This is a genomic window from Rheinheimera sp. (assembly GCF_037442345.1).
GTDB lineage: Bacteria > Pseudomonadota > Gammaproteobacteria > Enterobacterales > Alteromonadaceae > Pararheinheimera.
Map to the genome: position 1 here is coordinate 1 of NZ_JBBIQL010000031.1, position 42947 is coordinate 42947.

43 protein-coding genes and 1 other RNA gene are annotated in these 42947 nt (G+C 52.6%); 13 read left to right on the forward strand and 31 right to left on the reverse strand.

Translation table 11 applies throughout. The annotated features are described in order from the left end of the window. Positions 1-154 precede the first annotated feature (154 nt). From kdsA to hemA, 7 genes are all read right to left on the reverse strand, one after another. Positions 155-1006 carry a 3-deoxy-8-phosphooctulonate synthase gene (kdsA, locus tag WKJ04_RS16425; protein ID WP_337881411.1) on the reverse strand — a complete coding sequence of 284 codons (852 nt, stop codon included), beginning with the start codon at positions 1004-1006 and terminating at the stop codon, positions 155-157. A 29-nt stretch (positions 1007-1035) separates the two neighbouring features. Next, on the reverse strand, positions 1036-1827 hold the full coding sequence (locus tag WKJ04_RS16430) for a tetratricopeptide repeat protein (RefSeq protein WP_337881412.1): 792 nt from the start codon (positions 1825-1827) through the stop codon (positions 1036-1038). A gap of 13 nt (positions 1828-1840) precedes the next feature. Then, complete coding sequence (locus tag WKJ04_RS16435; RefSeq protein WP_337881413.1) at positions 1841-2215, reverse strand: SirB2 family protein; 375 nt, start codon at positions 2213-2215, stop codon at positions 1841-1843. Between the two features lie 122 nt (positions 2216-2337). After that, positions 2338-3891: a DUF3369 domain-containing protein gene (locus tag WKJ04_RS16440; protein ID WP_337842598.1), complete on the reverse strand. Its 1554-nt coding sequence runs from the start codon at positions 3889-3891 to the stop codon at positions 2338-2340. 100 nt (positions 3892-3991) lie between these two features. Then, positions 3992-4849, reverse strand: a complete 858-nt coding sequence (gene prmC / locus WKJ04_RS16445; protein WP_337881414.1) for a peptide chain release factor N(5)-glutamine methyltransferase — start codon at positions 4847-4849, stop codon at positions 3992-3994. Further along, positions 4849-5940 (reverse strand): peptide chain release factor 1, encoded by a 1092-nt coding sequence (prfA, locus tag WKJ04_RS16450; RefSeq protein WP_337842596.1) that lies wholly within the window; start codon positions 5938-5940, stop codon positions 4849-4851. The genes prmC and prfA overlap by 1 nt, the downstream gene beginning before the upstream one ends. Positions 5941-5956: 16 nt before the next feature. Further along, on the reverse strand, positions 5957-7204 hold the full coding sequence (hemA, locus tag WKJ04_RS16455) for a glutamyl-tRNA reductase (RefSeq protein ID WP_337881443.1): 1248 nt from the start codon (positions 7202-7204) through the stop codon (positions 5957-5959). Positions 7205-7308: 104 nt separating this feature from the next. Here hemA and lolB point away from each other — a divergent pair, with 104 nt between their 5' ends. The 3 genes from lolB to WKJ04_RS16470 all read left to right on the forward strand — a co-directional run bounded on the left by lolB (position 7309) and on the right by WKJ04_RS16470 (position 9761). After that, a complete protein-coding gene (gene lolB, locus WKJ04_RS16460; RefSeq protein ID WP_337881415.1) occupies positions 7309-7914 on the forward strand; it encodes a lipoprotein insertase outer membrane protein LolB in 606 nt (201 codons plus the stop codon). Further along, the gene (gene ispE, locus WKJ04_RS16465) at positions 7902-8747 is read left to right on the forward strand and encodes a 4-(cytidine 5'-diphospho)-2-C-methyl-D-erythritol kinase (RefSeq protein ID WP_337881416.1); all 846 of its coding nucleotides are present in this window, start codon (positions 7902-7904) and stop codon (positions 8745-8747) included. Before lolB ends, ispE begins: the two co-directional genes overlap by 13 nt. A 78-nt stretch (positions 8748-8825) precedes the next feature. Next, on the forward strand, positions 8826-9761 hold the full coding sequence (locus WKJ04_RS16470; RefSeq protein WP_337881417.1) for a ribose-phosphate pyrophosphokinase: 936 nt from the start codon (positions 8826-8828) through the stop codon (positions 9759-9761). Positions 9762-9821: 60 nt separating this feature from the next. Here WKJ04_RS16470 and rpoS read toward each other — a convergent pair whose 3' ends face one another. The 12 genes from rpoS to WKJ04_RS16530 all read right to left on the reverse strand — a co-directional run bounded on the left by rpoS (position 9822) and on the right by WKJ04_RS16530 (position 20023). After that, positions 9822-10820, reverse strand: coding sequence for an RNA polymerase sigma factor RpoS (rpoS, locus tag WKJ04_RS16475; protein ID WP_337881418.1), 999 nt, complete (start codon positions 10818-10820; stop codon positions 9822-9824). 80 nt (positions 10821-10900) lie between these two features. Beyond that, positions 10901-11749, reverse strand: coding sequence for a peptidoglycan DD-metalloendopeptidase family protein (locus WKJ04_RS16480; RefSeq protein WP_337881419.1), 849 nt, complete (start codon positions 11747-11749; stop codon positions 10901-10903). A 4-nt stretch (positions 11750-11753) separates the two neighbouring features. After that, on the reverse strand, positions 11754-12332 hold the full coding sequence (locus WKJ04_RS16485; protein ID WP_337881420.1) for a YqaA family protein: 579 nt from the start codon (positions 12330-12332) through the stop codon (positions 11754-11756). Between the two features lie 41 nt (positions 12333-12373). Beyond that, entirely contained in the window at positions 12374-13012 is a 639-nt protein-coding gene (locus WKJ04_RS16490) for a protein-L-isoaspartate(D-aspartate) O-methyltransferase (RefSeq protein WP_337881421.1), read from the reverse strand. A gap of 3 nt (positions 13013-13015) precedes the next feature. Beyond that, a complete protein-coding gene (gene surE / locus WKJ04_RS16495; protein WP_337842589.1) occupies positions 13016-13768 on the reverse strand; it encodes a 5'/3'-nucleotidase SurE in 753 nt (250 codons plus the stop codon). Between the two features lie 16 nt (positions 13769-13784). After that, positions 13785-14825, reverse strand: a complete 1041-nt coding sequence (truD, locus tag WKJ04_RS16500) for a tRNA pseudouridine(13) synthase TruD (RefSeq protein WP_337881422.1) — start codon at positions 14823-14825, stop codon at positions 13785-13787. Beyond that, positions 14825-15307, reverse strand: coding sequence for a 2-C-methyl-D-erythritol 2,4-cyclodiphosphate synthase (gene ispF / locus WKJ04_RS16505; RefSeq protein WP_337842587.1), 483 nt, complete (start codon positions 15305-15307; stop codon positions 14825-14827). The genes truD and ispF overlap by 1 nt, the downstream gene beginning before the upstream one ends. Further along, complete coding sequence (gene ispD / locus WKJ04_RS16510) at positions 15307-15987, reverse strand: 2-C-methyl-D-erythritol 4-phosphate cytidylyltransferase (RefSeq protein ID WP_337881423.1); 681 nt, start codon at positions 15985-15987, stop codon at positions 15307-15309. The genes ispF and ispD overlap by 1 nt, the downstream gene beginning before the upstream one ends. Beyond that, positions 15984-16268 carry a cell division protein FtsB gene (ftsB, locus tag WKJ04_RS16515; protein WP_337842585.1) on the reverse strand — a complete coding sequence of 95 codons (285 nt, stop codon included), beginning with the start codon at positions 16266-16268 and terminating at the stop codon, positions 15984-15986. The genes ispD and ftsB overlap by 4 nt, the downstream gene beginning before the upstream one ends. A gap of 73 nt (positions 16269-16341) precedes the next feature. Further along, positions 16342-16986, reverse strand: a complete 645-nt coding sequence (locus tag WKJ04_RS16520) for a hypothetical protein (RefSeq protein ID WP_337881424.1) — start codon at positions 16984-16986, stop codon at positions 16342-16344. 44 nt (positions 16987-17030) lie between these two features. After that, positions 17031-18326 carry a phosphopyruvate hydratase gene (gene eno, locus WKJ04_RS16525; RefSeq protein WP_337881425.1) on the reverse strand — a complete coding sequence of 432 codons (1296 nt, stop codon included), beginning with the start codon at positions 18324-18326 and terminating at the stop codon, positions 17031-17033. 59 nt (positions 18327-18385) lie between these two features. Further along, positions 18386-20023 carry a CTP synthase gene (locus tag WKJ04_RS16530; RefSeq protein WP_337881426.1) on the reverse strand — a complete coding sequence of 546 codons (1638 nt, stop codon included), beginning with the start codon at positions 20021-20023 and terminating at the stop codon, positions 18386-18388. A gap of 220 nt (positions 20024-20243) precedes the next feature. On the opposite strand from WKJ04_RS16530, the gene WKJ04_RS16535 reads away from it, so the two are divergent. Together WKJ04_RS16535 and WKJ04_RS16540 are read left to right on the forward strand one after the other, a co-directional pair. After that, positions 20244-22055, forward strand: a complete 1812-nt coding sequence (locus WKJ04_RS16535; RefSeq protein WP_337881427.1) for a PAS domain S-box protein — start codon at positions 20244-20246, stop codon at positions 22053-22055. Further along, positions 22052-24436 (forward strand): EAL domain-containing protein, encoded by a 2385-nt coding sequence (locus WKJ04_RS16540; protein WP_337881428.1) that lies wholly within the window; start codon positions 22052-22054, stop codon positions 24434-24436. The genes WKJ04_RS16535 and WKJ04_RS16540 overlap by 4 nt, the downstream gene beginning before the upstream one ends. Before the next feature lie 42 nt (positions 24437-24478). Here WKJ04_RS16540 and lysS read toward each other — a convergent pair whose 3' ends face one another. Beyond that, entirely contained in the window at positions 24479-25996 is a 1518-nt protein-coding gene (gene lysS / locus WKJ04_RS16545) for a lysine--tRNA ligase (protein WP_337881429.1), read from the reverse strand. Positions 25997-26023: 27 nt separating this feature from the next. Continuing rightward, positions 26024-27122, reverse strand: a protein-coding gene (gene prfB / locus WKJ04_RS16550) for a peptide chain release factor 2 (protein ID WP_337842578.1) whose coding sequence is annotated in 2 segments (ribosomal slippage) — positions 26024-27046 and positions 27048-27122 — 1098 coding nt in all. Because the reading frame shifts where the segments join, the coding sequence is not laid out codon by codon here. A 241-nt stretch (positions 27123-27363) separates the two neighbouring features. Here prfB and WKJ04_RS16555 point away from each other — a divergent pair. Further along, positions 27364-28905 carry an alpha-L-arabinofuranosidase C-terminal domain-containing protein gene (locus tag WKJ04_RS16555; RefSeq protein ID WP_337881430.1) on the forward strand — a complete coding sequence of 514 codons (1542 nt, stop codon included), beginning with the start codon at positions 27364-27366 and terminating at the stop codon, positions 28903-28905. An 86-nt stretch (positions 28906-28991) separates the two neighbouring features. Here the strand turns inward: WKJ04_RS16555 and recJ are convergent, their stop codons facing one another. From recJ to xerD, 3 genes are read right to left on the reverse strand one after another with little or no spacing between them, the layout of a single operon-like run. After that, on the reverse strand, positions 28992-30719 hold the full coding sequence (recJ, locus tag WKJ04_RS16560; RefSeq protein WP_337881431.1) for a single-stranded-DNA-specific exonuclease RecJ: 1728 nt from the start codon (positions 30717-30719) through the stop codon (positions 28992-28994). A 10-nt stretch (positions 30720-30729) separates the two neighbouring features. Next, positions 30730-31434 (reverse strand): bifunctional protein-disulfide isomerase/oxidoreductase DsbC, encoded by a 705-nt coding sequence (gene dsbC, locus WKJ04_RS16565; RefSeq protein ID WP_337881432.1) that lies wholly within the window; start codon positions 31432-31434, stop codon positions 30730-30732. Positions 31435-31454: 20 nt separating this feature from the next. Next, positions 31455-32402 (reverse strand): site-specific tyrosine recombinase XerD, encoded by a 948-nt coding sequence (xerD, locus tag WKJ04_RS16570; RefSeq protein WP_337881433.1) that lies wholly within the window; start codon positions 32400-32402, stop codon positions 31455-31457. A 47-nt stretch (positions 32403-32449) separates the two neighbouring features. On the opposite strand from xerD, the gene fldB reads away from it, so the two are divergent. Next, positions 32450-32989 (forward strand): flavodoxin FldB, encoded by a 540-nt coding sequence (gene fldB, locus WKJ04_RS16575; protein ID WP_337842573.1) that lies wholly within the window; start codon positions 32450-32452, stop codon positions 32987-32989. Here fldB and WKJ04_RS16580 read toward each other — a convergent pair. The 3 genes from WKJ04_RS16580 to WKJ04_RS16590 all read right to left on the reverse strand — a co-directional run bounded on the left by WKJ04_RS16580 (position 32986) and on the right by WKJ04_RS16590 (position 35797). Continuing rightward, positions 32986-33744 carry a transporter substrate-binding domain-containing protein gene (locus WKJ04_RS16580; protein ID WP_337881434.1) on the reverse strand — a complete coding sequence of 253 codons (759 nt, stop codon included), beginning with the start codon at positions 33742-33744 and terminating at the stop codon, positions 32986-32988. The two genes, fldB and WKJ04_RS16580, sit on opposite strands and share 4 nt — an antisense overlap. A 121-nt stretch (positions 33745-33865) precedes the next feature. Further along, positions 33866-35062, reverse strand: a complete 1197-nt coding sequence (locus WKJ04_RS16585; RefSeq protein WP_337881435.1) for an amino acid aminotransferase — start codon at positions 35060-35062, stop codon at positions 33866-33868. A gap of 45 nt (positions 35063-35107) precedes the next feature. After that, on the reverse strand, positions 35108-35797 hold the full coding sequence (locus WKJ04_RS16590; protein ID WP_337881436.1) for a histidine kinase: 690 nt from the start codon (positions 35795-35797) through the stop codon (positions 35108-35110). 161 nt (positions 35798-35958) lie between these two features. Here WKJ04_RS16590 and WKJ04_RS16595 point away from each other — a divergent pair, with 161 nt between their 5' ends. Further along, positions 35959-36357, forward strand: coding sequence for a translation initiation factor (locus tag WKJ04_RS16595; protein WP_337881437.1), 399 nt, complete (start codon positions 35959-35961; stop codon positions 36355-36357). Positions 36358-36417: 60 nt separating this feature from the next. Here WKJ04_RS16595 and grpE read toward each other — a convergent pair whose 3' ends face one another. Both grpE and hrcA read right to left on the reverse strand, forming a co-directional pair. Beyond that, positions 36418-36984, reverse strand: coding sequence for a nucleotide exchange factor GrpE (gene grpE, locus WKJ04_RS16600; protein ID WP_337842568.1), 567 nt, complete (start codon positions 36982-36984; stop codon positions 36418-36420). Positions 36985-37013: 29 nt separating this feature from the next. Continuing rightward, positions 37014-38036 carry a heat-inducible transcriptional repressor HrcA gene (gene hrcA / locus WKJ04_RS16605; protein ID WP_337842567.1) on the reverse strand — a complete coding sequence of 341 codons (1023 nt, stop codon included), beginning with the start codon at positions 38034-38036 and terminating at the stop codon, positions 37014-37016. A 135-nt stretch (positions 38037-38171) separates the two neighbouring features. On the opposite strand from hrcA, the gene nadK reads away from it, so the two are divergent. From nadK to bamE, 3 genes are all read left to right on the forward strand, one after another. Beyond that, entirely contained in the window at positions 38172-39053 is an 882-nt protein-coding gene (gene nadK / locus WKJ04_RS16610; protein ID WP_337842566.1) for an NAD(+) kinase, read from the forward strand. A gap of 71 nt (positions 39054-39124) precedes the next feature. Then, the gene (recN, locus tag WKJ04_RS16615; RefSeq protein ID WP_337881438.1) at positions 39125-40792 is read left to right on the forward strand and encodes a DNA repair protein RecN; all 1668 of its coding nucleotides are present in this window, start codon (positions 39125-39127) and stop codon (positions 40790-40792) included. A gap of 138 nt (positions 40793-40930) precedes the next feature. Then, positions 40931-41284 carry an outer membrane protein assembly factor BamE gene (gene bamE, locus WKJ04_RS16620; protein WP_337881439.1) on the forward strand — a complete coding sequence of 118 codons (354 nt, stop codon included), beginning with the start codon at positions 40931-40933 and terminating at the stop codon, positions 41282-41284. A gap of 59 nt (positions 41285-41343) precedes the next feature. On the opposite strand, the gene WKJ04_RS16625 is transcribed toward bamE, so the two are convergent. Together WKJ04_RS16625 and WKJ04_RS16630 are read right to left on the reverse strand one after the other, a co-directional pair. After that, the gene (locus WKJ04_RS16625) at positions 41344-41694 is read right to left on the reverse strand and encodes an RnfH family protein (protein ID WP_337881440.1); all 351 of its coding nucleotides are present in this window, start codon (positions 41692-41694) and stop codon (positions 41344-41346) included. Next, positions 41687-42130, reverse strand: a complete 444-nt coding sequence (locus WKJ04_RS16630) for an SRPBCC family protein (protein WP_337881441.1) — start codon at positions 42128-42130, stop codon at positions 41687-41689. Before WKJ04_RS16630 ends, WKJ04_RS16625 begins: the two co-directional genes overlap by 8 nt. Before the next feature lie 113 nt (positions 42131-42243). Here WKJ04_RS16630 and smpB point away from each other — a divergent pair, with 113 nt between their 5' ends. Together smpB and ssrA are read left to right on the forward strand one after the other, a co-directional pair. After that, entirely contained in the window at positions 42244-42726 is a 483-nt protein-coding gene (gene smpB, locus WKJ04_RS16635) for an SsrA-binding protein SmpB (RefSeq protein WP_337881442.1), read from the forward strand. 137 nt (positions 42727-42863) lie between these two features. Continuing rightward, positions 42864-42947, forward strand: a transfer-messenger RNA (tmRNA) gene (gene ssrA, locus WKJ04_RS16640); the annotation flags it as partial.

Consider the following 42947-nt stretch of genomic DNA (forward strand, 5'->3'; position numbering starts at 1 on the left):
ATCCGCTGCTCTACCGACTGAGCTATCTGGGCAACGGGGGGTATTAAACGGATTTCGCCGAATCAAGTCAACTTATTTTTGTTACAGCAGATGAGTTCGCTTAAATCCTGAGCAAAGCGGGCAAAAAATCATAGTTTTGCCCGCCAAATCAGTATTAATTGGCCGATGTGTCCAGCGCTGGAAATGATTTTACCAGCTGATCCAATTGCTGCATCTGCGCCAGATAGGCTTCCAGTTTAGCCAGAGGCAAGGCACAAGGGCCATCGCATTTGGCCTGGTTTGGATCCGGGTGGGCTTCAATAAATAAGCCAGCCAGGCCCAGCGCCATACCAGAGCGGGCCAGCTGAGCCGCCTGAGCACGGCGGCCATCGGCTGAATCACTGCGCCCGCCCGGGCGCTGCAGCGCATGAGTGGCATCAAAAATCACTGGCGCAAACTGCTTCATATCGTCCATGCCCAGCATGTCCACCACCAGGTTGTTATAGCCAAAGCTGGACCCCCGCTCGCAGAGGATCACTTTTTCATTACCCGCTTCTTTAAACTTGGTCAGGATATGACGCATTTCATGTGGGGCCAGAAACTGTGGTTTTTTCACGTTAATCACAGCACCTGTGGCGGCCATTGCAATCACCAGGTCGGTCTGGCGTGCCAGAAAAGCGGGCAATTGCAACACGTCCACCACTTCCGCCACTATGGCCGCCTGGTAGGGTTCATGCACATCGGTAATCAAGGGCACATGGAAGGTCCGCTTAATTTCTTCAAATATCTTTAGCCCTTCTTCCAGGCCAGGGCCCCGGTACGAATGCACGGAAGAGCGGTTGGCTTTGTCAAAGGACGCTTTAAATACATAAGGAATCCCGAGTTTTTCAGTGACTTTGACATAATGCTCAGCCACCTGCATCGCCAGGTCACGCGACTCCAGCACATTCATGCCGCCAAACAGCACAAAGGGTTTATCGTTGGCCACTTCAATAGCACCAACAGCAACGGATTGAATTTGACTCACCTTGTTTCCTTCAGCCGTCATACGGCCTTTTAATGTAAAGACTGAGAATAACAGGACAACTGGCGGATTTGTTGCTGGATTTGTTCATTCAGCGGGTCATCCGGCCTTTGTTCCACAAAATACTGATAATCGGCAATGGCTAAAGACCAGTGATCCAGCAGTTCGAGGATCAAGGCCCTTTCCCGGCGTAAATACGGGTCGTCAGGTTTCTGACTGAGCAGGTGTTGCACTATCGCCAGCACTTTCTCTTTTTCACCGGCCAATAAAAATAGCTGTTTCTGCTGCTGCCACAGCTGCTGTTCCAGTTGACTGAAACTGCAGGGTAACTGGTCCAGCTCGGCAGAAAGGCTGCTAACCAGGCCATTTTCTGGTTTCAACAGGCATTGCCATTGGCCGGACACAGGATCCAGCCATATCTTCTCGGCATCCGACAAGCGGACCTGCAATAACAACTGCTGCTGATACCAAAATGGCTGCACCTCCAGACCGGACAGCAGCAACATATCCGCCAGGATCAGGCTTAATACCAAAGGTTCAGCTTCCCGTTGACACAGCGCCTGATGCAACAAGGCTGGCTCCGCCAGACGGCTCAGCCTGAGCTCACGCTGCGGCGGTGTAAACAGCGCCTGCCGGTAAAACAGCTGCAATACCGCATCAAAACGGCTCATCAGGCTGCCCTGAACCGGCAGCTGTGCACACAGTTGCTGCCATTGCAAATGCGCCTGTTCGATCACTACAGTGTCAGACCATTGGGCTTCGATCCGCAGCCATAATTCAAGCTGGCTAGGCGGACGAATGTCCGCGGAATGAGGTAAAGACATCGGCAGCAGCAAATTAACCAAAGAGTACTGGTGTTTTAGTCACAGCAACCCGGGCCACCATCACTAACCAGCTCAGCGCACCTAAAAAGGCTAACCAGCGCAGTACCAAAGTGCGGCCTTTTAACGCCATAAAAGCCAGCGCTATATACGCCAGCACACCAATCAGTTTGTCGGTCAGCCAGGGGGTTTGAAACGGGTACTGCTGGATAGTCCACATCAGGCCTACAGCCGTCAACAGCAATAAGGTATCAATGAGGTGCGGTGCAATTTTAAAAAACTTGTTTTGCAATAAGGCCGGAGCTTTCAGACTTAATAAGAAACGCACCATCAGAAAAGCCACACTCAGGGCAACAAACAGCATATGTGAATGTTTTAATGCCATATACATCAGGAAAACTCCTTGAATTGAACGACCGAACCGGGCAGCGACGGCTAAACACAGACCCGGGTGGAAAAAAACCACCCGAAGGTGGTTGTACACAAAACTGCCAGCGGAGGGCTTCGGATACCTTACTCTTCGTCTGGGTATTTTTGCAGTATTGCTTCCAGTTTGTCGACCCGGCTTTTAAAAATTTGCACCAGTTTGGGGTCAAAATGTTTGCCAGCTTCGCTGTCGACAAAAGCCAACACCTGTTCCAGCGTCCAGGCCGATTTATAACAGCGACGGTGGCGCAGCGCATCATACACATCGGCCAAGGCAGCAATACGGGCGTATAAGTGAATTTCTTCCCCTTTTTTGCCTTCCGGATAACCAGTGCCATCCCATTTTTCATGGTGGTCGCGGGCAATCACTGCGCCGGCCTGAATAATAGTGCGTTTGGAGTTTTTCAGGATCTCATAACCAATACTGGAGTGGGTTTTCATCACTTCCCACTCCTGATCCTGCAAGCGCATCGGCTTATTCAGTATGCCATCCGGAATCCCCACTTTGCCGACATCATGCAAAGGCGAAGCAAACATCAGCTTTTCGGCTTCTTCTTCTTCCAGACCATAAGCTTTGGCCAGGTCATAACAGATAAAGGCCACCCGTTTTACATGGTTGCCGGTTTCAATAGAGCGTTGCTCCACAGCTTCGCTGAGGCGATAGACTATTTCACGTTGAGTGTCTTCAATTTCGTTTTGCAGCTGCACATTTTCATAGGCAATCTGCACATTTTGCGAAAAGAGTTCAATCAGACGTTTTTGCGTATCGGTAATTTGATTAGGCAAACCAGACACATAAAGCAACGAGCCGGAGGTAAATTTACTGGTGCAATACGCCACCAGGTAGTTATCCCGGTACACAATACTGCGGCTGGCTAACGCCTGCTTAAAGGCCTCAAGTAAGGTGGCATCCAGCACCTCCTGAATGGCTTTGCCTTCTTTGCGCTCAAACTCCCCCAAACCGGCAAACACAATCAACCGGTCCGGGTCAGCGTCATCATTTAAGGTACCAGCCACCAGTGAGGAATTGGCTAACAGCGCATTGTCATTGCAGCCCAGAATCGACGTGAGCTGCTGCAATACTCCATCAATAAATTGTTCCATCGAATGGGAAGAAAACAGGTTCGCAGACGCCGAGATAATTTTCTCCAGCCCCTGACGGCTGTGGTCAATCGACAAAATATCGCGGTAGGACCTTAAACTGCTCATCACCACAGTAAACAGCTTTTGTGCCGTCAGTTCAGTTTTGGATTTGTAATCGTTGATATCGTAGTTGACGATCACCTGCCGCTCCGGTGCCTGACCCGGCTGGCCGGTGCGCAGAATAATACGTACATAGTGGTTATGCAGTTCTTCACGGATATAACGGGCCAGCAACAGACCGGCGTCATCGCTTTCCATCACCACGTCGAGCAGAATAATGGCGGCATCCGGGTGCTGGGCAATCAGGGTTTTCGCTTCCCGGCCAGAATAAGCACTGACGAACTCCAGATTTTTCCCCTGAAAAGAAAAATCACTCAATGCCAGTTTGGTGACTGCATGCACTTCAGGTTCATCATCCACGATCAGAACTTTCCAACTGCCCCGATTCGGACTGACAACCACTTCCGGCTCATCAGCAAACAGAAAATCATTGGCCATCTATCACTCCTTCCCCACCGCATCCAGGTCCCGCGTTGTTTATTTATATGCGGTTATCGGGCAAGGGTCAAAGCAAAGTCGTTGAAATGGATAAATTTTATCAAGCAACCCACAGCCCACCGCTGATCCGCCACTGGCCGCCGTAATCCCGAACCGACTGGACCTGCCGGAAGCCCGCCTGTTGCAACAACTGCTGCACTGCGTCAGCCTGCTGATAACCATGTTCCAGCCAAAGCCAGCCCTGTGGGCTCAGGTGTTGTGTCGCGCCTTGAATAATTTGCTGAATATCGGCCAGACCAGCCCCGGCGGCCACCAGTGCAGTGCGGGGCTCATAGGCGACATCGCCCTGGCTCAGGTGCGGGTCGGCTTCATCAATATAAGGCGGGTTACTGACAATGAGGTCAAACTGCTGGCCCTGCACCGCAGAAAACCAGTTGCTTTGGACAAACTGACAATTCGTCAGCTGCAACTGCGTGGCGTTGTGTTGTGCCAAAGCCACGGCCTCTGGCTGCAGATCCAGCCCGGTCAGTTGCCAGTCGGGCCGCTCTTTGGCCAAAGCCAGTACAATGGCCCCTGTGCCTGTGCCTAAATCCAGCACGCGGGCCTGTGCGGGCAGCGTTAACTCCAGGGCCTGGCGCACCAGGGTTTCGGTATCAGGCCTTGGGATCAGGGTGCAAGGGGCGACCTTCAACTGAAAATCCCAGAAGTACCAATACCCCAAAATATAAGCCAGAGGTTCCCCCTGCAGCCGCCGCTGCAGTGCAGCAGTCAACCGGCTGTCCAGTGCCGGATCCAGCGGCTCGTTTTCGCGCAGCACCAGCTGCGTGGCCGACCAGCCGGATAGCTCCTGCAGCAGCCGCCTGGCCTCCTGACGTGCATCGACCGGCACGGGGCCGGTCGATACCAGGGGGTGCAACACGCTGCTGGCCTGCAGCAGCCACTGCCGCACTGTTTGCATCAGTTATTTTCTTCCGACAATGCTGCCAATTGGTCAGCCTGATACTCGTGTTTCAGCGGGTCAATCACCTGCTCCAGTTCGCCTTCCATCACTTCGTTCAGCCGGTAAATGGTCAGGTTAATCCGGTGGTCGGTTAAACGCCCCTGCGGGAAGTTATAAGTGCGGATCCGCTCGGAGCGGTCACCACTGCCCACCAGATTACGGCGGGTGGTTTCTTCGGCAACACGACGTTTTTCATCTTCGGCCGCCTGAATACGGGACTGCAGCACCGCCATAGCCCGGGCGCGGTTTTTATGCTGCGAACGTTCGTCCTGACACTCCACCACTATACCTGTGGGTAAGTGGGTGATCCGAATGGCCGAGTCGGTTCTGTTCACGTGCTGACCACCGGCACCTGAGGCGCGGTAAGTATCCACTTTTAAATCAGCCGGGTTGATTTCAATGGCTTCGCTTTCCGGAATTTCCGGCATAATAGCCACAGTACAGGCCGAGGTATGCACCCGGCCCTGCGATTCTGTGGCCGGCACCCGCTGCACCCTGTGCCCGCCGGATTCAAATTTCAGCGTGCCGTACGCACCTTCGCCCTGCACACTGGCAATAATTTCTTTGTAGCCGCCGTGTTCACCGTCGTTGCAGCTGACCACTTCCACTTTCCAGCGCTGACGTTCGCAAAAGCGGCTGTACATGCGAAATATATCCCCGGCAAAAATAGCGGCTTCGTCGCCACCGGCACCGGCCCGGATCTCAAGGAAGCAGCTGTTGCCGTCATTGGGATCTTTTGGGATCAATAAAATCTGCAGTTCAGCATCGAGCTGTTCAATACGCTCCTTGGCTGCCTTAAACTCATCCTGCGCCATCTCGCGCATATCGGGGTCTGAGTCTTTCATCATCTCTTCAGCGCTGACTAAATCGTCCTGCGCCTGGCGATAGGCATTAAAGGCTTTACTGATGTCTTCCAGCTGGCTGTATTCTTTCGACAGTTCGCGAAACCGGTTCTGGTCACTGATAACACTGGCGTCGCTGAGCAAGGCCTGCACTTCTTCATAACGCTCTACCAGGCCTTCGAGTTTACGATACACAGAGTCTTTCATTCGGTCTTTATACCTGTTACAGATCCAGCAAGCTGTGGATCAGAGTTTGTTGTTGAGGTTGTTCATCCTGCAATAAATGCCGCAGGGCTTTGGTTGGCGCATGCATCAGCCTGTTAGTCAGTTTCCCCGCCAGTTCAGTCACCACTTTTTCCGGGTCCTGGCCTGCCGCCAATTGTTTCAGCGCTTTGGCGGTCAATTCGTCCCGCACAGCTTCGCCTTTGTCCCGGTAGTTTTTCACCCAGTCGAGCTGACCATGCAACGCCAGCCACTGGCTGAACTCCAGCACACCGGCCTGGATCATCTGCTCCGCCTGAGCTGCAGCTTCCTGCCGGTTTTGCAGGTTCTGCGCCACTATGCTTTGCAAATCATCCACTGTGTAAAGGTAAGCATCTTCCAGTTCGGCGACCTGTTCTTCAATATCACGCGGCACCGCCAAATCGACAAAAAACATCGGCTTGTGCCGGCGCTTTTTTAACGCCTGTTCCACCATACCCTTGCCCACTATTGGCAAGGTGCTGGCGGTGGAGCTGATCACCACATCGGCATTGACCAGCGCCTGAGGTACCTGACTTAAACTGACCACATCACCACCAAACTGGGTTGCCAGGGCGGCCGCTCTGTCGTACGAGCGGTTTGCCACCGTCATTTTCTCTGCGCCCTGCTCCACTAAGTGTTTGGCGACCAGTTCAATGGTTTCCCCAGCGCCAATCAACAAGACTTTCACCTGATTGAGCTGGCCAAAAATTTGTCTGGCCAGGCTCACGGCCGCAAAAGCGACCGACACGGCACTGGCGCCTATATCGGTTTCAGTACGCACTTGTTTGGCGACCGAAAAGGTTTTCTGGAACAGCCGTTCAAACTGTGGGTTAATGGTCCCGGCCTGCCGCGACTGGCTGTACGCCTGTTTCACCTGCCCTAAAATCTGCGGCTCTCCCAGCACTAAAGAATCCAGGCCACAAGCGACGCGCATCAGATGGCTGCTGGCCTGTTCGCCCTGATACAGATACAGGTGTTGGTTCAACTCGCTGCTGTCGAGCTGATGGAATTCACTGAGCCAACGAATTACCTGTTTCGATTGTTCCGGGCTGCCGTTAAAATACAGCTCAGTTCTGTTGCAGGTGGATAAAATCACCGCATCACTGACCTGAGTCAGTGATGTCAGCTCACGCAAGGCATCCAGAATTTGCTCAGGTGCAAATGCCACCTGCTCGCGTAACGCGACCGGGGCAGTTTTGTGGTTGATACCTAAAGCAAAAATAGCGATTCACCTGTCTGTACAGAGTGGGTTCAGCCACTCAGGCCTTATAATGAGGGCGAATTGTACGAAAAAGCCCGGTTTAAAAAAAGCATAGAGAAGGAATTAAAGTGTTGTCGAGTGCAAAAATGGCCGCGGGTTTCGCGCTGGCCCTGCTGTTGTCAGCCTGCGCATCCAGCCCGAAAACAGGCCCTTATGTGCCGTTATCTGCCCAGCAGCGACAGCTGCAACTGGAACAGTTGCAGGAGTTTCAACTGACAGGCGCTTTGGGGGTGACGGCGCCGTCCGACAGCATCAGTGGCAGCCTGAACTGGCAACAACAGGGCCCTTTCTACAAAGCCAGTATGACCAACTTTGTTGGTATCAGCATTTTTGAGCTGGAAACCGACAGCCGAGGTGCCACCATCAAGGCGGATGGAGAAATCCATCAGGCTCAATCGGCCAGCGCCCTGCTCGATTATTTATCCGGCTGGAGTCTGCCGATTGAAGAAATGCCACTCTGGCTCAAAGGGCTCGCCAGCAGTTCAGGCAGCCATCACCAATGGGACCAGCTCGGCCGCTTAACCGCCTTTGAACTGAACGACAATCAGGGCAGGAACTGGACAGTCAGCTACCCCGAGTTTTTCCCGGATGCGTTAGCCCTGCCCAAACGGGTGGTGCTGGAATCCAAAACCGACGGAACCCGAATTCGGCTGGTGGTGCGTCAATGGCAACTTTAATTCTGCCGGCTCCGGCCAAACTGAACCTGTTTTTGCACATTACCGGCCGCCGGGCCGACGGCTACCACAACTTACAAACCTTGTTTCAGTTGCTGGATCAGGGCGATGAGCTGCACTTCACCCCACGCCATGACGGACAGCTGACGCTGCGCTGCAATCTCAGCGAGCTGGAAACGCCGGACAATCTGGTTCTGCGTGCCGCAGCGCTGCTGAAAAATAAAGCATCACCTGCAGCCGGGGTGGACATTTATCTGGATAAACAAGTGCCTATGGGGGGCGGTTTAGGTGGCGGCTCGTCTGATGCGGCCACCGCGCTGGTCGCCCTGAACCAACTCTGGCAGCTGGGCCTGACGAAAGCAGAACTGGCAGCTTTGGGGTTGCAACTGGGTGCTGATGTGCCTGTGTTTGTCCATGGTCAGACCGCTTTTGCCGAAGGTGTCGGCGAACAGCTCAAACCGGTCAGCGTAGCGGAAAAATATTACCTGGTTGTGACACCTGACGTGCATGTCAGTACGGCTGTCGTATTTCAACATCCGGATTTACCCCGCAACACAACCGCCCTGACGCTGGCGCAACTGCTAAACTCAGACTGGAAAAACGACTGTGAAGCACTGGTCAAACAGCTCTACCCCGAGGTTGCATTGGTGTTGGACTGGTTGATAGAATACGCGCCGTCTCGAATGACGGGTACTGGCGCCAGCGTATTTGCTGAATTCCCGGATGAATTCAGTGCTCGTCAAACCCTGCACAAATTACCGTCACAGTGGCGCGCTTTTGTCGCAAAAGGGGTTGCTCAGTCCCCGTTGTGGACTGAGTTGAAGGATGCTGTATAGCCTGCAGTTTGTTTGATGGAACAAGCTGTTTTAATTCAACCGGACCACAACTGCCCTGAGGATCCTACCGTGCCCGACATGAAGATTTTCGCTGGTAACGCCGTACCAGAACTCGCCAAGAAGATAGCCAGCCGTTTATATATCAAGTTGGGCGATGCCGAAGTCGGCCGTTTTAGCGACGGTGAAGTCTGCGTACAAATCAATGAAAACGTCAGGGGCTCTGACGTTTTTATTATCCAGTCCACCTGCGCACCAACCAACGATAATCTGATGGAGCTGATTGTGATGGTCGACGCTTTGCGTCGTGCCTCTGCCGGCCGGATCACAGCAGTGATGCCTTATTTTGGTTATGCCCGTCAGGACCGTCGTGTCCGTTCTGCAAGGGTCCCCATCACGGCCAAAGTGGTTGCCGATTTTCTGTCCAGTGTGGGTGTGGACCGGGTATTAACTGTTGACCTGCATGCCGAACAAATTCAGGGCTTCTTCGATGTGCCGGTGGACAACGTATTCGGTAGCCCAGTGCTGCTGGAAGATATGCGTAAACGCGAATTTAACGCCCCAGTTGTAGTCTCGCCGGACATCGGTGGTGTGGTACGGGCCCGTGCTATTGCCAAACTGCTGAACGACGCCGACCTGGCCATTATTGATAAACGTCGTCCCAAGGCCAACGTGTCTCAGGTGATGCATATCATCGGTGATGTAAAAGACCGTGACTGTATTATTGTGGATGACATGATCGATACAGGCGGTACCTTATGTAAAGCCGCAGAAGCTTTAAAAGAACAAGGCGCTAAACGGGTCTTTGCTTACGCCACTCACGCCGTGTTTTCGGGCAATGCGCCGGACAATATCCGTAACTCGGTAATCGACGAGCTGATGATCACTGACACCATTCCGCTGAGTGCTGAAATGCGTGCCATCAGCAAAGTGAAACAGCTGACCTTAAGCGATATGTTGGCTGAATGTATCCGCCGCATCAGCAATGAAGAGTCAATTTCTTCGATGTTCGACTAAACTCAGTTGCATAAAAAAACCCGGCATGCCGGGTTTTTTTACATTTAAAACTCGCAGAGTTTATTCCTGAAACAAGGTTTCGATATCCAGCCCCTGATGGCTGACAATTTCACGTAACCGCCGCAGCGCTTCCACCTGAATTTGTCGCACCCTCTCCCGGGTTAACCCAATTTCTTTGCCAACATCTTCCAGCGTGGAAGGTTCAAAACCGAGCAGGCCAAACCGCCGCGCCAGCACTTCACGTTGTTTGGCATTCAGTTCATCCAGCCAGACCACCAGATGCTGGCGGATATCGGCATCCGTCAGTTCAGTTTCCGGCCCCAGCTCTTTTTCATCAGCCAACACGTCCAGCAACTGCTTCTCCGAAGAACCCGCCACAGGCGTATCAACTGAAGTGATTTTTTCATTCAATTTCAGCATTTTACGCACTTCATCTACAGGTCTGTCCAACGCAGCGGCAATTTCTTCCGGGGTGGGTTCATGGTCCAGCCGCTGTGACAACTCGCGGGCAGCCCGCAGGTACACATTCAGCTCTTTCACCACGTGAATAGGCAAACGGATAGTACGGGTCTGGTTCATAATGGCCCGCTCTATGGTCTGACGGATCCACCAGGTTGCATAGGTAGAGAAACGGAATCCCCGTTCGGGGTCAAACTTTTCCACGGCGCGGATTAAACCCAAATTGCCTTCTTCAATCAGATCCAGCAACGCCAGACCTCTGTTGATGTAACGACGGGCAATTTTCACCACCAAACGCAAATTACTTTCAATCATACGTTTGCGGGCCGCTTTGTCGCCACGCAGCGCCAGGCGGGAAAAATAAACTTCTTCTTCGGCCGAGAGTAACGGAGAAAAACCTATTTCGCCCAGATAGATCTGGGTCGCGTCCATCACGCGTTGGTTATCATTGGCAACAAACACATCATCAGGTGTGTTGTCTTCTTCGGGGGTTAAAGTGGCTAAATCAGGCTCGGCATTATCGTCATCCGACAGAGTGACATCATCGCCTAATTCGTTGTCTTTGAAATCAATTACGTCTTCATCGTCTTTATGACCCATATCCTTCTCCCACATCAACAAGCTTTGGGTATCACCTGTGCAAGCAGGTTTCCTTACCTAGTCGCCCTTTTCGGGTGATCTTATTTTAGGTACTTCTTGGGATCGACGGACTTGCCACGGAAACGGATTTCAAAGTGCAGCCGGGTAGAGGTTGCATCTGTATTTCCCATTTCAGCAATTTTTTGTCCGCTGACGACGGTGTCACGCTCCTTTACCAAAAGCCTGCGATTGTGCGCATAAGCACTCAGGTAATCGTCGTTATGTCGGATAATCACCAGATTGCCATAACCACGTAAGGCGTTACCGGCATAAACCACCTCGCCCGCAGCTGCGGCGCGCACTGGTGTGCCTGCAGCGCCGCCAATATCTAACCCTTTATTCCCATGCTCTGCATTGGAAAAAGTAGCCAGTATCGGTCCCCTCACTGGCCAGTTCCAGACGATCTTGGAGCTGGCGATTGGACTGGATGCAGCTGTTGCGTTTTCCTTCACCGTCTGAGTTCGAACATAACCCGTTTGATTCTGAGGTGCAACAGCTTTATTGGCTGAAAGCGGTTTCACAGGTGAAATATTTGATAAATTTGAACCATTCAAGCCTGGATTTTGCGTTCCAGCTGTTATTTTCTGCGTTTCACCGCGTATCGCTGCAGTTTTTGCGTTAACAAGATGTAAAACTTGTCCGGGGTAAATACGGTAAGGCACCGGAATATTGTTTTGCGCAGCCAGCTCTCTGTAATCTAAACCGGAACGAAAAGCGATGGAGTACAGGGTATCGCCAGCCTGCACTGTGTAGCGGGCATTGGCTTCCCCCTGAGGGTACTTCTTATAGTAGTTGCGAATATCATTCAGGCTGGTCACAGGGGCGGGAGCCTCTCGTGAACTGCACGCAGCCAGACAGCACAACACAACCAGCAGCAGCGATAAACGCATCACGTCAGCTATACACCAGGTACAACACTGCGCCCAGTGCAACAGTGCCCCAACCTAAAGCGTCGACTATATCCCGCAGTTTTTGCTGCATTTTTTCGCCGCCCCAGTACATCAGGCCTGCCACCAGAAAAAACCGGCTGGCACGGCCGACAAACGAAGCAATCACAAAAGGAACAAAGGCCATCCCCATCAGACCGGCGCCGACCGTAAATAACTTATAAGGAATAGGTGAAAAACCGGCAATAAACACCACCCAGACGCCATAGTCGGTAAACCACTGCTGTACTTTGGCAAAGGTCTCCTGTTTACCCAGATATTCCACAGCAGGCAACACGACAGGCTCGAACAGCCATAAACCAAGAAAATAGCCACAAATACCACCAAACAGCGAAAACAGGGTGGTGATCCAGGCGAAACGCCAGGCCATGGCGGGACGGGCCAAGGCCATAGGCGCCAGCATCACATCAGGCGGAATAGGGAAAATCACCGATTCAGTAAAACTTAGACCCGCCAGATACCGTTCGGCATGCCGGTGTTTGGCCCACAGCAACGCTTTGTCATACATCCACTGGAATATACGCACTTAAAATTCCTTTCATTTAGTGTACTTGTCAGTAGGTCCAGTTAAGCCAGCTCGCCCGGTACCAGCGGCACAAAACGCACCGCTTCCACATCTTTCTGTTCAAACGTCTCGCCGCAGCGGGTAAATACCCGCAGTACCTGCTCCTGAGCGCCAACCGGGATCACCAACCGGCCACCTTCCGACAGTTGCTGCAACAAGGCCTGTGGCACTTCATGGGGGGCCGCGGTCACAATAATGCAGTCAAAAGGCGCTTTGCTTTGCCAGCCTAACCAGCCATCCCCATGCTTCATCGATACATTGTGCAGATCCAATTGTTGCAGACGACGTTTGGCCTGAAACTGCAAGGCTTTGATACGTTCCACACTGCACACCTGGTCAAAAAGCCGTGCCAGTATGGCGGTCTGATACCCCGACCCAGTGCCAATTTCCAGCACCTTCCGGCACTGAGCCGACTGCAGCAACAACTCGGTCATGCGGGCGACAATATAAGGTTGGGAAATGGTCTGGCCCTGGCCTATTGGCAAGGCGGTATTTTCATAAGCTTTGTGTGCCAGCACGGCCTCGACAAACAAATGCCGTGGGGTCTGGCTGATCGCCGCCAGCACCCTGCTATCCTGAATGCCATCCTGCTGTAGTTTTTGTGCCAAGACGGCGGCACTGCGATGTGTGACAACAGCCATAACTTACCACTTGATCCCTTCTAACCACTGGCCTAACTGCTCCATACTGCGATAGGCCGTCATATCCACATGCAAAGGCGTCACCGACGCATAGCCCTGCGCCACTGCATAAAAATCTGTACCTGGGCCAGCATCCAGCTCGGGCCCCAAAGAACCGTACCAATAAATAGGCCGTCCCCAAGGGTCGGTCGATTGTTGCATAGTTTCGGCTTTATGCCGCCGCCCCAGTCGTGTCACCTGAATGCCTTTCAATTGTTCCAACGCAATAGCCGGTACATTGATATTCAGAATTTGATCAGCGGGCAACGGCTGCGACTTCAGCTTTTTAATCACCTGTACCGTCACGGCAGCCGCCGTCGCAAAATACTGTTCATCCCGCCCGGCCAACGACACAGCAATAGCTGGCAACCCCAAATGACGGCCTTCTGTGGCGGCAGCCACTGTGCCTGAATACAACACATCGTCGCCCAGATTGGCACCATGATTAATGCCTGACACCACCAGATCCGGGGCTTTGTCCAGCAACTGATTAATCGCCAGATGCACACAGTCTGTCGGAGTGCCATTCACAGATACAAAACCATTCTCCAGCAGTTGGGTGCGCAACGGGTTGAGCAGAGTCAGTGAATTGCTGGCACCACTGCAATTTCGGTCCGGCCCGACTGTGGTCACCTCAGCAATCTGTGCCAGCGCCTGCTGCAGCACCTGAATGCCTTTGGCATAGACGCCATCATCATTACTTAACAGAATCCGCATGAGGCCTCCAAATTGGTTAATCCAGCGGCGCCTGATGGCGCTGCACATCCTGATAATTCACCAGTTCTCTGAGCACTGCAGTGGCAAAACAGCCAGCATACAACTGAAAACTCAGACAAATATCCTGCCCCTCGCGCCGCCACTGCAGTTGCCGTGGCACCAGACGGACAGCACGGCGCTCTGCGCGCATATTCAGCGCAATCAGTGCATCCACCCAATGCTGCCAATTGTGCAGGCTTTGCTGTTCAAACTCCAGTGCTTCGCCCTGCACCAAAGGTTCACCACAACCAGCCAGCGCCGCTGTCGGGTGAAGATCAAACAGAGCCAGACGCTGCAGCAATACCTCATCCGGTTGGTCCACTTTAAACACAGAACCAGAGCCATCAAGCTGCACCACTTCACCCTGCAACAGGGTGTTAAACACCCCCAGTTCCAGCCGTCGCGCCAGTTGAGTATTAAATAAAAATGATCGGGCCGCCGACAAAGCCAAGCCACGAATTTGCCGGTCCGTAATACTGCCGCCGTTAAACAGCCGCTCAGCCAGAGCCAGATTGCCGCCGTCGCGGCCAAAGCGCTGTTCGCCATAATAATTGGGCACGCCTTGCTGCACTAGCTCTAAACGCTGTTCCAGCTCCTGCGGTGCAGAAAGGTCCCGTAACCGCAGATGAAAGCTGTTGTGTGCAATAGCGCCTAACCGCAAACGGCGCTGGTGGCGGGTGACCTGCAGGATACGGCACCCTTCAATCTGCCAGTTCAGCCAGTCAGGCTCCTGTTTGATAGGAAAAGGTACACAGAACCACTGACGGGTGACCGCATGGCGGTCTTTCAAACCGGCATAGCTGACCTGACGCGCTTTGCAGCCGACGATGTCTGCCAGTTGCTTCGCGACAAACTGGGTGTTCTGGCCAATTTTTTCAATAAACAGCAACAAGTGCTCCCCTGCCCCTGTCGGTGTGAAACTCAGGGTTTCTTCCACCACAAAGTCATCGGGTTGCACGCGCAATAACGCCTGGCCTTTGGGTTTTCCGTACAAATAAGGGAATTCGGGCAGTTGCATCAGTTGTGTACCAACAGCACCACAGCTTCAACGGCTATACCTTCTTTGCGGCCAACAAAGCCCAGCTTTTCAGTGGTGGTGGCTTTGACATTCACCTGAGCCAGCTCTGTCTGTAAATCTGCGGCCAGGCACTGGCGCATTGCGTCGATATGAGGTGCCATTTTTGGCGCCTGCGCCAGAATAGTGACATCCAGATTGCCAAGCTGATAACCCAGCGCCTGCACATCGGCAAAGACTTTCCGCAGCAGAATGCGGCTGTCGATGCCTTTAAAGGCGGCATCTGTGTCCGGAAAGTGATGGCCTATATCCCCCAATGCCACAGCACCCAATAAAGCGTCAGACACGGCATGCAGCACCACATCCCCGTCGGAATGCGCCAGCAGTCCCTGTTCATAGGGGATTTTGACGCCCCCCAGGGTCACCGGGCCTTCACCACCAAAGGCATGCACATCAAAACCGTGGCCAATACGAAAAGGTAACATCAGTGTTGCTCCAGATAAAAACGGGCCAAAGCTAAATCTTCAGCCTGGGTGATCTTGATATTGTCGGCATGGCCCGGTATCAGCAACACGGGCTGCCCGGCCCATTCCATCGCACTGGCTTCATCGGTAACCGCAGCACCAGCGGCCAAAGCGCTCTGCAAGGCGCCGCGTAACAATGCCGTTGGAAACAGCTGTGGCGTATAGGCATGCCACAACCCTGCCCGCTCCACTGTCTGTTCAACCAAAGTACCGCCACGTTTCATGGTGTCACGCACAGGTGTGGCCAGAATGCCGCCGGCATTTTCGCTCAGGCAACGCGCTATCAGCAGTTGGACATCCGTCACCCGGACCACAGGACGGGCGGCATCATGCACCAGCACCCAGGGATACTGCGCGGCATCGATCTGCACCAAGGCATTGAGCACAGAGTTGGCGCGTTCAGCCCCACCATCGACCCGCGTCAGGCCTGGTTGCTGCAAGGAGGTTAATGCAGGGTAATAAGGATCATCTGTTGATACAGCGATATAAAACTGCCGGAGCTCAGGCACCTGCTGCAGACGCCGCACCGTCTGCTCCAACACAGTGGCCCCTGCTAATTCCAGATATTGTTTTGGCCGGTCGGCCTGCATACGTTTCCCGACACCAGCGGCTGGGATCACAGTCGCTATCTTGGGGATCATTTGATTTCCATCGGCGTCACAATGCGGAAGAATACTTCGTTTTGTTTAATCAGGCCCAGTTCATTGCGAGCCCGCTCTTCAATGGCGTCCAGACCTATCTGCAAATCGGTGACATCAGCCCGCAGTAAGTGATTACGTCTGGCCAACTGGGCATTTTGTTGCTCAATTTTGGTCAGTTGGTTCTGATGCGCCCAATACTCCATCACACTGTGCTGTCCCAGCCACAGACGGTGTTGAAGTGCCCCTAACAGCAGCAGCAATAATAAAACCAATAATCGCATCAGATTGTTCGCTCCGGATCTCTGGTTGTATTATGAAGGCTGAACAGTGCGCAGGAAAGCCCCACAACAGCTTTCAGGGCTGAAAAGGTTTGGCAAAGTTCTGCCAGTTCAGCCGACTGGCCAGCAACAACTCCCGTAAACTGAGTAATCGGGGCGGTTTTCGTTCTGCATTCAACCACTGATGGCCGCTGCAGGCCGCCGTCATCAGACTTTTGCTGGGTTTGAGTAAAAACTTATCAGCGTTGTCAGCAGACAAAGGCGTGCCATTAAAACCAAACCAGCCATGCTCGTTGCAATGCAAACGGCTGCCGTCCAGGTCAATTTCATCGACTGAATCGAGCCAGACGCTTTCCAGCCCCTGATGTTGCTGGTAGACCGGCACTATCAGGGCTTTTTTGGCGTATTTGCGATAGAACTGCTCAATTTGCTCAATACCTTGTTCTTTGGCCGGGCAAACCAGCGACTGCCGGGCCAACCAGCTGGCATTCTGGCCGTCAAACTGCAAAGGGGATGGATGCTGCACAATACGTTCCGCAGCGCGGCGGATATAAAAAGGTAAGCTGGCCAGACGTTTGGCCAGGGTCGGCAACAGTTCGGGCGGTAATTTGGACAAACGGGCTATTTCACGCTCGTACAGCGCGTTGCACAGTTCGGTGTAGGCCTGACTTTGTGCTTCGTCCTGCCAGAGCTGATGTTGATCAGCATCACGTTTTTTCATAGCCGCAAGCATGGGGTCAGAGTACTACTCTGACCCCATCTTTATCAGGCCTGGCCTTTAATTTCTACGCGGCCACGGTACGGCGCTTTGGCGCCCAGTTCCTGCTCAATACGCAGTAACTGGTTGTACTTGGACACACGGTCAGAACGGCATAAAGAACCGGTTTTGATTTGACCGGCCGCAGTACCTACCGCCAAATCCGCGATAAAGGCATCTTCAGTTTCGCCTGAACGGTGCGAAATCACCGCAGTAAAACCGGCATCTTTGGCCATTTTAATGGCGGCCAGCGTTTCGGTCAGCGAACCAATCTGGTTGAACTTGATCAGGATGGAGTTACCAATGCCCTGCTCAATACCACGGGACAAAATTTTAGTGTTGGTCACGAATAAATCGTCACCGACCAACTGCACTTTACCACCAATTTTGTTGGTTAAATCTTTCCAGCCGTCCCAGTCCGATTCATCCAGACCATCTTCAATCGAAACTATTGGGAAGCGGGTCGCTAAACCTGCCAGGAAATCGTTGAATTCATAGGAACTGAACTCCCGGCCTTCACCAGACAGTTTGTATTTACCGTCGACGTAAAACTCTGAAGCGGCGCAGTCCAGCGCCAGCGTCACGTCTTTGTTCAGCTCGTAACCAGCGGCAGCCACGGCCTTGGAAATCACAGTTAAAGCTTCTTCGTTTGACTTCAGATCCGGTGCAAAACCACCTTCATCACCCACAGCGGTGTTTAAGCCCTGGCTGTGCAGTTCTTTTTTCAACTGGTGGAAAATTTCAGCGCCCATCCGCAGTGCTTCAGCGAAAGTTTTGGCACCCACTGGCTGCACCATAAATTCCTGAATATCAACGTTGTTGTCGGCGTGCTCACCACCATTGATGATGTTCATCATAGGCACTGGCATGGAATAGACACCTGGCGTGCCGTTCAGATCAGCAATGTGCTGGTACAGCGGGATTTTTTTATCCGCAGCTGCAGCACGGGCCACCGCCAGTGACACAGCCAGAATGGCGTTGGCGCCCAGTCTGGATTTGGATTCAGTGCCATCCAGATCAATCATGATCTGGTCAATAGCCGCCTGGTCGTAAGCAGATTTGCCCAGCAGCGCTGCTTTAATAGGGCCATCAATATTGGCCACAGCAGTGCGCACACCTTTACCTAAATAACGGCTTTTATCGCCGTCACGCAGCTCCAGCGCTTCGCGGGTACCGGTCGAAGCACCGGATGGCGCACAACCACGGCCCATAGCACCGCTTGCTAAAATAACGTCAGCTTCGACTGTTGGATTGCCACGGGAGTCCATAATTTCACGGGCAATGATGTTGACGATCTCAGACATAAATAATCCCCTTACTTGCTGCGCAAAAAGCCGGATTGAGGCCCGGCTTTTGTTAAAAATTAAACTAACTGTTGTTTTTGATGTTTATACGCGGCCGCGACAAAACTGCGGAACAGCGGATGGCCGTCCCTCGGTGTCGAGTTAAATTCCGGATGGAACTGACCGGCAACAAACCATGGATGTTTTGGAATTTCCACCATCTCGACTAACTGGTTGTCGGCTGACAATCCGGAGAACACCAATCCAGCCTCTTCTAAACGGGCAACAAAGTGATTGTTCACTTCGTAGCGATGACGGTGACGTTCAGAAATCACGTCTTGACCGTAAATTTCGCGGGCTTTGGTATTGGGCTTGAGGTTACAGTTCTGACTGCCCAGACGCATAGTGCCCCCCAGATCCGATTTCTCAGTCCGTTGTTCCACTTTGCCTTCTGAATCCAGCCACTCCGTGATCAAACCGACCACAGGGTAAGCGGTATTTTTATTAAATTCGGTGGAGTGCGCGCCTGTTAAACCCAGCACGTTACGGGCGTACTCAATCAAGGCCACCTGCATACCTAAACAAATGCCCAGGTAAGGCACTTTGTTTTCACGGGCATAACGGGCTGCCATAATTTTGCCTTCAACCCCACGCTCGCCAAAACCACCTGGCACCAGAATAGCATCCAGACCAGCGAGAATATCGGCGCCTTTGGCTTCGACATCCTGTGAGTCGATGTATTTGATATGCACAGTCAGTCGGTTTTTCAGACCGGCATGGCCCAGCGCTTCATTGACTGATTTATAAGCATCCGGCAGTTCAACGTATTTGCCGACCATCCCAATGGTCACTTCACCCGTTGGGTTGGACTCCTGGTACAACACCTGTTCCCACTCGGACAAATCCGCTTCTTTGGCACTTAAATGGAAACGACGCACAATTAAATCGTCCAGCCCCTGAGATTTCAGCAGCGCCGGGATCTGGTAAATGCTGGACACGTCTTTTAACGAAATAACAGCGCGCTCTTCCACATTGGTGAACAGCGCAATTTTGGCTTTTTCATTGGTCGGAATAGCCCGGTCTGAACGACACACCAGAATATCCGGCTGAATACCAATTGAACGTAATTCTTTGACCGAGTGCTGTGTCGGTTTGGTTTTAATTTCACCGGCAGTCCCCAAGTAGGGTACTAACGTCAGGTGCATAAACATGGCGCGTTCGCGGCCAATTTCTGTGCCTAACTGACGGATAGCTTCGAGGAATGGCAGCGATTCGATATCACCGACAGTGCCGCCAATCTCAACGATGGCAATGTCATAACCTTCACCACCGGCGACAACGCGGCTTTTAATTTCGTTGGTAATATGAGGAATGACCTGAATAGTCGCACCTAAATAATCACCACGGCGCTCACGACGCAGCACGTCGGAATAAATCCGGCCTTGGGTGAAGTTATTCAGTTTGGTCATTTTGGTGCGGATAAACCGCTCGTAGTGGCCCAGATCCAAATCGGTCTCTGCGCCATCTTCGGTGACAAAAACTTCACCGTGTTGAATGGGGCTCATGGTACCCGGATCCAGGTTGATATAAGGATCCAGTTTCAGAATGGTCACTTTCAGACCACGCGCTTCTAAAATAGCGGCTAACGAGGCTGCTGCAATACCTTTACCCAAGGAGGAGACAACCCCACCCGTCACGAAGATGTATCTAGTAGTCATGAGACCTCTGAGACGCCAATGGCATTAAGAATTACGTACTTAGGACGGGCGCAAAGTATAACAAAGCCGCTGCTGTCGCTCAATGTAAACCGTATAAAACCGCCAAGAACACAAAGATATGCTTGTCGCTCAGTGATTTATCTGCAAAACGGCAGAATAGCTGTTTGCTTTTCAAACTATGGCTGTCTACATTTTCCAGACAATTAAGAAGGATTTTAATGTGCAGCCGTCTGACGTATTGACCCTCCTTGGGCTGTCCACCCTGGCGACTCATCTGCCAAACGGAATAGCCGTACTGGATACCGACTTCAGGTATCTGTTTATTAACCCGACCTTGGCAGATTTCAATGGCTGCTCGGTGCAGGACCATTTGCATCAGCATGTCACGGACATACTGCCGCATCTGGCGGGAACCATAGTTCCCATGCTGACGAAGGTGCGTGACAGCGGCATCGCTCTGGTCGATTTTGAACTGACACCCCACACCACAGCGCCTGAAAACCACTGGTTAGGTTCGTACTTGCCGGTTAAAAACGAACAGCAGCAAGTCGTCGCCATTGCTGTCATCGCCCGCAATCAGACGCGTGAGATGGAAATTCAACAGCACCGCCAGCGCGATCTGAAGCGAATGAAACAGGTGCTGGACAATATGTTTGCCTTTGTCGGTATTTTGCAGCCAGATGGCACCCTGCTCGACGCCAACGCGCCTCCCCTGTTGTTAGCCGGAATTACCATTGATGATGTGGCAGGACGCAAGTTCTGGGAGTGCTTCTGGTGGTTACACAACCAAGCCGACGCAGAGCTGATTGAAGCGGCCTGTCGACGAGCGGCGCAGGGTTACACCAGCCGGTTTGACGTTCAGGCAAAGATGAAAGACAGCCTGATCATTATTGATTTTATGATTGCCCCTGTGTTTGACGAATTTGGCGTTGTGCAGTTTCTGGTGCCTTCAGGCATAGACATCACACGTCGTAAACGCAGCGAGCAGGCGCTGCAGGAAAGCGAAAGCCGGTTTCGCAAAGTGTTCGACAGCGCCGCTGACGCACTGATCGCGGTCAATGCCGAAGGTGAAATTACCCTGGCAAACAAACGTGCTGAGCAGATGTTTGGTTATTCTCAAGCCGAATTATTGGGTCGGCCCGTGGATCTGCTGGTCCCTGCCCAGGCGCGACCGAATCATCACCAGCACAGACATGGCTTTATGCAGCACCCCACCAGCAGACCCATGGCGCAGCGCCAGGAACTCTTTGCCCAGCGTAAAGACGGTTCGCTGGTGCCGGTGGAAATTGGTCTGACTTATCTGGAGCAGGATCCTAAAGCGGCGGTACTGGCCACAGTGACCGATGTGACTGTGGCCGTGCAGGCGAAACAACATCTGCAAAGCATTATCGATGATAAAACCGCGCTGTTGCATGAGCGGGAGCTGTTACTGAAAGAAATTCATCACAGAGTCAAAAACAATCTGCAGATCGTGTCCAGTTTGCTCAACCTGAGATCGCACAATGCGGCTGGTGAACTGAAAGATGTGTTGCAAGACAGTCAGTTACGCATCCGTACCATGGCATTAACCCACCAGCTGCTGTATGAACAAAAAAACTTCAGCTTCATTCCTTTAGGCGCCTATTTACGCCAGTTATCCCTGTTGATACGGCAAAGCATCCTGAGTCCTGATCTGGTGCATTTCGATTTGGATCAGATTGATGATGAACCCCAGCTGCCGTTACAGCAGGCCATCCCTTGTGGCTTACTGGTTACCGAAATACTGACCAACAGCATTAAACACGCGTTTCCTGACGGACGCTCAGGCCGGATCCAAATGACGCTGAAGCAGCTGGATGGTCAGCTCTGCCTGCAGCTCAGTGACAATGGCCAGATCCGGCGCGATTTTTCGCTTGGCCAGGGCAATTCATTAGGTATGCAGTTAATCCCGGCTTTCCTTGCTCAAATGGGTGCACAGGCTGAACTGATCAAATCCGAGGGCACCTCGTACCGGATCCGTTTCAGCGTCAACACAGGAGCAACACCAGAATGAATCACCAAATTCTTGTGGTTGAAGATGAATACATTGTGTCGCTGGATATTCGTCGTACGCTGGAGCAGTTGGGACACAAGGTCGTGGCGACATTGGCCCGGGGTGAGGACGTTGTTGCGACAGCTCTGGCCACCAAACCAGATTTAGTACTGATGGACATCAAACTGGCAGACAAAATGCGAGGCACCGAAGCTGCCTATGAACTCAGACAAGTCAGCGATGTGCCTGTCATTTTCCTGACCGCTTATTGCGATGAACGGGTATTACACCAGGCCTCTCAGAGCTTCCCGCATGGCTACCTGATCAAACCTTTTGATCGCAAAGAACTGGACGCAAGCATCCGGATGGCACTGCTCAGACACAAGGCTGAAGCAGAAGTCCGGCGCTCCGAACAACGCTTACGCCTGGCTCTGGCGGCCGCCAGGATGAGTCCATGGGAGCTGAATCTGACCCACAACAGTTTGCAGCTGCTCCCTGAACCGGACGATTTTTTCAGTCTGCCCGAACCCTGCAACGGCGGTACCGAACAATTTCTGAGTTTGGTCAGCGAAGTCGAACGACCTCGGCTTGCCCGGTTGCTGGACAGGGGCGCAGCGTTCAGCTCCATTTTCAGCAGTAATCTGTCTTCTGCGGAGTCCTATATCGAAATATTTGCCCAGCCAACGACCAGAGCTGACGAACAGATAGTGTTGGGGGTGCTGCGGGACGTGACTCAAAAACAACAGGAAGAACTTCAGCTGCGTCAGGCACATGCCTATTTCAGAACCACTTCGGAAGCTATTCTTATCCTGGATCAGGAATGCAGAATCGTCTCCTGCAATCCGGCTTTTAGTCTGGTCACTGGCTATTCCTCTGCGGAAGTCACAGGAAAAACGCCGGACAGCTTCCTCTATGTGCAGCATCAGTCCTCCCCAATGAGTACCCGTCTGGATGAAATCAGTGCCGATCACTGCAGCAGCGAAGTGCAATGCCGCCGCAAAGATGGTCAGATTTTTCCGGCATGGCAACATTTTTGCAAAGTACGGGCGCCCAAACATAGTAACCAACTGAATCAGTTTGTCTTGATGTTCTCTGATATTTCAGCGCTGCGCAGAGCCGAAGAAGATTTACAGACCATGGCATTCCATGATCATCTGACCGAACTTGGTAACAGAGCCAAGCTGGAAAAGGTGCTCAGGGCAGAACTGGAGCGGGCAAAACGCAATCACTCCATGTTGGGTTTACTCTATCTGGATCTCGACGGTTTTAAATTGGTGAATGACACCCTGGGCCATCATGTTGGCGACATGTTATTGCAGCAGGTTGCCCGCAGGCTCAATAGTCTGATCCGGGCCGGCGACCTGGCCAGCCGCGTTGGCGGAGATGAGTTTGTCCTGTTGTTTCCGGATATCAGCGGGCCTGAAACCTGTCTGCATATTGCCGAAAAACTGTTACAGACTCTGACACAGGACATCCAGCTCAACGACAACATCGTGAATGTCTCGGCCAGTATAGGTATTGCCTGTTACCCGCATGATGCCAAATGCTATGAAGAACTGCTTAAATGTGCCGATCTGGCCATGTTTGAGGCAAAAGACAAAGGCCGCAGTCGCTACTCATTTTTTAACCCAGTACTGGCCCAGAAGACTGCGATGCGGCTGCAGATAGAACAGAACCTGAAACATGCCATGCAATCCGGCGATCAGCTCTATATGGCCTACCAGCCCGTGATCCAGCTGCAAACTGGCAAAGTTTTGGGTTATGAGTCGCTGATCCGCTGGCGTCACCCCCAAATGGGCATGGTGGCACCAGATAAATTTATCCGGGTGGCAGAACAAAGCAGCCTGATCCTCGATTTAGGGCACTGGATCCTCGAACAGGTTTTGACCGACATGGCCACACTCTGGTCAGCCTCAGAAGACATCCGCTGGTTATCCATTAATCTGTCCGTCAAACAACTTGAAATCCCGGGGTTGGCAGAAACCATTGCCAATCTGTGTCTGCAGAAAAACGTGAACCCGGCCTTTTTGTTATTTGAAATTACCGAAACGGCGCTCAGCCAGTCAGATGAAATCCTGCAGAATCTGGACAGCCTGCGCGCTTTGGGTGCTCGTGTGGCAGTGGATGACTTTGGTACTGGTTATTCATCTTTAAGTCGCTTAAGGACGTTGCCGATCGATTGCCTGAAAATCGACCGTTCCTTTGTTGCGACACTGGAACAGGACCATTTCAGCAAAGAAATTGTCAGAACCATTATTCAGTTGGCTCAGTCTCTGGGACTCAAAGTAGTTGCCGAAGGTGTGGAACAGGCAGAACAAGCCATTCAGCTCAAAGCGTTGGGCTGCGACAAAGCGCAGGGTTATTTTTTCGGTAAACCAGAGCCCCTGCCAAAAAGAAAATAAAAAAGCAGCCGAAGCTGCTTTTTTAGTCGGGGCTGACCCGTCTTATTTATCGCTGTGACGCATATGCGGGAACAGGATCACATCACGGATACTTGGCGCGTCGGCCAGTAACATCACCAGACGGTCGATACCAATACCCTGACCTGCCGTTGGCGGTAAACCGTGTTCCAGCGCCGTTACAAAGTCGTCATCGTAGAACATGGCTTCATCATCACCCGCTTCTTTTTGCGCCACCTGCTCACGGAAACGCTCTGCCTGATCTTCAGCGTCGTTCAGCTCGCTGAACCCATTGCCCAGCTCACGGCCACCGATAAAGAACTCAAAACGGTCGGTGATTTCCGGGTTGTCGTCATTCCGACGCGCCAAAGGCGAAATTTCAGCCGGGTATTCAGTGATAAAAGTCGGCTGTTGCAGTTTGGTTTCCACCAGCTCATCAAAGACTTCCATCAGAATACGGCCATGACCATAGTTGTCTTTCACCTGAATACCGAGCGATTTCGCCAGTTCAGCCACCGCCTCACGGGTGGTGAGCTGCTCTAACTTGACCTCTGGGTTGTAGTGCAGAATGGATTCCGTCACTGACATCCGGGCGAAGGGTTTGCCGAAATCAAAGGTTTTGCCCTGATACGGCACTTCGGTACTGCCAAGCACCGACTGCGCCAGGCCACGGAATAACTCTTCGGTTAAATCCATCAGGTCGCGGTAATCGGCATAAGCCCAGTAGAATTCCAGCATGGTGAATTCCGGGTTATGGCGGGTCGACACCCCTTCGTTACGGAAGTTACGGTTCAGCTCGAACACTTTTTCAAAGCCACCCACCACCAGACGTTTTAGATACAGCTCTGGCGCGATACGTAAGTACATCGCCATATCCAGCGCATTGTGGTGCGTCACGAAAGGACGGGCTGAAGCACCGCCTGGGATCACCTGCAGCATTGGGGTTTCCACTTCCAGAAAGCCTTTGCTGTTAAAAAACTGGCGGATATAGGCCACAGTTTTTGAACGAATAAGGAAGGTACGACGAGACTGCTCGTTCACAATCAGGTCCAGGTAACGCTGACGGTAACGGGCTTCATGGTCGGTCAGGCCGTGGAATTTATCCGGCAACGGGCGCAGTGCTTTGGTCAGCAAACGGATGTCATCCACCCACACAGTCAGCTCGCCAGTCTGAGTTTTAAACAGGGTGCCGCTGGCGCCAACGATGTCACCTAAGTCCCACTTTTTAAAGCCTTCGTTGTATACGTCACCCTGCAGGCTGTCGCGGGCCACATACAACTGGATTTTGCCGCCTACATCCTGAATGGTGGTGAAGCTGGCTTTGCCCATAATGCGGCGCAGCATCATACGGCCGGCCACCACCACCCGGATTTTCTGTGCTTCCAGCTCTTCTTTGCTTAAGTGTTCGTACTGGGCAATGACGTCATTACTGACATGTTCACGGCGAAAATCATTCGGAAACGGGTTGCCCTGCTCACGCAAAGCCGCCAGCTTGTGTTTTCGCTCAGCCATCAGTTTGTTAACGTCTTGATGTTCTTCAATCGGATTATTTTGTTCAGACATTTTCAGTTCCTGACTGTTAAGCTCAAATTACAAACCGGCCTTCAGGCTGGCTTCAATAAAACGGTCCAGATCGCCGTCCAGCACCTGCTGGGTATTGCGGTTTTCTACACCGGTACGTAAATCTTTAATGCGTGAATCGTCCAGCACGTAAGAACGAATTTGGCTGCCCCAGCCAATGTCCGATTTGGTGTCTTCCAACGCTTGTTTCTCCGCGTTTTGCTTTTGCAATTCCAGCTCATACAACTTGGCACGTAACTGTTTAAAGGCATTGTCGCGGTTTTTGTGCTGCGAACGGTCATTCTGACACTGCACTACGGTATTGGTCGGTAAGTGCGTAATACGTACGGCTGAGTCAGTCCGGTTAACGTGCTGACCACCAGCGCCCGAGGCGCGGTAGGTGTCAATCCGCAAATCAGCCGGGTTGATTTCAATTTCGATGTCGTCATCAATTTCCGGCGCCACAAAGACCGAGGCAAACGAGGTATGACGACGGTTGCCTGAGTCAAAGGGGCTTTTGCGTACTAAACGGTGCACACCGGTTTCAGTGCGTAACCAGCCGTACGCGTATTCACCGGTGAATTTGATGGTACAGCCTTTAATACCAGCCACATCACCGTCCGTCACTTCATACAGCTCCGGGCTGAAACCTTTGGCTTCGCCCCAGCGCAGATACATCCGCATCAGCATGCTGGCCCAGTCCTGTGCTTCGGTGCCGCCAGAACCGGCCTGAATATCCAGGTAACAATCGCTTGGGTCGTGTTTACCAGAAAACATCCGGCGGAATTCCAGCAGCTCCAGCTGGCTTTGCAGGTCCGCCAGTTCCTGTTGCGCTTCGATAAAGGTGTCTTCATCTTCGGCTTCCACCGCCAGCTCGACCAGACCGGCTACGTCTTCCAGGCCCTGTTCCAGCTTTTCAATGGTGCCGACAATCTGCTCCAGCGCCGAGCGCTCTTTGCCCAGCGCCTGCGCTTTTTCAGGGTTGTTCCAGACAGCAGCGTCTTCTAATTCACGACTGACTTCTTCCAGCTTTTCTTTTTTGCTGTCGAAGTCAAAGATACCCCCTAAGCACAGCAGTGCGCTCAGTCAGGTCTTTGATTGCGTTGTTTACCGGATTGACTTCAAACATGATTCTTCAGGCTTCAGAAAAAATTGGGCGCGATTGTAGCAATTTTTCACTGGCCATGCAGCCATCTGCGTGAATTAAACCGCTGAGGCCGGTCCCCTTTTATGTTTTTTCGAATCCCCGTTGGGCTTTTTGCCTCTGTATCCTCTTCAGATTGTTTTGTATTACTATAAGATGTATAAAAACCACGCAGCACAGACTGTCAAAACAATGAAAACTCCCGCCAAATCAACAGGAGAAGACGATGCCATTACTAAAACCCATGCTGGTGGTTTTGGGCCTGAGCCTGAATGCCACTGCCTTTGCCGCCACTCACATTCAGCTGGACAGCTCCAGCCAGGGTGCCGTGATCAATAAAAACATTTATGGGCAGTTCGCCGAACATTTGGGTCGTGGTATTTATGAAGGTCTGTGGGTCGGGCCTGACTCATCAATCCCCAATACCAAAGGCTGGCGCAATGATGTACTGGGGGCGTTAAAAGCCTTGCATGTGCCACTGATCCGCTGGCCGGGAGGCTGCTTTGCCGACGAATACCATTGGCGCGATGGCATTGGCCCGCGTGACAAACGCCCAGTTAAAGTGAACACCAACTGGGGTGGCGTGGAAGAAGATAACGCCGTGGGAACCCATGAGTTTTTCGATTTGGTCGAACTGCTGGGAGCCGAAGCTTATGTGAATGGCAACCTGGGCACAGGAACTCCGCAAGAAATGGCGGAATGGCTGGAATATATGACAGCCGAAGGTAAATCAACTTTGGCCGAACTACGGCGCAAAAATGGCCGTGAGCAGCCCTTTAAGGTGCACTATTTTGCGGTGGGCAATGAAGCCTGGGGCTGCGGTGGCAATATGACCCCAGAGTTCTATACCCACCTCTACAAGCAGTACACTACCTTTCTGAAAACCCCGACGCACAATACACCCAAATGGATTGCCAGCGGCGGTCACAGTGAAGATACGTCCTGGGCAGAGTATTTAACTACCAACGTCAAACAAAAAATGGACGCGGTCAGTTTTCACTACTACACACTGCCCACCGGCCAGTGGGATGTAAAAGGTGCAGCCTTAAAGTTTCCTGAATCCGAGTGGATCAGCACTATGGCGCGCACTCTGGCAATGGACGGTTTTATCCGCAACAACAAAGCGGTGATGGACAAACTGGACCCCGGGAAAAAAGTCGGCTTTTATGTGGATGAATGGGGAACCTGGTATGACGTGGAAAAAGGTGAAAACCCGGGCTTTTTGTACCAACAAAACTCCCTGCGGGATGCGGTGGTGGCCGCACTGAATTTCCATATCTTCCATCAGCATGCCGACCGGGTCCGGATGACCAATATAGCCCAGATGGTCAATGTATTGCAGGCGATGATCCTGACCGACAAAGAAAAAATGCTGCTGACGCCAACTTATCATGCTTACAGGATGTACGTTCCTTTTCAGGATGCCACGGCAGTCCCCCTGAAGTTAAGCGGGGTACCAGAGTACAGATTAGCGGGTGTCTCTGTTCCTGCGATCAGCGCTACGGCCGCGAGGACTAAAAACGGCGAGCTGTACCTGGGCCTCGTCAATCTGCACCCGACTCAGGCTGAAAGCGCAGACATTCATCTGGCCGGTATCACTATTCAGCATGTTTCAGGGCAACTCCTGACGGCAAACCAGATGGATGCGCACAATACCTTTGAAAAACCGCATGCCATTGAGCCAAAAGCATTCAGCGCAGAAGGCAAAAATGGCAGGCTGACTATCGAGCTGCCCGCCAAGTCTGTCCTGGTTGTGAAAGTTCAGTAGTCACAGAGGTTGGGGCGTGTTGAGGTTGGAGCCCCCTGCAATCCCGACACGCCCTGATAAAAAAAGCGGGCAATCCCGCTTTTTTATCAGCCCAGTTTTTCAATGTGCCTGATTAACAGTTGCACCGATTGCTGGTCGCGGTAATCGTTGATATCCAGCTGATAGGCCAGCCGGACCATTTTGACATTGGCGTCCGGCCAGGCTTTGTTGTCGGCGTTAAACCAAATTGCATCCACCAACTGGCCCTGCGCAGTTTCCAGCATCAGTTTTAAATGCTTATCAGCCAACAAGCGTTGCTGACGGATCAAAAAGTCGCCTTCAAACAGCGGCTCTGGAAAGGCCTGGCCCCAAGGCCCAGCCTGTTGCAGCAACTGGGCAAAAGACACGGACAGACAATCGGCAGGTAAATCGCCGTCGGTATAAAGTACAGCGGTCAACAGCTCAGGCGTGATGTATTTTTTGGCGACAAAACCCAGCGCCAGTTTAAAGGTATCGAATCTGTCTTCCGCAATGGTCAAGCCTGCTGCCATCGCATGGCCACCAAACTTTTTAATCAGGCCTGGGTATTGAGTCGAGACTTCGTCCAGCAAATCGCGGATATGCAAACCGGGAATGGAGCGGGCAGAACCTTTCAGTTCGCCTTGGTCTCCTTGAGCAAACACCAGCACAGGGCGATGAAACTGCTCTTTGATCCGGCCGGCCAGAATACCAATCACGCCCTGATGCCAGTCACTCTGGTACAGGCACAGCACATCGGGCAATTCTTCCCTGGCAAAGCTCAAACGCTGCAAAGACGCCAAAGCTTCCTGCTGCATACCGGCTTCAATTTCACGGCGTTCCTGATTCAGCCCATCCAGCTCTGCGGCATACATACGGGCTCTGGGCAAATCCGGTGCCAGCAGACAGCTGATCCCCAGACTCATATCATCCAGCCGGCCCGCCGCATTTAAGCGCGGCGCCAGCGCAAAACCAAAATCCTGCGCCGTCAGCTTTTCCGCTTTGCGGTTGGCCACATCAATCAGTGCAGTAATGCCAGGCCTGGCCTTACCACTTCGGATACGTTGCAGGCCCTGGTGCACCAGAATACGGTTATTGGTGTCCAGCGGTACGACGTCGGCCACAGTGCCCAATGCCACCAGGTCGAGCAAATCAGCCAGATTGGGTTCCGGGTTTTGCTCGGTAAAATGCCCCCGCTCACGCAGTGATGCACGAAACGCCAGCAGTAAATAAAAGGCGACACCGACACCAGCCAGTTGTTTGCTGGGAAAATCACAGCCGGGCTGGTTGGGGTTGACGATGGCGTCGGCGTCTGGCAGCTCAGCACCAGGTAAATGGTGGTCTGTGACCAGCACTTTGACCCCCATGCGTTTGGCCAGCGCAATTCCTTCCAGCGCAGAAATGCCGTTATCGACTGTGATAATCAGTTCAGCGCCCTGAGCAACCGCCAGTTCAGCCATTTCCACCGACAGCCCATACCCATACTCAAAGCGGTTTGGTACCAGGTATTCCACGTACTTAAAACCAAAAGCCTTCAACCCAGACAATAAGGTGGCGGTACTGGTGGCGCCATCAGCGTCAAAATCCCCAACAATCACAATACGCTGTTGCGCATCCAGAGCCTGTTGCAACAAAGCGACAGCGGCATCAATGCCTTTGAGCTTTGAAAATGGCACCAACTGGGCAGCACTGCGCGCCAGCTGCAGTTGCTGCGCAATACCACGGCTGGCATAAATACGCTGCAACACAGGGTGAAACTGCTGCAGCTCAGGACTGATGGACGGAACCTCGCGGCGCTGAATAGTTTTACTGCTCAAACCGCCTCCGTTATGCGCCAGGTTGACTCAGAGTATTCAGCAGCGCCTGGGCCGGTTGGTAGCCCGGAATTAACCGGCCATCCGGCAGGATAATAGCTGGCGTGCCGTTAATACCAAAACTTTGCCCCAGCTCGTAGTGCTGCGCCACTTTGTTGCGACAGCTGGCCTGCGGAATGGCTTTGCCTGCTTTGGCGTCGGTCAGCGCCTGTTTGGGATCCTTTGCACACCAAATGGATTGCAGCTCATCGGCCGTCGGTGACTGAATACCACCACGGGGAAACGCCAGATAACGCACTGTGATCCCCAGTTTGTTCAGCTCAGCCATTTCGTTGTGCAGCTTGCGGCAATAACCGCAGCTGGTGTCGGTAAACACATGCACCACGTATTTTTCGTCTGGCGCTTTAAACTCAATCACCGACTTATCAAATTCTTTCACCCCGGTCTGGCGGATGCTTTTCATAACCTGTTCATTCACCAGCTGCTTGTTTTTTAAATCGTAGATATTGCCTTCAAGCAAAAACTGTTTGTTTTCTGAGATAAAAAACAAACCTTTATCGGTTTGCACCTGCAGCAGACCCGGCACCACTGAATTGGCCACTGCCTTGGCGTTTAAGCCTACCTCAGAAAAAGCCTGGCTGATTTCCGGCGCCACCTGGGCCACCACCGACGCAGACACCCATAAAGACAAACCTAAGGCTGAAACTAATTTCTTCATATCTGTAATCCTTGTTACTGCTATCCACGCGGATGATGTTGTTGATGCAGCGTTTTTAATCGGGCCTGCGCCACATGGGTGTAAATTTGGGTGGTCGATAAACCACTGTGCCCCAACAGCAGCTGCACCACCCGCAAGTCTGCGCCGTGGTTCAGCAGATGGGTGGCAAAGGCATGGCGTAAGGTATGAGGTGACAACTCCACCTGAATACCAGCTTGTTTTGCATAGAATTTAATCCGGTGCCAGAAGGTTTGTCTGGTCATCGGCTGCCCCCGTAAACTGGGGAATACTATGCTGCTTTGGCTGGTCAATAACAAGCCCCGGCCCTGATGCAGAAACTTATCCAACCAGTCCACGGCGTTTTCCCCCAGCGGCACTAACCGCTCTTTCTGGCCTTTCCCAGTGATCCGCACCAGCCCCTGGCGTAAGTTCACCTGCTGCAAGGTCAAGCCGACCAGCTCCGATACCCTCAGACCTGCCGCGTACAGAACTTCTAACATCACTTTGTCGCGAAACTGAATCAAATCGTCGATTTGTGGTGCGTCAAGCAAAGCCTCAACGTCCTGCTCAGACAAAGTCTTGGGTAAGGCCCGGCCTATTTTGGGGTTCAGCACCGACGACAGCGGGTTGTCAGCAACCTGACCACTTTTATGCAAATGCCGGTAAAAACGCCTCAGGCTGCTCAGGGTACGGGAGGTGCTGCGGGGGCTGAACCCCTGATCAACACGCCAGGCCAGGTAATGGTTCAGCTGTGTCGCATCCAGTGCCTTTAAACTCAGTTGCTGCTTCTGCAGAAAATCGGCCAGCTTATGCAGGTCGGTACCGTACGCATTCAGGGTATGGACACTGACGCCTTTATCCAGCCAGAACTGATCAAGAAACTGCTGGATCAGCCCCTGCTCTGCGTCAGGCAATTCAGTTTTGGTATGGCGTTTGTCCTTTTTCAGGCTCTGGTTGGTCCGGCTCATCGCTTCTGCTACACTGCCCGCCCGCAACGCTCAGGGTCGGGTTTCTGATGAATATTGGTATTTTTTACGGTTCTACCACCTGCTACACCGAAATGGTGGCAGAAAAAATTCAGGCCATGCTGGCGCTGGAGCCCAGCCTGCCGGATGGCAGCAGTGTAACACTTCACAATATTAAACAGCAGCCTTTGTCGTTGGTCAGCCAGTATGACCTGTTGATTTTTGGCATCTCCACCTGGGATTTTGGTGAGCTGCAGGAAGACTGGGAAGCACATTGGGACCAGGTCAGTACGCTGGACTTGTCAGGCAAACTGGTTGCGCTTTATGGCATGGGCGATCAGCTGGGCTACGCCGAATGGTTTTTAGATGCACTGGGTATGCTGCATCAGGCCATTGCAGCACAAGACTGTATCCGGCTTGGTTTCTGGCCCAATCAAGGCTATGAATTCACCGCCTCCAAGGCGCTGACGGACGACGGCAGCCACTTTGTGGGCCTGGCGCTGGATGAAGAAAACCAGTATGACCAGACCAACGAACGCCTGAGCCGCTGGCTGAATCAGCTGATGGACGAACTGGTCAGCCTGGCTTAATTCTGCGGACTTAGGTTCGCCAGCATCACCTGCTGATACAGCGGCTGACGCTGCACCTGCCGATGAGCCTCCTGCAACTGTTGCAACAGCGCCGGGTCGGTATTTTTACTGGCTGCCAGGTAAGTTTGTTGTTCCAGCTCTTTGATAGGTAATACAAAACGTACGGTGCCTGCCGGCAACTTTAACTGCTTCTCGGTGTCTGGAATGGCCATCAGATCATCGACCACATAGTCCACTTTCCCATTGAGCAACAAACGCCAGCTTTCCAGAATATCGGCTGCCAGCTGAATTTCCCGGCCACTTTTCAGCCCATAGGACTCCAATACTTTCACCGAAAAATCATCACGCTGCGCAGCTACTGAACTGTGCAGCAGTTGCTCAGGGCGGGTCGGATTCAGATCGGTACGCTCCGCCAGCCGGACCAGACCCAGCCGGTAACTGGCGACGGGGCCAATCCAGCGAAAATCGGCTTCCCGTTCCGGTGTGCGGGCCATATTGTAAATCAGCACATTGGGAGTAGTGCTCGCAATGTAATAAGCCCGGGCCCATGGGTAAAGCTCCACCCGGGCGTCCAAACCGGCCTGTTGCAATACCGCTTTGACAATAGAGGTGCTGATGCCCGCCACTTCACCATCGACCACCGTCTGGTGCGGCGGTGAGAGCTCGGTCACTACGCGTAACGGCGCTGGCTGGCTGGTGGCCTGGCTGGCCACACTGACAAAAAGCATCACCAATACAATCAGATACCTGCACATTTCTGAGGATGTCCTTTTAGCATCACCACTGCCTGAGACTAGCTGAGCCCCGGCTAAAACTCCATTCGTAAAAATAACAAGGGCGACCCGGAAGCCGCCCTTGCACCACGGAGGTTGTGTTTTAGCCTTTCAAAACGTCAGCCATAGCCTGAGCGAAATAATCAATATTGCTGTGGTTTAAACCTGCAATGCTGACCCGGCTCGAACCCACCATATAAATGCTGTAATCCTTCCGCAATTGTTCGATTTGTTCCTTGTTTATACCGAGGAAAGAGAACATGCCGTGCTGGCGGGTAATAAAGCTGAAATCCTGCGCTATGCCCTGCGCTTTGAATTTGTCGATAATCAGCTGACGGTAGTTGTTAATGCGGTTACGCATCTCTGCCAGTTCCTGGTGCCATAAGGCCGTCAGCTCAGCACTGTTCAGAATATGGCTGACCAGAATGGCGCCGTGCGCTGGTGGCATCGAATAAATGCTGCGTACGACCGCCAGCAACACCGACTTGGCAATGTCAGCCGTTTTGCTGTCGGCTGTGACCACGCTGACGGCACCGATACGCTCACGGTACAAACCAAAGTTTTTCGAGCAGCTGCTGCACAGCAACAGTTCTGGCACCAAATCCGCCAGATAGCGCAGGCCCTGAGTGTCTTCATCCAGACCTGAACCAAAGCCCTGGTACGCCATATCCACCAATGGGGTAAAGCCTTTTTCTTTGGCCAACTGGGCAAACTGTTGCCACTGGGCAAAGTTTAAATCCATACCGCTTGGGTTGTGGCAGCAGGCATGCACCAGCACCACGTCCCCAGCAGGAACAGTCGCCAGTTCGGCCATCATGGCGTCAAACTTCAGGCCTTTCGTTTCCCAGTCGTAATAGGAATATTCTTTTACCTTCAGGCCAGCAGCCTGAAACAGCGACACGTGATTCGCCCAGGTTGGGTTGGTCACCCAAACAGTCGCGTCCGGATTGGCTTTTTTAATAAATTCAGCGGCCACCCGCAGCGCTCCTGTGCCGCCTGGTGTGTGAGCCGTGATCACCCGGCCAGCCAACAGCACCTGGTGTGCCGGCCCAAAAGCCAGCTTTTCAATATGGCTGTTAAACGACAAATCACCGGCCATACCAATATAGGTTTTGCTGTCTTCCAGCTTCAGACGTAAGGCTTCCGCTTCTTTCACACACTTCAACACGGCGGTGTGGCCATCTTCGTCTTTATACACACCGACACCCAGGTCCACTTTTTGTGGATTAGGGTCTTCTTTGTAAGCGGCCATCAGGCCCAGGATCGGATCAATCGGTGTTGGCTGTAAGTGCGAAAACATAGTATGTACCTGTTAGTCCTGAGTGTAAGTGAAATTCTGTGTTGCTTATGATGCGGGCAGCAGGGCCGGCAAGACAAGACAAAGCGCCACAAGCCTGACCAGCGCTGCTGTATGATAGGCCTGACGCTGGAATGCTTCGGCGTCAATAATACCTGCCACTGCTCCATCTGCATTCAGCAGTGGCAGGCAGGCCTCTGACAACACCTTAGGGTCACAGGTGTAATACTCACCACCTGCAGTTAAATAGGCTGTCACATCGTTGATGATTTTGGCTTTGCCGGACAACCCCACTGTGCTGTTGTTGCTGATTTGCGCAAACTCAGCGGTCAACGGAAACTCAGCGCGTGAAGGAGCACCGAAGTACGCCAGCTTGACCAGTACAGGTTCGCCGGCACTGTTGGTGCGGGCCTGATAAATGCCAAACCAGTCGCTGTGGCCGCTTGTCTGATAATCGCGGACTAAAGCCGTCAGCTGCTGTAAACACAAGGTGTTTTGTTTGGTCTTGCCAAGAGTGGCCGCTAAGTCATAAGGCTCATCAGCCAGTTGACCAAACAAAGAGCAGGCGCCGCCTTCACCCAGTTCAGGCACCTGATACTGCCACTGCAATTCTGTGTCTGCGACCGGAGCCAATTCGGTTAAACGGGCGACTTCAGCCGCAATGGCCTGGTGTTGGTCGTGCAGCAGACCGGCTAAACCCGATTGCTGCAGATAAAGTTCAATAGACAATTCAGCCATCCAGATTTCTAAAAATTAGCGTTAGTTTACCAGATGACCGGCGTTTGCCAACGGCTTTTTTAGCGTCAAATGGGGGCTTTTTTCCGGCGGCAGACACAAGTTGCTTGCAGCACAGCGAGGCCTTGTTTATCGTGCCGTTTTTGAACCGACTGGAGCAGACAATGAGCGGAAAAAAACTGTCCCTGGCCGACTGGCAACAACAGCTGGGCCGGGTGGAACCCAGCCCGGAATCCACCTCGCCGGAAGGGCTGGTGTACAGCACCAGCCAGGGCAGGATTACAGCAGCGCCACCGCAGGCAGCAGAACCACAGGGCTTTGCCGACGGCAAACTGCGGCTTAAACGTGAAACCAAAGGCCGTAACGGCAAAGCCGTCATTACTATTGCCGGGCTCACTGAAAGCGCTGAACGTGTCACTGAAATAGCCGCACTGCTGAAGAAAAAGTGTGGTTGTGGTGGTGCCGTAAAAGACGGCATCATCGAAATTCAGGGCGATCAACGTGAAGTGATTGTCGCAGAGCTGGAAAAACTGGGGTACAGCTGCAAGTGGGCCGGTGGCTAAATCTTTCTGCAGAATTGCGGCCGTCAGATGGCGGGGGCTAGCCCCGCCACTACACAAAAATTAATCCGCTTTCGAGACACCAACCATGGCTGGGCGCAGCAGGCGGCCATTCAGTTCAAACCCTTTTTGCATCACAAAGACCACCGTATTGGCTGGCACTTCCGGGTTCGGAATCATCGACATCGCCTGGTGCTTCTCAGCACTGAATGGCTCTCCCTGAGGGTCAATTTGCTGCACGCCATTTTTCGCCAGGGTATCGAGCAGACTTTTCAGGGTTAAATCCACGCCTTCTGCCAACGCTTTTTGCGCTTCGTCTTCGCGGTTGATAAAGGTCAAAGCGCGCTCCAGGTTGTCCACCACCGGCAATAAATCGGCGGCGAACTTCTCCAGCGCAAATTTATGCGCTTTTTCAACATCCATCGAAGCACGGCGGCGAATATTGTCTGCTTCGGCTTTAATGCGCAGCATTAAATCGTGCTGTTCCGCCAGTTGGGCTTTGCTTTGTTGCAGTTCGTTGTCCAGCCTGGCCACCAGCTCCTGTTCTGGCGTCAGCTCCACATGGTCCTGTTCTGCCACAGTCTCGGCCGTCTGTTGTTGTTCAGTCTGCACTTTTTCTTGCTCGCTCATTCGTTACTACTCCAATCAAAGTCCGCTTATTATGGGGATTGATTCAGATGATTCAAGTTAAAAAACACCCGCTGCGCCACAGCTTCCACCAAAGGCACAAAGCGGCCATAGTTCATGCGGCTCGGGCCCAATAAGGCAATAAAGCCATGGGGTTCAGCGCGGTAACGGGCACAAATCAGGCTGACTTTGGCCAGTTGTTCCATACCACATTCCAACCCCAGCAATAATTTGGTTTGCTGATCCTGAGTGACAGGGCGCAGCAACTGCACCAGGCAAGAGGCATCGGACAGCACTTCGGCCACCTGTTGCAGTGCGGGGTCGGTTTGATAGTCGCGGCCCTGCATCAGCTGATGCTGACCATAAATAAAGGGCTGATGCTGAGCCACTTCATCCAGACTCAGCTGTGCCAGCGCATTTTTTACCAGCAGTTGCACCACACCGGATTCCTGCCGGGCCAGCAACGCCAGCCTGGAAATGCCATCCAGCCAGTCTTCTCCGCAAAGTGCCGCATTGAGCAGACAGAGCACCCGTCCAAGCACGGTCTGGTCAATTAAATCATCGTGGTACAGCACCCGGTGCAGAATATCGCCGTCTTCATCGATCACCACCAGCAATAAACGTTGGGTGGCAAGACGCACCAAATCGACCTGACGGATCACCCGCCCCTGCCCCTTAGGCGCACTGACAATGCTGACCAGACCTGTTAAGTCAGCCAGCAACTGACCGGCCTGCTGACACAACAACGACACGGGCAGTTGGGGTGTCAGTTGGGTTTGAATGGCATCCTGCCAACGGCTGGACACAGGTTCAAACTGCAGCATTTTGTCAATAAAGAGCCGGATGCCGCTGGTGGTTGGAATCCGGCCCGCCGATGTATGCGGAGAACGGATAAAACCCTGCTGCTCCAGCTGCATCATGGTGTTGCGCACAGTGGCTGAGCTGACCCCCAACTCGTCATGGTCGGCCAGCAGTTTGGACGACACCGGCAAACCGTCGGACAGGTACTGTTCAACAATCAGCTTTAAAATTAATTCGGGCCTGCTTAGCTGCACTCTTTATCCACACTGAGGTCATCGGAAATACCGGGCTATTGTGGGGTCAGAATCGAAAATATCAAGCCCTTTGCCGGGCCACAGAACTGCAGCTATACTGGCCCGAACCTTGAAAGTCGCGGATCACAAAGGAAGATGAGCAGCAGTTTCAGACGAATAGGCCTGATTGGAAAACCGAACCACGAAGGAGCCAACGCCACCCTGCTGGCGTTGTATCAGTTTTTGCAGCAACGTCAGCTGGAAGTGCGGATTGAACAGCGGGTAGCCGAGTCGCTGCAGCTGGATCCGATGCTGAGCCGCGACCTGGTCGAGTTAGGCAAAGACTGCGATTTAGCCATAGTGGTGGGCGGTGACGGCAATATGCTTGGCGCTGCGCGGATTTTTGCCCGTTTTGGCGTGCCAGTGCTGGGTGTAAACCGTGGTAATCTGGGGTTTCTGACCGACTTATCGCCGGAAAATTTTGCCGAACCTTTAACTCAGGTGCTGGCAGGCAACTTTGTCACCGAGCAGCGTAACTTGCTGCAGGTGGAAGTCCACCGGCATGACACGGTAAAAAGCAGCAATACGGCGGTCAACGAAGCCGTGCTGCACGCCGACAAAGTGGCGCATATGATTGAGTTTGAAGCGTATATCAACGGCGAGTTTGTATTCAGCCAGCGCTCGGACGGCCTGATTATCAGCACGCCTACCGGCTCCACCGCCTATTCACTGTCGGGTGGCGGTCCCATCCTGACGCCTGAACTGGACGCGATGAGCCTGGTGCCCATGTTTCCCCACACCTTAAGCAGCCGCCCCTTGGTGGTGTCGGGTACCAGTGAAATTCTGCTGAAAGTGTCCCCGGCCAATGACGCACATTTACAGGTCAGCTGCGACAGCCATGTAATATTGGCGGTAATGCCGGGCGATGAAATACGTATCCGGAAACACCCAAAACCTCTGACGCTGGTGCACCCGCCTGGTTACAGCTATTACAAAGTACTGCGCAGTAAACTGGGCTGGGGCAGCAAACTTTATTAAATTTTCAGCAGCCGCTTGCGGCCCCCAAAATTACTGTATAAATTAACAGTAATTAATTTTTGGGGGCCCGTATGCTGAATCATCTTCACATCAGTAACTTTGCGATAGTCCGTGCGCTGGAATTAGACTGGCGCGCCGGTATGACCACCATCACCGGCGAAACCGGGGCAGGTAAATCCATTGCGTTGGATGCCTTGTCGCTCTGTCTTGGCGAACGCGCAGAGGGCGATGTGGTCAGGCCCGGTGCAGACAAAGCCGATATAGTCGCGACCTTTGACGTGTCCGCACTGGACAGTGCCAGACAATGGCTGGCTGAGCAGGACCTCGCCATGGGCCAGGAATGCATAGTACGGCGGGTTGTCAGCACTGAAGGCCGCTCCAGAGGTTATATCAATGGCGTACAGGTTCCGGCTCAGCAACTGAAAGCTTTAGGGCAGCATTTAATCTGTATTCATGGCCAGCATGCCCATCAGTTATTGCTGAAAAACGACTATCAGCGTCAGCTGCTGGATGCGTTTGCGCATAGCCAGACAGCTCTGGCGCAGTGTCGTCAGTTGCACAAGTTATGGCAGCAACTGAAAGCAAATTACCGGGAGCTACTGCAGAACCAGCAACAACGTGAAGCCCAGCGCCAGTTGCTCGAATACCAGGTGGCAGAACTTGACCAATTTGCACCAGCCGAAGATGAATTTCCTCAGTTAGAACTGGAGCAGCAGAAACTCAGCAACAGCCACAGCCTGATCCAGGCCAGCCAGCAAACGCTGCAACTGCTGTATGACCAGGACGATGGCAACAGCTATCAGCTGCTGCGTCAGGCCAGCGCGCAGCTGGAAGATTATCTGGACGTCGACGCTGAACTGCAGCCAATGTATCAGCTGTTGCAGGATGCCTTGGTACAGGTGGAGGAAGCCAGTCGCGAGCTGCGCCGCTACAGTGAAAAAGTAGATGTAGACCCGGAACGGTTGCAGGAGGTCGACAACAGGCTCAGCCAGTGGCTGCAGCTGAGCCGTAAACATCAGATAGCACCGGAGCAACTGGCAGCCCATCATCAGCAACTGCAACAACAGCTGACGGAGCTGGCCGATGATGATGAACGTCTGCAGCAGTTGGACGGCGAAATTCAGCACGCCCAGCAGCAGTATGCGCTGGCGGCCCAGCAACTGACCGAACTGCGTCAGGGCGCGGCACTGGAATTATCAGAACGTATTGCCCACAGCATGGCGGAGCTGTCGATGGCCAACGCCCGCTTTCATATTGCCGTTGAAGCTATGGGTATCGACAAGGCAGGCAAAGAAGGCTGGGACCAGGTGGAGTTTTTAGTCTCTACCAACCCGGGCCAACCGTTGCAGGCTTTGCATAAAGTGGCCTCAGGTGGCGAACTGTCCCGCATCAGCCTGGCGATTCAGGTGATACTGGCAGGCAAAGTCACCACACCCACACTTATTTTCGACGAAGTGGATGTAGGTATCAGTGGCCCGGTTGCCGCTGGTGTCGGCCGCTTACTGCGTCAGTTAGGTGACAATACCCAGGTGATTTGTGTGACTCACCTGCCGCAAGTAGCCAGCCAGGGCCATCATCAGCTGTTTGTCGAAAAATACACAGATGGCATCGCCACTGAAACCCGGATCCGCAGCTTAAGTGATGAAGAGCGGGTGCAGGAAATAGCCAGGTTACTGGCAGGAGAAAATGTCAGTGCCAATGCAATCGCCAATGCGAGAGAGCTGTTATGCGCACCTTAGCTTTGTAACGCAAGCCATTGTTCTGGAGGCGAATAATCTCTGATGAACTTCTGCTGACCGCTGCAGTCAGAGAAGGACTTTAATTTCAGCCTTTGCTTGCGGTATGATGCTGCCAGACTTTTTTAAATGAAGATAACCATGAATTCTGTAGTAACCCGTGCCCTGATAGTGGCCACAGCGTTGAGCCTGACTGCGTGCAGCAGCTGGATTTACCGTATCGACATTCCGCAAGGTAATTTTCTGGAACAAAAAGACATCAATAAATTACGGGTGCATATGACCAAAGAGCAGGTACGCTTTGTGTTGGGCAATCCCGTTGCTGAAAACGCTTTTGATGATCAGATTTGGCATTACTTTTATTCGCTCAAAGGCGGGCGCGGTAACAATTTCGAGAAGCAACTTGTTGCCCGCTTTGATCAGGAAGGTAAATTACTGGATATCTCCGGTGATTTTGACAAACCAGCAGAATTTAATACTCCGCTGGATATCTGACCCCGGCAGCCCCCCTTCAAAACACAAAAAAAGCCTGTGAATGCAGGCTTTTTTTGCTGTTATTCTGCCGACGGTTCGGCCGATGTGTGAGGCCGGCCTCCCGTCACTTTATCAGCCCGGCCTTCTTCTTTGGCTTTCTCCGCCCGGCGACGGCGCATGTCTTTCGGGTCGGCAATTAACGGACGGTAGATTTCAATACGGTCACCCGCTTTGACCCTATCCGTCAGTTTGCAGGTCCGGCTCCAGACCCCAACTTTGTTCTGCCCCAGATCAATTTCAGGATGCAAACGCAACATACCGGATGATTCAATCACCTGCTGTACTGTCGCATCCGCAGCTACTGAGACACTTAATAAGCTTTGTTTTTCCGGTGTTGCAAAAGCCACTTCCACGGCTATCTGTTCACGCATTGGGTGCCCCGTACACTTGTTTGGCTCTTTGGGTAAAAGCGCCGACCATAGCTGCGGTCAGCTCGTTAAACACTTTGCCAAAAGCAAACTCGATTAGTTTGCTGGAAAATTCAAATTCCAGTTTCAGTATGACTTTACAGGCCTGCGCATTCAGCGGCACAAAATGCCAGCCACCACTTAATGCTTTAAAAGGGCCTGATTCGAGCTGCATCCGGATTTCGCTGTTTGGCACCAAGGTATTGCGGGTGGTGAACTGCTGGCTGATACCGGCTTTTTTCACTTCCAGACAGGCCAGCATCTGCTGAGCACTCTGCGACAATACATCCGCTTTGCTGCAACCAGGTAAAAACTCAGGATAGCTGGGTACATCGTTTACCAGATTGTACATTTGCTCGGCGCTGTAAAAAACCAGTGCGCTGCGCTCAATTTGTGGCATACTCTCTCCCCTTAATGCAGGCCGCGATTGTAACAGATCTGCGCCCTGCCTCAACGCCTCTGACTGGCAACAGCCATTGCGATGGACTCTTCAGCTTCTTTTTATTTCTGAGCATGAGCAAAAAACAGAATCCGAAAAATCAGGGTGGCACCATAGCCCTGAACCGAAAAGCCCGGCACGAGTATTTCCTTGAAGACAAATACGAAGCAGGCATCAGCCTGCAAGGCTGGGAACTTAAAAGCATCCGCCAGGGCAAGGTCAACCTGTCCGACAGTTATGTCATTCTCAAAGATGGCGAAGCCTATTTATTTGGTGCCCAAATTCAACCGTTGAACAGCGCGTCCAGCCACGTGATTTGTGACCCGGAGCGTTCTCGCAAATTGCTGTTAAACAAAAGGGAAATCAGCAGACTGATTGGTGCCAAAGAACGCGACGGTTACACCATGGTCGCGACGGCCATGTACTGGAAAGCCTGTTGGGTGAAACTGGAGTTTTACCTGGCCAAGGGTAAAAAGTCTTTTGATAAACGCGACGATATCAAAGACCGTGACTGGTCCCGTGAAAAAGAGCGCATGATGAAGCACACGGCCCGTTAAGGCGGTGTGCTTGAAACTGGCGATTTCATCGCCATATAGAACTTAACTGCAGCTTCAGGCCAATTATTGGTTGTGACAACTGCGGTGGCGGCGTAAAATGCCGCTGTTACTTTAGTGTTTTATGAACACCTGAATTCGGGGCTGATTCTGGATTCGACGGGATTCACGAACTCTGAGGTGCATGCCGAGGTGCGGTAGGCCTCGTAAAAAAGCCGCAAACT

Excerpts from the sequence above, each read along its gene's own strand:
- WKJ04_RS16430 (WP_337881412.1), bottom strand. The coding sequence starts at position 1,827 with ATGTCTTTACCTCATTCCGCGGACATTCGTCCGCCTAGCCAGCTTGAA.
- WKJ04_RS16435 (WP_337881413.1), bottom strand. The coding sequence starts at position 2,215 with ATGTATATGGCATTAAAACATTCACATATGCTGTTTGTTGCCCTGAGT.
- WKJ04_RS16440 (WP_337842598.1), bottom strand. The coding sequence starts at position 3,891 with ATGGCCAATGATTTTCTGTTTGCTGATGAGCCGGAAGTGGTTGTCAGT.
- prmC (WP_337881414.1), bottom strand. The coding sequence starts at position 4,849 with ATGCAAACAGTGCGGCAGTGGCTGCTGCAGGCCAGCAGCGTGTTGCAC.
- prfA (WP_337842596.1), bottom strand. The coding sequence starts at position 5,940 with ATGAAAGACTCTGTGTATCGTAAACTCGAAGGCCTGGTAGAGCGTTAT.
- ispE (WP_337881416.1), top strand. The coding sequence starts at position 7,902 with ATGGCAACTTTAATTCTGCCGGCTCCGGCCAAACTGAACCTGTTTTTG.
- WKJ04_RS16470 (WP_337881417.1), top strand. The coding sequence starts at position 8,826 with ATGAAGATTTTCGCTGGTAACGCCGTACCAGAACTCGCCAAGAAGATA.
- rpoS (WP_337881418.1), bottom strand. The coding sequence starts at position 10,820 with ATGGGTCATAAAGACGATGAAGACGTAATTGATTTCAAAGACAACGAA.
- WKJ04_RS16480 (WP_337881419.1), bottom strand. The coding sequence starts at position 11,749 with ATGCGTTTATCGCTGCTGCTGGTTGTGTTGTGCTGTCTGGCTGCGTGC.
- WKJ04_RS16490 (WP_337881421.1), bottom strand. The coding sequence starts at position 13,012 with ATGGCTGTTGTCACACATCGCAGTGCCGCCGTCTTGGCACAAAAACTA.
- surE (WP_337842589.1), bottom strand. The coding sequence starts at position 13,768 with ATGCGGATTCTGTTAAGTAATGATGATGGCGTCTATGCCAAAGGCATT.
- truD (WP_337881422.1), bottom strand. The coding sequence starts at position 14,825 with ATGCAACTGCCCGAATTCCCTTATTTGTACGGAAAACCCAAAGGCCAG.
- ispF (WP_337842587.1), bottom strand. The coding sequence starts at position 15,307 with ATGTTACCTTTTCGTATTGGCCACGGTTTTGATGTGCATGCCTTTGGT.
- ispD (WP_337881423.1), bottom strand. The coding sequence starts at position 15,987 with ATGATCCCCAAGATAGCGACTGTGATCCCAGCCGCTGGTGTCGGGAAA.
- ftsB (WP_337842585.1), bottom strand. The coding sequence starts at position 16,268 with ATGCGATTATTGGTTTTATTATTGCTGCTGCTGTTAGGGGCACTTCAA.
- WKJ04_RS16520 (WP_337881424.1), bottom strand. The coding sequence starts at position 16,986 with ATGAAAAAACGTGATGCTGATCAACATCAGCTCTGGCAGGACGAAGCA.
- eno (WP_337881425.1), bottom strand. The coding sequence starts at position 18,326 with ATGTCTGAGATCGTCAACATCATTGCCCGTGAAATTATGGACTCCCGT.
- WKJ04_RS16530 (WP_337881426.1), bottom strand. The coding sequence starts at position 20,023 with ATGACTACTAGATACATCTTCGTGACGGGTGGGGTTGTCTCCTCCTTG.
- WKJ04_RS16540 (WP_337881428.1), top strand. The coding sequence starts at position 22,052 with ATGAATCACCAAATTCTTGTGGTTGAAGATGAATACATTGTGTCGCTG.
- lysS (WP_337881429.1), bottom strand. The coding sequence starts at position 25,996 with ATGTCTGAACAAAATAATCCGATTGAAGAACATCAAGACGTTAACAAA.
- WKJ04_RS16555 (WP_337881430.1), top strand. The coding sequence starts at position 27,364 with ATGCCATTACTAAAACCCATGCTGGTGGTTTTGGGCCTGAGCCTGAAT.
- dsbC (WP_337881432.1), bottom strand. The coding sequence starts at position 31,434 with ATGAAGAAATTAGTTTCAGCCTTAGGTTTGTCTTTATGGGTGTCTGCG.
- xerD (WP_337881433.1), bottom strand. The coding sequence starts at position 32,402 with ATGAGCCGGACCAACCAGAGCCTGAAAAAGGACAAACGCCATACCAAA.
- fldB (WP_337842573.1), top strand. The coding sequence starts at position 32,450 with ATGAATATTGGTATTTTTTACGGTTCTACCACCTGCTACACCGAAATG.
- WKJ04_RS16580 (WP_337881434.1), bottom strand. The coding sequence starts at position 33,744 with ATGTGCAGGTATCTGATTGTATTGGTGATGCTTTTTGTCAGTGTGGCC.
- WKJ04_RS16585 (WP_337881435.1), bottom strand. The coding sequence starts at position 35,062 with ATGTTTTCGCACTTACAGCCAACACCGATTGATCCGATCCTGGGCCTG.
- WKJ04_RS16590 (WP_337881436.1), bottom strand. The coding sequence starts at position 35,797 with ATGGCTGAATTGTCTATTGAACTTTATCTGCAGCAATCGGGTTTAGCC.
- WKJ04_RS16595 (WP_337881437.1), top strand. The coding sequence starts at position 35,959 with ATGAGCGGAAAAAAACTGTCCCTGGCCGACTGGCAACAACAGCTGGGC.
- grpE (WP_337842568.1), bottom strand. The coding sequence starts at position 36,984 with ATGAGCGAGCAAGAAAAAGTGCAGACTGAACAACAACAGACGGCCGAG.
- nadK (WP_337842566.1), top strand. The coding sequence starts at position 38,172 with ATGAGCAGCAGTTTCAGACGAATAGGCCTGATTGGAAAACCGAACCAC.
- recN (WP_337881438.1), top strand. The coding sequence starts at position 39,125 with ATGCTGAATCATCTTCACATCAGTAACTTTGCGATAGTCCGTGCGCTG.
- bamE (WP_337881439.1), top strand. The coding sequence starts at position 40,931 with ATGAATTCTGTAGTAACCCGTGCCCTGATAGTGGCCACAGCGTTGAGC.
- WKJ04_RS16625 (WP_337881440.1), bottom strand. The coding sequence starts at position 41,694 with ATGCGTGAACAGATAGCCGTGGAAGTGGCTTTTGCAACACCGGAAAAA.
- WKJ04_RS16630 (WP_337881441.1), bottom strand. The coding sequence starts at position 42,130 with ATGCCACAAATTGAGCGCAGCGCACTGGTTTTTTACAGCGCCGAGCAA.
- smpB (WP_337881442.1), top strand. The coding sequence starts at position 42,244 with ATGAGCAAAAAACAGAATCCGAAAAATCAGGGTGGCACCATAGCCCTG.